The organism is Pseudomonas sp. KH_046_2 (genome assembly GCF_057838985.1).
In genome coordinates, this window is the sequence record NZ_CM174480.1 from 2,094,600 (window position 1) to 2,152,270 (window position 57,671).

Sequence of the window (57,671 nt, forward strand, 5' to 3'; positions counted from 1 at the left end):
CGGGCTCCTGCAGGTAGAACTCGCCGAGGGTGGCCAGTACCGGCTTCAAGCGGCCGAAGGGCAGGGCGACTTGCAGCGGGCCGTGCTCGGAGTTCGGGCGATTGGGGATGTTGACCAGGATCAGCTCGTCGTCGCGGCGTCGGGCAAGGCGTTCCGGGTTGAGGATTTCGGTGTGGGAGCGCATCAGGTTGAGCAGGATCGGCAACAGGCTCAGGCGTTCGCCGTTGACGATGATCCCCAGTTCCAGGTCGAACCAGTCGCGCTCCGGTGCTTGTTCAACGGTGGCGTACCAGTCGTCTACCGCCGTCAGGTCGAAACCGAACTCCTCGTCGATCTGCAATTCCCAGCCCTGGGTGCGCAACTTCGGCAGTTCATTGAGGGTAAAGGTCAGCCAGGCGCTGTCATTGACCATCTCGAACAGCTCGCCGGCGCTTTCCGGCAAGGCCTTGCTTTGCCGGGTGGCGACTTTGAAGCCGAGGATTCGCAACTGTTCCCGGTAGGACTGTTCCACGTCCGGGTGGCGTTTTATCCGCAGCGTCTGGGTTTCCTGGCGAATCAGGATATCGGTGTTTTTCTGCCCGCAAACGTACTCGTCCAGGTAGCTGAAAGACAACGCCGCGCGATGCTGGATGTAACGCTGCATCCGGCCGTTGCGCGGTTCGAACGCGCTGAACTCGATGCTGGCCAGCCACAGGCGCGGTACTGGTTGCACGTTGTCCACCAGCACTTGTGGCGGGGCTTTCGGGCTGCGGTTTTCCAGGACTGCCTGGAGTTTTTCCAAGAGTTCGGCGTCTTTGGCGGCAGCGGGGTAGTCGAGGGTTTCCTGCACTTGCAGGAGCACCGCCGCGCAATGTTTGCAGTTGTTGTGGACCGGGCAGGAGCAGGTGGCGTCGACCATCAGCAGAGTGCCTTTGGCTGACTCGCGCAGGCGAATGGTCTGACGGTAAACGTTACCGCCCGAGCCTTCACACGCGGCGACGATGGTTGCGTCGCCGGCCTCGACGATCCTGACACGATTCTCCAGCGCGTAACGGCGGCCACGCTCCAGGCTCTGTTCTTTGAATCGGCTGACCCAGGACGGTGCGAGGGGTTTGCTCAGGGTCGCGGACATAGGGAATCAGTCCGGAATTTCTTCGGGAGCTGCTCGGGGTGCGGGGGCGGTCAGCGAAGTGATCTTGATCAGCAGGCCGAGGTGGCCGTTGTCGAGGAAGTTCAACTGGCCGTTCTTGGTGTGGCTTTCCTGTTTCAGGCGCTCGCTGGCGGTCACCATGCCATTGGCATCGATCTGGTTGACCCAGAAATCGGCGTCGACGTCGGTAAAGCGTCCCAGCTTCATGTTCAGCGTGCCCTCGATCGGGAACTGACCATATTGTTCCTCGCCGTCGCTGATCGCCACTTTGCTGGCCGTTTCTCCGAGGGGCTGTTGCCAGGCCTTGTGCAGCAACACCGTGTAGTCGGCGCTGCTGGTGAGTTTTTCCACCTCGCCATTGAGGCTTGGCGTGCGCAGGCTGTCGGGGCTGACCGGTTGGGCGCCAGCCGCCCAGTCTTCCGGTGCGGCGCGGCTGACAATCGCCGGTACGGCGTTTTGACGGACCAGAATCATTTCGACCTGATACAGGTCATCGGCAAATGCCGTGGGTGCGACCAGCGTTGGCATCAACAGGGTCAGCAGGGTCAGTGAGCGAAACAGGCGCATGCGGCGTCCTTCAAGCAGTTTTCGGAACGAGGCGCTCGAACAGCGCCTCTACAGTATTAAAGCGCTCTTCCGGGCGCTCCATCGGAACCATGAACTTGAACATCGTGGCGCCTTCGAATTTGTAGCGTTTTGGCTGGCTCTGGATCAGTTTGATCAGGGTCAGCGGGTCGACCGGCGTCTGTGCGGCGAACTCGACGCGACCGCCCTGGGGGCCGCCATCGACTTTCTTGATGCCCAGTTGCTCGGCCTGCAATTTCAATGCAGTGATGCGGATCAGGTTCTTGGTCGGTTCCGGCAACAGGCCGAAACGGTCGATCATCTCCACCTGCAAATCCTTGAGACCGTCCTCGTCGGTGGCCGAGGCAATGCGCTTGTAGAGAATCAGGCGGGCGTGGACATCCGGCAGGTAGTCTTCCGGGATCAACGCCGGCACGCGCAAGTTGACTTCCGGACCGCCGCCGAGCGGTTGATCGAGGTTCGGCTGCTCGCCCTTGCGGATCGACTTCACCGCGCGTTCGAGCATCTCCATGTACAGCGTGAAACCGACTGCCTGGATCTGCCCGCTCTGACCGTCGCCGAGCAGTTCGCCGGCGCCGCGGATTTCCAGGTCGTTGGTGGCGAGCACGAAACCCGCGCCGAGGTCCTGGGTATTGGCAATCGCTTCCAGGCGCTTTTCCGCGTCCGGGGTGATTTGCTGGCGTGGCGGCGTCAGCAGGTAGGCGTACGCCTGGTGGTGGCTGCGACCGACCCGGCCGCGCAACTGGTGCAACTGTGCCAGGCCGAACTTGTCGGCGCGCTCGATGATAATGGTGTTGGCGCTTGGCACGTCGATACCGGTCTCGATGATGGTCGAGGCGATCAGCACGTTGAAGCGCTTGTGGTAGAAGTCGCTCATCACTTGTTCGAGATCACGTTCACGCATCTGCCCATGGCCGATGCCGATCCGTGCTTCCGGCACCAGTTCGGCGAGGTCGGCGGCGCATTTCTCGATGGTCTTCACGTCGTTGTGCAAGTAGTAGACCTGGCCGCCACGCAGCAACTCACGCAGCAAGGCCTCTTTGACCGTGCTCTTGTTCTGCTCCATGACGAAAGTGCGGACCGACAGGCGGCGGGCCGGCGGCGTGGCGATGATCGACAGGTCGCGCATGCCCGACACCGCCATGTTCAGCGTGCGAGGAATCGGCGTGGCGGTCAGGGTCAGGATGTCGACTTCGCTGCGCAGGGCCTTGAGCTGTTCTTTCTGGCGCACGCCGAAACGGTGTTCCTCGTCGATGATCACCAGCCCGAGGTTTTTGATCTTCACGTCGTCCTGCAGCAGCTTGTGCGTGCCGATGACGATGTCGATCTTGCCTTCGGCCAGGTCCGCGACCGCCGCATTCACTTCCTTGGCCGACTTGAAGCGGCTCATCACTTCCACGGTCACTGGCCAGTCGGCGAAGCGGTCGCGAAAGCTGTTGTAGTGTTGCTGGGCGAGCAGGGTGGTCGGCACCAGAATCGCTACCTGGCGACCCCCGTGCACGGCAATGAACGCGGCGCGCATCGCCACTTCGGTCTTGCCGAAGCCGACGTCGCCGCACACCAGGCGATCCATCGGCTTGGGCGCGAGCATGTCCTCGCGCACCGCTTCGATGGTGGTTTGCTGGTCCGGTGTTTCTTCGAACGGGAAACTGGCGCTGAAGGTGGCGTAGTCGGCTTTCGGGTCAGCGAAGGCATAGCCTTCACGGGCGGCGCGGCGTGCATAAATGTCGAGCAACTCGGCGGCCACGTCGCGCACTTGTTCGGCGGCCTTGCGCTTGGCTTTCTGCCAGGTTTCGGAGCCGAGGCGGTGCAGCGGGGCCAGGGCGTCGTCGCTGCCGGTGTAACGGGCGATCAGGTGCAGGTTGGCCACCGGCACATAAAGTTTTGCGCCTTCGGCGTATTCCAGGGCGAGGAATTCAGCGGTCTGGCTGTCGATTTCCAGGGTCGCCAGGCCCAGGTATCGGCCGACGCCGTGGTCAATGTGCACCACCGGTGCACCCTCGCGCAGTTCGGTGAGGTTCTTGATGACGGCATCGTTGTTGGCGTCGGCGCGTTTTTCGCGGCGACGACGCTGCATCACGCGCTGGCCGAACAACGGGCTTTCGGCGACGAGGGCCAGGGCCGGGTCGTCGAGCAGCAAGCCTTCGTCGAGCGGGGCGATGGTGATCGCCAGGCGTTCCTTGCCGGCGACAAAGTCCGGCCAGCTGTCGACGGTTTTCGGTCGCAGCTTCAGGCGTTCCAGCAGCTCCAGCAGCACTTCGCGGCGGCCTGCCGATTCGGCGGTAAACAACACGCGACCGGGGAACTGGTCGAGGAAGTCCGCCAGTGCCGCCAACGGTTGGGTGGCCTTGGCTTCGATCGCCAGGTTGGGCAACTCGCGAGCCGGGAAACGTTCGCGACCGCTACCGCTTTCCACGTCCTGTTGACTGGCCACCACGCGCGGACAGTTCTTCAGGCGCGCGAAGCAGTCTTCCACCGGCAGGAACAGTTCGGCGGGTGGTAATAAAGGACGGGACGGGTCGACGCGGCGTTCTTCATAGCGATTGCGCACGTCGTTCCAGAAGTTTTCCGCGGCCTGCTCGATGCCGGGCAGCGAGAATACTTGGGTGTCCTGGGGCAGGTAATCGAACAACGTGGAGGTTTCTTCGAAGAACAGCGGCAGGTAGTACTCGATACCGGCCGGGGTAATCCCGCTGCTCAAGTCCTGGAAGATCGGGCAACGGCGGAAATCGACGTCGAAGCGCTCGCGGAACCGCGCCTTGAAGCGAGTGACCGCTTCTTTCTGCAGCGGGAATTCCCTGGCCGGCAACAGCTTGACCGAGTCGACTTTGTCGATCGAACGCTGGTTCTCCGGGTCGAAGGTGCGCAGGGTTTCGATTTCGTCGTCGAACAGATCGATGCGATACGGCAGTTTGCTGCCCATCGGGAACAGATCGATCAGTGAACCGCGAACGGTGAACTCGCCGTGCTCATACACCGTATCGACGTAGCGATAGCCCGTGGCTTCAAGGCGGGTGCGCATTTGCTCGACGTCGAGCTTCTGGCCGATATCCAGCACCAGGCTGCTGCCGAGCAGGAATTTGGTCGGCGCGAGGCGATGCAGGGCGGTCGTGATCGGCACCACCAGCACGCCATGGCTCAATTCCGGCAGCCGGTACAGGCTGGCAATGCGCTGGGAAATGATGTCCTGGTGCGGCGAGAACAGGTCGTAGGGCAGGGTTTCCCAATCGGGAAAGTGCAATACGGGCAAATCCGGGGCGAAGAAACCCAGCTCCTGTTCCAGCCGTTCGGCACTTTGGCTGTCGGCGGTCAGCAGCAGGGTAAAGCGCTTGGCGGCGCTGGCGGCCTCGGCGATGGCCAGGCTCAGGGCGGCACCGGGCAGGTTGCCCCAGTGCTGTTTACCTGCCGCGGCAGGGAGAAGCGGTAGACGCAGAACGGGCACGGAAGGTTGAGCTCCAAGCGTTGCGACAAAGTCGGCAATTGTAGCGGTCAACGATGCCGCCTGTCAGTTGCTGACTGCTTCTAAAGCGCAGGTTTGGTGAAATGTAGTGGTAAAGACAAAATTCGGCGGTTTTTTGCCAGTAATTACTGAATATGTAGTGGCAAAAACAACGAGTGTTACGGAGGGTTACGGACAACGAAGCGTGACCTCCAAAAAATTGACTGCGCTGCAAGCCCCGGTTTTATTGGGTTTGCGCGGGGCGTAATTTTTTTGAACGACGAATTGTTACGTAAAGCACGACGGGCGCGCATTGCTACCGCTGTCACTCGGCGGCATAATGTAGCCCCTTTTTTCTGCCCCTACATGTGGAAGGTTCCCGTGACTCAGAAGCCCGACCAGTGTCTTGGTGAATGGATCGACCGTGAAGCACTCGCAGAAGCGATGATTCCGCTTATCGGTCAGCTCTACCGCAATAACAACGTGGTGAGCTCGATCTATGGCCGCAGCCTGATCAATCGTTCAGTCATTGCGATTCTCAAAGCTCACCGCTTTGCTCGTCACCGTCAGTCCGACGAAAGCGAGCTGTCCGTCCACGAAACATTCCCGCTGATCAAGGCGATGAGCGAACTCAAGCTCGGCGCCGCTTCGGTGGACCTGGGCAAGCTGGCGGCCAAATTCAAGGCCGAAGGCAATGGCCGTACTGCCGAGCAGTTCGTCCGTGAAGAACTGGCTGACGTGGTTGGCCAGCAAAACGCATCGGCCCGCAAAGGCACCGACGTTGTCCTGTACGGCTTCGGTCGTATCGGCCGTCTGCTGGCGCGCATCCTGATCGAGAAAACCGGTGGCGGCGACGGCCTGCGCCTGCGCGCCATCGTTGTCCGCAAGGGCGCCGAGAACGACCTGGTCAAGCGTGCCAGCCTGCTGCGTCGCGACTCGGTCCATGGTCCGTTCGATGGCACCATCACCATCGATGAAGCCAACAACACCATCACCGCCAACGGCAACCTGATCCAGGTTATCTACGCCAAGAGCCCGGCCGAAGTCGACTACACCCAGTACGGCATCGAAAACGCTCTGATCGTCGACAACACCGGTGTATGGCGTGACGCTGACGGCCTGGGCCAGCACCTGGCCTGCCCGGGCGCTGCCCGCGTGATCCTCACCGCACCTGGCAAGGGCGCGCTGAAGAACATCGTGCACGGCATCAACCATGGCGACATCACCCCTGACGACAAGATCATCTCGGCGGCTTCCTGCACCACCAACGCCATCGTGCCGGTGCTCAAGGCAGTCAACGACAAGTACGGCATCATCAACGGCCACGTCGAAACCGTTCACTCGTTCACCAACGACCAGAACCTGATCGACAACTTCCACAAGGGCAGCCGTCGTGGCCGCGCCGCGCCGCTGAACATGGTAATCACCGAGACCGGTGCCGCCACCGCAGCCGCCAAGGCGCTGCCAGTGCTCAAGGGCAAGCTGACCGGCAACGCGATTCGCGTTCCTACGCCGAACGTGTCGATGGCCATCCTGAACCTGAACCTGGAAAAGGCCACCACTCGCGAAGAGATCAACGAGTACCTGCGCCAGATGGCCATGCACTCGGATCTGCACAAGCAGATCGACTACGTGAGCTCCCAGGAAGTGGTTTCTACCGACTTCGTTGGCTCGCGCCACGCAGGCGTTGTGGACGCTGAAGCGACCATCACCCAGGATAACCGCGTTGTTCTGTACGTTTGGTACGACAACGAGTTCGGTTACAGCTGCCAGGTGGTTCGCGTGATGGAAGACATGGCCGGTGTAAACCCGCCAGCATTCCCGCGCTAAGCCTTAGCCGCACATGAAAACGCCCCGACCTTGCTCGGGGCGTTTTTGTTGTGCGCCCAGCATGGGCGCAATCTTGTGGGTGGAAGTCCCACCGTGAGCTGACCACAGCGAACGAAGTGAAGCGCAACTGCATTAGGGCGACCGAGTGTGGGGAGGAAGCGTGAATCGAAACCGTGAGCCGATGGACAAGAACCGGATACAAGGCTATGTCGACCAGGGCGAGCGGGCAGCAAATCGCAAAGCTCTTGTGGTCAAAGGGCGGCATCGTAAATCCGGCGGTTGTGCGGGGAAGGATTGCGTTCTTACCTGGGGAGATCTCGCCTTGTGCCTGAAAGGGCGACGGCATCAGCCGGAGCGAGAAGTCAGCAGAGGCCGTAGTAGTCTTTTTTTTGACGAAGGGCCGAACGAGAGAAAGCGTTATAGGCCATGTTGATGCGAGAAGCCGGAAGTCAGATGCCTGCCAAACGCGGGGCGGATGGAGATAACGAGCGGTGAAGCCGTGAGAAGTCCTGTCAGCGACGAGGTCAATCGCCCGCAAGATGAATCCGACAACGCAGGGCAAGGGCTGCTGGAACGGGCCTTTGCAAGAGAAAACCTGAAACGGGCGTGGAAACGGGTCAAGGCCAACAAGGGTGCAGCGGGAGTCGATGGTCTGGATATTGAGCAGACCGCCGAACACTTGCTAACCCAGTGGGCAGGGATTCGTGAACAGCTTCTTTCAGGTATCTACCGGCCCAGTCCGGTACGACGAGTGGCCATTCCCAAGCCTGACGGCGGTCAACGTGAGTTGGGTATCCCGACGGTCATCGACCGTCTGATCCAACAAGCACTGCTGCAGGTCTTGCAGCCATTGCTCGATCCAACTTTCAGTGAACACAGCTACGGCTTTCGTCCGGGACGCTGCGCGCAGGACGCTGTTTTAGCTGCCCAGCGTCATGTGTCCTCGGGTCTCAAAGTGGTGGTGGATGTGGATCTGGAGAAGTTCTTCGACCGGGTCGACCACGATATTTTGATTGATCGTTTACGCAAGCGGATTGCGGATCGGGCGGTTATGCGACTGATCCGGGCGTATCTGGATGCGGGAACGCAGATCAATGGCGCGGTCGAGAAAAGCCGTTGCGGGGCGCCGCAAGGCGGTCCGCTGTCACCGCTGCTGGCGAACGTGCTGCTGGACGAAGTGGGTCGGGAGCTTGAACACCGAGGTCATTGCTTCGTGCGCTATGCCGACGATGCGAATGTGTATGTTCGCAGTCACAAGGCGGGCCAGCGGGTGATGATCTTGCTGAGGCGTTTGTATGAAAAGCTGCACTTGAGCGTCAACGCGAGCAAGAGCGCGGTGACGAGTGCATTTGGTCGCAAGTTTCTTGGGTACGCCTTCTGGGCCTCTGTACAAGGCGTCAAAAGAGCAGTGGCGATCAAGGCGCGCAAGCAGTTCAAACAACGGGTACGTGAACTCACGCGTCGCTCGGGTGGTCGCAGTCTGCGGCAAGTTGTCGAGAATCTACGACCCTACCTCTTGGGCTGGAAAGCTTACTTCGGGTTGTCACAAACACCGAAAGTCTGGCGAGGGCTAGATGAGTGGATGCGGCATCGATTACGAGCGATCCAGCTTAAACAATGGAGGCGTGGTCCGACGATTTATCGCGAACTGCGGGCGCTGGGAGCCAGTAGCCAATCGGCACGGAAAGTGGCGGCTAACTCTTATAGTTGGTGGCGTAACAGCCGCTTTGAGCTCAATCGAGTGCTAGACGTGGCGTGGTTTGACAGGCTGGGATTGGTGCGACTCTCATAACCTCAATCTCTCGAACCGCCCGGTGCGGACCCGCATGCCGGGTGGTGTGGCAGGGGAGCGGCCTGTGAAGGCCGCCCCCTATGCCGATTGGCCGTACGTCATTTGCCGCGGTGACTTTTGCGCAAAACCGGGGTCAATCAGCCTGTAACCGTTTTAAGACACGATCGATGCTCCGCTAAGCATCGATCTGTTGCACAATACGCCCCGAACCGTTTTCCTCAGGATGTTCAATGTTTAAATCACTTCCCATGCGGGTTGTCGGGTTGGCAGCCGTGCTTGCCACTGCGGCCGGTTGTTCATCGAACAAGACCGCCATCTATGAGCATGAGAATTTCGACGACTCCGGTACCTTTTCCCGAAACTACCCGGTCACCGATACCCAGAGCTGTGAAGCCGCCCGTCGCGCCTTGCTCAGCCAGGGTTACATCATCACCAGCAACGATCCGAAGCTGGTCAGCGGTCACAAGAGCTTCCAGCAGACCGGCGAGAATCACATGGAGATCAGCTTCAACGTGGTGTGTACCGATGACGGCAGCGAAGGGCACCGCGCGACCGTATTCGCCAATGCCCTGCAGGATCGTTATGCGCTGAAGAAGACCAACAATTCCGCCAGTCTCGGCGTGGGTGTGTTGGGCTCGGTGTCGATGCCGATCGGCTCCTCCGATGACTCGATGGTCAAGGTCGCCAGCGAGACCGTATCGTCTGCCAAGTTCTACGAACGTTTCTTCGCACTGGTCGAGCTGTTCCTGCCGCCGGAAGCGAAAAAGGCTGCGCACATCCCCGAAAAACCGAAAACGGACCTGGGCATGCCTGAAGCCAAAGCGGCCCCGGCACCGCTGGTGCCGGCCCCGGCAGCGGCTCCTGCTGTAGAGCCTGCTGCACCAGCACCTGCACCCGTTGAAGCGGTTCCAGCGGCCTCCGAGCCGGTTGCTCCGCCGCCTGAAGCGGCACCGATTACCCCGGTTCAGAACGCAGAGCCGGCACCTTCGGCAGAAACCATCACGCCACCGACGAACCCGACGGACATGCCGCCGCCGAGCGAGCCGATTCCGGCGATTCCTGTCTCTGGCCAGTGATCGATCACGTTACGGGATCGGCCAACGAGTAACGATCCCGTAGCGGGCGAAAAGATTGACCCGTATCAACCAGGTTCGCTGTTCTGCGGCCTTGCGCGAAAAAACCAATGATAAATTCCTGACCAGCTGCTACGTTTTATTCAGTAGCGACAGAGTGTCGTGTCCGCGTCATTTTTCTTTCATGCGGGCACTTTATGCTCAGGGAATTGGTCATTTATTCAGGCGTTTTTCAATACGGGTTGGGGGATTCAAAAATGGACGATTATCAAGAAGAGCTGCTCGAGTACCAGGCTTTCGAACTGGACCCACTGGAGCCGGCGGAAGACGCTACCGAGTTGTAGGCATCAGGCGGATTGGCGATGACTACGGCGAAATTCGCCGGGTGTCTGCCCGTTCCAGCGTTTGTATGCGCGTTGAAACGCTTCGGCTGAGGCAAAGCCCAGCAGGTAGGCGATCTCTCCGAACGCCAGTTCGGTGTCGCGTATGTAAGTCATGGCCAGGTCGCGGCGGGTGTCGTTGAGAATTGCACGAAACTGCGTGCCTTCATCGGCGAGCTTGCGGCGCAAGGTCCAGGTGGGCAGCTTCAGGCGTGCCGCCACCTCTTGCAGGTCGGGCTCCCGGCCACCATTGAGCAAGGGTCCCAGCAGCGCGATGATGCGTTCGCGCAGACTGCGGGTGCGTGTCAGTTGCTCCAGTTCCCGCTCACACAGTTGCAGTAAATGCCGCCAGGTACTCGGGCAATGCTCGGGGTTGCGCTGGGCGAGACTTGCCAGGCTCAAGCGCAGTTGATTGCGTTCGCCGCCAAACTGAATCGGACAGTCACCCAACACGTCATAGGCCGCGCGGTAAACGGGCTCTTCGAATTCGATCTCGATGCGTTCGGCGCGCAGCGGAGCAGGGCTGACACTGGACAATTGCTGCAACCAGCCGGCGATGATCGAATCCACCACAAAGCGGTTGTAGGCGTTATAGGGACTGATCGAATAGAAGCGCAGCCAGGCGCCCTGGGCGTCTTCGTGAAAGCTTGATTGACCCCGATAATTGGAGCCGTACAAGGCTTCGAATCGAATCAGGCAGCGGGCGGCTTCTCGTACCGTCGGCGCCTGGGCCGCAGTGACGCCAGCGAGGCCGGCCTGGCTCAGGCGGCTGAGCCGGCCCATGCGCAAGCCAAGGGCCGGGTTGTCGGTCAGTTGAATGGCGCTGTGGCCCAGGCGCATGTAGCGCGGTATCGACAGTCGGGCTCCGGCTTCGCTCAGGCGCGCGGCATCAAGGCCGTATTGTTCGAGCAGCGGCTGGGGATCGACGCCATGACTGCGCACGGCATCGGCCAGGCTATGAACAAAGCCCACCGACAGATCGCCGAGGCGCATCGGCTGTGGATTCATGGCTTACAACCAGAGGTTCAGCAAGCGCGCACCATGGGCGTTGCCATCGGCAAAGTGCTGGCCGTTGCTGCTGAGGAAACTGCGTCCGGCGCTGCCCTGGTCCCAGAATTGACCCCGCAGGAACACACTCATGCCTGCGACAGCCTGACTGGCCGGCATCCGGGTCGTGAGGGTCAGGCGCTGCCAGGCCTGGCCTTCACTGAGTTCTCCAGGCTTGAAGTTGACCGACGCCGGCGCCGAGGCCCCCTTGTAGCCGCGCCAGGGTTGATCCCAGGTGCCACGGCCGGCAACAAAGGCCGGTACCGCAATCAGCTGTACGCTTTGGTCGTTGAGCTTGAGGTAGTTTTCCGGGTACCAGCTGTCGTGGCCAATCAATATGCCCAACCTTCCTGCGGGGGTATCAACGACGTTGAGCGAGCGCTCGTCGTTCGCCTTGATCCCGTTCTGTTCTGCGAAGAACGGGTGCATCTGGCGCTGGGGCTGGCCGATCGGCAGGCCTTCGCTGTTGAATACCACGCTGCTGTTGTACAGCGCGCCGCGGCCGATTTTCAAGGTGCCGTCGATGATGCTTGGTTCGGGCAGCACGATGGAGCCCGCGACAAGCGTCACGTGGAATTCCCTGGCCAGCCCTCCGAACAAGGCCTGGTAGTCCCTGGCCATCGCCTTGGCTTTCATGCGCAGGTGGGCATCGTCCAGACGGTTGCCGCCCTCGGCGCTGATCAACGCCTTGGCGAACTTCAGGGGATTGCTCACTGCCAGCCAGTTCATGGCCTCCTTGAGGGTGCTGGCCTGGTACAGCTCATCCTTCTCGCCGCTGACCATCAGCCAGGTACCGACGTGTTCCGGCAGCACGACGATGGTCTTGCCGTTCAACAAACCCTGGTCCCGGGCTGCTTGCAGATAAGCCGCGAGCTTGCGGTGCAAACGCTCGGGGCTTTGATAATCGGTAGGAAACAGTTCGGGCTGGATGCCCAGCAGATTGCCACGGTCCGCAGGCGTGCCCTGGTCGACAGCCAGGTTGATCCGCAGGTCCGAAAGGTAATGACCCGCCGGCCGGTCTGCGGCCCACATTGCGTAGGTCGTGAGGGCGGCGAGCAATGCCATGGAAAATGTCAGGTACAAAAGTTTGCGCATGGGGAAACAGTTTACAGCCTGGAGCCGGGCGTGGCTTTTGATTTGGAGCTGGATCGAGCATAAAAGGAATCAAGGGCTTGGTGGGCAAACTTCAGCGTTGACTGTGTATTTCGCTGGCGGCAGCCTTTCTGCGCTCAGACACGGCAATGAATGGCTGGGTGGGGATCATGGGAGGAGGGGCGCCGGTCAGCCATGATTTTGCGCGACCGGCCGGCAAGTGAGCGTCAGTTGGTGACCAGCAGTTCCGGGCCGAGGTAGTTGTTGATCTGGTCAATGTCGTCGTCGCCCAGGCTGCCCACCGAGGAAGCCAGGCGCAGGCGTGACATCAAATAGCGCAACTTGGCATCGAACAGGTCGTGGCGCGCAACGAAGAGCAGTTCTTCGGCATTGAGGACGTCCGAGTTGGTGCTGGTACCGCCTTCCTTGAAGCCCTTGCGTGACGATGCCAGTGAGCGTTCGTTGGACGCTACGGCCTTCTCCAGCGCGCGAATGCGTTTGGCGCCACTCAGGATGCCTTGATACTCGCGGGTGGTTCCGGTGATGACTTCCTGTCGTGCGGCGTCCAGTTCATCCGAGGCCTTGTCGCTATTGGCACTGGCCTGGCGTGTCAGCGCGCTGACGCCGCCACCGCTGAACAGCGGGAAATTGACTTCCAGTCCGATCGAACCGTAGCGGTTGCGTTGATTCAGCTCGGAGAGTGATTGGCTCTCACCCGCGGTGTAGCCGGCAACGAAGTCCAGTGTTGGCCAGTGGCCGGCTTTGGCGCGATTCACTTCTTCTTCGGCGAGGTCGCGGCTATAACGGCGCGCATGGATCAGCGGGCTATCGGTCTGGGCTTTGACCAGCCAGTCCTGCAGGTTGCTCGGTATCAGTGGTGGTGTATCGAAGCTCGGACGCAAGGTGGTCAGTGATTCGGGGGTTTCACCGATATATTCCTCGAGCTTGCGGCGTGCGTTGACCAGATTGTCCTGCGCTTCGATCAGCTCGGCTTCGGCGAGGTCGCGGCGAGCGGCCGACTCGTCGATGTCGGTGACGGTGCCGGCCCCCAACTCCATGCGCCGTTTCGCCGAGGCAAGCTGTTCCTCAAAGGCGGTCAGCTTGGACTTGGCCAGGGTGATGGTTTCGCTGGCCAGCAGCACGTCGAAATAGCTTTCGGACAGGCGTACCGCGGCGTCCTGGCTCTTGGCATCGAACACCGCGACGCTGTAGTCGGCACGCTGCTGACCCTGGCGGTATTCGGCCATTTTCTGTTTGTTGAACAGCGGCTGGCGCAGGCGCACGTTTGCGCCCTTGGAGTCGTAGTCGAGATCCCTTTCGATACCGCTCTGGCGTTGTGTGCCATTGACCTTGTTGTCATAGGCCGAGGCGTTGATCTGCGGTAGCAGGCCGGCCGTGCCGATGGCGCGGTTTTCCCCGCCGGCCTTTTTTTCATGCACGGCGGCCTGGTAGATGGGGCCCTGGAACTGCAACAGGTCCCAGGCTTGCTTGAGGTCCATGGCGTCGGCCGGCAAGGTCAACCCCATCAGGCAGAAGAGCAGGCAATGACGGTCCATTTCATTGTTCCTTGAATGAGCTGTCCACACGTTCGAGCATTGGTTTAAGAAGATAGCTCAACATATTGCGTTCGCCGGTCTTGATGGTGACGCTGGCGGGCATTCCGGGGCGAATGTGATTGGTGCCAAGCAGGCTCATGCCATCGGGGGTGACTTCCACCTGGGCCAGATAGAACGGCTGCTTGCTTTCCTCGTCCATCAGGCGGTCGGCGGAAATGGTCATCACACGGCCGGGGATGTTTGGCGTCTGGGCATGGTTGAAGGCCGGGAAGGAAATGTCCACGGGCAGGCCCGGGACCATCTTGTCGATGGCCTGCACGGGAATCATCGCGTCGACCTGCAACGGTTCGTTGAGCGGAACGATTTCCATGATCTTGAAGCCGGGCTGGATGATCCCGCCGACAGTGGCGATGCTCAGGGCCTGGACCATGCCATCGATCGGCGACCGAATCACCGTGTGGGTCACTTCGTAGTCGAGCGCGCGCAAGCGGTCGGCCAGGGTGGTGTTTTCCTTGGCGGTGTCAGTCAGTTGCGATTCGACTTCCTTCAGGTAATCGTGCTGGCGCTGCAGGATGCGCAGCTTGATTTCGGTGGTCTGGCTACGCACGCGGGCGATGTTGTTGAGGTTCTCTGCCTGGCCGGCGGAGAGGTCGGCATTGCTGCGCTCCAGTTCAAGCAGGCGGTTGCGTGGTACATAGCCTTCGGCCGCCAGTACGCGTGTGCCTTGCAGTTCCTGGTTGAGGAAGCTGATCTGCGAGGCGCGGGCACCATAGACTAGTTGCAGGCCCTTGAGTTGCACCGCCGATGCCGCCAGGTTCTCCTGCAGGATGCTGATTTCGCCGGCGAGACCGGCGCGCCGGGTGTCGAGCAGGCGCTGTTGCAGGTCCATGGCGGCGTCCAGGCGATGGTCGTCCTTGAAGCGCTTGAGCAACTCGGGATCGAAGTTCACCACGTCGTGGCCGTCACGTTCCGCTTCCAGACGGTTTTCCACCGTCTTGCTGACAATGTACTGGGCGCTGACCGCCCCCTGTTCGGCAGCGGCACGCAATGAGTCGAGGCGGACCACCTCCTGGCCTTTTGTCACCAGATCGCCTTCGCGAACGAGAATGGCCTCCACGGTACCGCCGCTCAGATGCTGTACGGCTTTGCGATTGCTGGTGACCTTGACCGTGCCTGTCGCTACCACGCCGGCATCCAGCGGTGCCAGCCAGGACCACAGGAGGAAGCCGCCGAAGCCGGCGAGCACCAGCCACACGCCCCACCGCGCAGGTTTACCGACGTCCAGGTCTACCACGCTCCTGGAGTCGGCTGTAATCATCTCGGTATGTTGGCTCATTTGCATGATCGGTCACTCCCGTGCTTTGACGGAGGCCAGCGGAGTCGACGCGCCTGCAGGAATCACACTGGCCTTGCGCAGCGCTGCGAATACTTCATCGCGCGTGCCGAGCATCTGCACGCCGCCGTCGCGCAACATCAGCACCTTATCGACGGCACAGAGTACGTTGGGACGGTGAGAAATCAGAATGACGGTGGCGCCACGGTCCTTGAGTTCGGCCAGGGCATCGACCAAGGCCTTTTCGCCGACGTCGTCGAGGTTGGCGTTCGGCTCGTCCAGCACGATCAGATTGGGCTCGCCATACAACGCGCGGGCCAAGGCGATGCGCTGCTTCTGGCCGCCGGAAAGCGGGCTGCCATCGGTGCCCAGTCGGGTGTCATAACCCTGTGGAAAACGCAGGATCATCTCGTGCACGCCAGTGATCTTGGCGGCGCAGATGACCGCTTCGCTGTCCACTTCGCCAAAGCGCGCGATGTTGTCGGCGATGGTGCCCTCGAACAGCTCCACGTCCTGTGGCAGGTAGCCGAGCCAGGGGCCAAGTTCGCCCTTGTTCCAGTTGAATATGTCCGCGCCGTCCAGGCGAACCTTGCCGGCCTGCGCCGGCCAGACGCCAACCAGCAGGCGGGCGAGGGTGGATTTGCCCGAAGCGGACGGACCGATAATGCCAAGGCTTTCGCCGGGGACAAGGCTGAAGCTCACGCCGCGCAGAATCGTGTTGTTGGTACCGGGGGCACCGGCATACACATTCTCCACCGCCAGCATGCCCATTGGCCGTTGCAGCGACATGCTCGGTGGCCGGCGGGGAAAGTCTTGCAGCATCTCGTTGAGCCGGCCCCAGGCCGAGCGGCAGCCGAGCAATTGCTTCCACGACGCGATGACCTGTTCCACCGGACCCAGTGCGCGGCCGGTGAGGATCGAGCAGGCAATCATCATCCCCGGGGTGATCTTGCCTTCAATCGCCAGCAGCGCACCGGCGCCGAGGATCACCGACTGCAAAGTGATCCGCACGAAGCGCCCGGTGCTGCTGATCAAGGCGGCGCGATCGGAGGCCAGGGTCTGCATTTCCAGGATGCGCAAATGGCTTTGGAACCAGCGCTTGCTGATCGACGGCAGCATGCCCATGGCCTCTATGACCTCGGCGTTGCGCAGGTTGTTGTTGGCGTAAAGGGAGGAAGACAGGGCGGCCTGATTGGCTTCGGCCAGCGGCTTCTGCGTCGCCTTCTCGGTGAGCCAGGCCAGGGCCACCAGAATCAGCGAGCCGATCAGCGTGATCAGTCCGAGTATCGGGTGAATCAGATAGGCGACCAGCAAGTAGATCGGCGTCCACGGTGCATCGAAGAAGGCGAACAGGGCGTTGCCGGTGACGAACTGACGGACCTGGGCGAGGTCTTGCAAGGCCTGGGCCGGGTTGCCTCCGGCGCGGTTCAGGTTGCGCTCGAAAGCAGCGGTGAAAATGCGTCGGTTGAGGTCCATGTCGAGGCAGTTGCCGACCCGGATCAGTACGCGGGTGCGGACCATTTCCAGCGTGGACATCAGCAGGAACAGGCCAACCACCAAGACCGTCAACATCGCCAGCGTCGTGACGTTGCGACTGACCAGGGCTCGATCGTAGACCTGCAACATATAAATAGCTGGCGTCAACATCATGACGTTTATGACACCGCTGAACGCTGCCAGCGAATAAAAACTGCGGCGCAGGCGAAAGAGCGCGTCGGCCAGTTCGGAACGGATGCTCGACTGCTTGGGCATGTTGGTCCTCCCACTTCGAAAAGCCGGTTGCCCTTATGGCGCAACAGCTGACGATAAATGTAGTTCCTTAAACAGCTTACGGACACGCAGGCTGGTCGCTCTATGGATGGCGAGTCTTCCGAAATCGCTGCGTTGCTCCCTTATGCAGCAGCGTAGGTGGCGGTTAAACAGTCCGAAATAACATTTCGCTCTATACCAACACACAACTTTCTATATGTCTTTTAAAAACAGCTACTTGGGATGCCTACAACCAATCGTCTGTTTTATCGACGTAATATTGACAAAGATATGCTATGGAACTTTAGTCTTAGTTATCGGGGGGGGCCGCCCGCCTGAAGCTTACCAACGCTTTGGCAACGCAAGGCGCGGTGATTCTCCCGAGAGGAGCAGAGCCATGTCGCTCATTTCGTGCTTTTGCAGAGGGATGGGGCTGTCCAGGACGTTCGCCTTCACTTCCAGATTCCATGGCCCGCCCAGGGCTCGTCTCCGCTCTGCCTGATCGACCGGCGAGCAATTCATATCGCGAATTCCAGGCGCGTATCCCGAGTCCCGGGTAACGCCTGAGCTCTCGCAAAAAAACATGACTAACAAACTGCGCAAGCCAGCACTTGACTGGGCGCGGGCGGATTCTCTCGTCCCGTGCCTTTACCCAGACAGATCGAGGGCAATCCAAAATGGCCAATTTCAACAAGTCGGACCTGGAGTTCATTCTCCAGCAGATTTTCATCGCGGAAGCGGATACTGCCGGCCAGTCGCTCGCCAGCCTGATACCGAACCCGGAATTTGCTTTCGGTCTGCGCACGGTCGACGGGACGTTTAACAACCTGAGACTCGGTCAGAGCGAGTTCGGCGCAGCCGACAACATTTTCCCGCGCATGACCACTCCAGTCTTCCGCCCGGCTGAGGCGGGCACCTCTTACACCCAGACCAGCGGCCTGGTGATCGACTCGCAGCCACGCACCATCAGCAACCTGATCGTCGACAATACCGCCAATAACCCGGCGGCGGTCGCGGCCACGTTCGATCCCGGTCTGGATGGCATCCTCGGCACGGTTGACGATGTCTTGAAGGCCGGTGCGCAGGTCGTTACTGGAACCCGTACCGACGGCACGACTTTCCAGACCTTTTTCATTCCTAACCAGTCGCCGGACGCGGGCCTGTCTGCGCCGTTCAACACCTGGATGACCTTCTTCGGTCAGTTCTTCGACCATGGCCTCGATCTGGTGACCAAGGGCGGCAGCGGCACGGTGTTCATCCCGCTGCAGCCGGACGACCCGCTGTTCGTCCCGGGCAGCCCGACCAACTTCATGGTGTTGACGCGGGCCACCAACCTGCCCGGGCCCGATGGCATCCTTGGCACCGCCGACGACATCCACGAGGCTTCAAACACCACCACGCCATTCGTCGATCAGAACCAGACCTACAGCTCGCATCCCTCGCACCAGGTGTTCCTGCGTGCCTATGAACTCGATGCCGCCGGCAAGCCGGTGGCGACCGGCAAGCTGATCACCAATCGTGACCTGGGCGCCGATGGCCTGTTCGGCACTGCCGACGACGTCGAAATCGGCGGCATGGCCACCTGGAAAGTGGTGAAGGCGCAGGCGCGCGACATGCTTGGCATCGATCTCGACGATCTCGACGTCCTCGACCTGCCGCTGTTGGCGACCGACGCCTACGGCAACTTCATTCGGGGGGCGAACGGCTTTGCGCAGATCGTGACCACGACCGGCTTGGTCGAGGGCAATCCGCTGGCGCCGATCGACGCATCGCTGGCGATCCGCACCGGTCACCAGTTCCTCATCGACATCGCGCACAATGCCAGCCCGGTGGACAGCCAGACCGGTGCGCCACTGACGGCCGATGCCGACCTCGTTACCGGCGGCCCCGTGGCCGCAGGCTTCTACGACAACGAGCTGCTCGACGCGCACTACATCGCCGGCGACGGCCGGGTCAACGAGAACATCGGCCTGACCACCGTCCACTCCATCTTCCACTCGGAGCACAACCGGCTGGTCCAGCAGACCAAGGACACGGTCCTGGCCTCAGCGGCCGCCGGCGACCTGACATTCCTGAACCAGTGGCTGCTGACGCCCGTCGCGTCTGTTCCTGCTGATCTGTCGACCTTGAACTGGAACGGTGAGCGCCTGTTCCAGGCGGCGAAATTCGGCACCGAGATGCAGTATCAGCACCTGGTGTTCGAAGAGTTCGCGCGCACCATTCAACCGCAGGTCGATGCCTTCCTTGACTTCGATGACACAATCAATCCGTCGATCGTCGCCGAGTTCGCGCACACGGTCTTTCGCTTCGGCCACTCGATGCTGGTCGAGACCATCGATCGGCTGGACCCCAACTTCGTCTCCAGCGAGATCGGCCTGATCCAGGCCTTCCTCAACCCGCTGGCGTTTGCGACCAGTGGCCCGACTCCGGAGCAGGCGGCCGGCGCCATCGTCCGCGGCTTGACGCGCCAGGTCGGCAACGAGATCGATGAGTTCGTCACCGAAGCGGTGCGCAACAACTTGCTGGGCCTGCCGCTCGACCTGCCCGCCCTCAACATCGCGCGCGGCCGCGATACCGGCATCCCGTCCTTGAACGCGGCGCGTCGTGAGTTCTACGCCGGCACCGGCGACAGCCAGCTGAAGCCCTACACCAGCTGGGTCGATTTGGTGCAACACCTGAAGCCCCCGGAATCGCTGATCAACTTCATCGCCGCCTACGGCACGCACGCCTCCATTACCAGCGCCACCACGCTCGACGCGAAACGCGCAGCGGCCACCCTCCTGGTGTTGGGCGGCGTCGGTGAGCCGGCGGATCGCCTGGACTTCCTCAACAGCACCGGCGTCTATGCCAACCTGGCAAATGGGGCAACCATTACCGGGGTTGATGCCATCGACTTCTGGATCGGCGGTTTGGCCGAGGAAAAAATGCCGTTCGGCGGCATGCTCGGCTCGACTTTCAACTTCGTCTTCGAGGAGCAGCTTGAGAATCTGCAGAACGGCGACCGGCTCTACTACCTGCACCGCACCCAGGGACTCAACTTCCTGAGCGAGCTCGAGAACAACTCGTTCGCCAAGATGGTGATGCTCAACACCGACGCGACCCATCTCCCGGCCCTCATGTTCTCGACCCCGACCTGGACGCTTGAGGTCAATCCGACCCTGCAGCACACGGGGCTCGGCGTCGATGGCCGTGCCGATCCTACTGGCGGCACCATGATCAACGGCGTCGAGATCACGCCGCTGGTCATCCGCGACAACCCCGCGACGGTCGGGCCCGATACCAACTACCTGCAGTACACCGGCGAAGACCATGTCGTGCTCGGCGGCACCGCCGGCAATGACATTCTCGTCTCTGGCGACGGCGACGACACGCTCTGGGGCGACGCCGGCAATGACCGCCTCGAAGGCGGCTACGGCAATGACGAGATCGAGGGTGGCGATGGCGATGACATCATCACCGACATGGGCGGCGACGACGTCATCCACGGAGAGGCCGGCAACGACGTCATCCACGGCGGCAACGGCACCAATATCATCCTCGGCGGCGCCGGCAACGATTTCATCGTCACCGGCGAGGACTTTACGGAGGTCTTCGGCGGCGCCGGCGATGACTTCATGCTCGGCAGCCGGCTGAACCTACAAATGATGGGCGGCGATGGCGACGACTGGATCGAGGTCGGGACCCAGGACGGCTCCCCCGGCGACAATTTCGCCGGTAACCTGCCACTGGCTTTGCTGGCAGAGTTGACCGGCGGCAACGACGTCTTCAGCGGTGACGGCGGCTTCGATGAAATGATCGGTGAAGGCGGCGATGACATCTTCATCGGCAGTGAGGGTCCGGACAAGATGTTGGGCATGTCCGGTTTCGACTGGGCCACCTACAAGAATGACCCTTACGGCGTGACTGTGGACATGAGCCGCATCGCCTTCGAACAATCGCCCCTGTCGCCTTCGGTTGCAGGCGTGCATACCAAGTTCCCCGAGGTGGAAGGTCTGTCGGGGTCGGCGTTCAGCGACATGCTGACCGGCGATGATGCCGACGCGGCCACGATCGCCACTGCCGGTGTCCCGGGCAGCGTGCTCACCAACATTGACCTCGTCAACGGTCTGCGGGCGTTTCTTGGCGCGGCTGCAGCTGGCCCGGACGGTATCCTGGGCACGGCAGACGATCAGTTCGGCGCGGGCAACATCCTCCTCGGCGGTGGTGCCAGCGACATCATCGAAGGCCGCGGCGGTGACGACCTGGTCGACGGCGACATGTGGCTGAATGTGCGCATCAGCGTGCGCCAGAACCTTGACGGAACTGGGCCGGAGATTGCCACCTTCGACAGCATGGAGCCCATGATCCCGTTCATGCTCGATGGTACCTTCAACCCCGGTCAGTTGGTCATCGTCCGCGAGATCCTGACGGAGGCCCCCGCCTTTGACACGGCCTTGTTCACTGGCAACCGGCTCGACTATACCGTCACCACTGTGGGCGGCGTGACCACCGTGGCCGACAGCGTCGTCGGGCGCGACGGCACCGACCGCCTGACCAATATCGAGCGGCTGCAGTTCAACGATCAGTCGCTCACCCTGCCAGGCGGGGTCGGGCTCAACAACGACCCGCTGGGCTTGCTGGCCATCCTCGACGCTGCCAGCAACACCCCGGACGCTACGCCGACCACGGGTCAGTTGCTGAGGGTGTCGGCTGCCGGCGTGACCGATGCCGACAACGCCGGCGGTGCCATCACCGGACCGATCGCCTTCTACTGGCAGTTTGAAGCAGTCCCGGGTACGGGCGTCTTTCAGGACATCACCCGTCTTGCGGACGGGGGCGCAGCATTGGCGCACATAACCGGGCCGACCTTCAGGGTTACCCCGGATCTCGCCGGGCTGGAATTGCGCGTCAGGGCCGTCTACAAGGATCAAAATGGTGTGCTTGAGACTGCGTTCTCTGCTCCAACCGCAGCGGTCGTAGCCGGCGTTGCTCCGCCAGCGGCAGCCCCGCTGCCGGTCGAGACTCCGGTCGCCAGCAACGGTGTGCACTATATCCGGTCCGATCTGCAGTTCATTCTCGACCAGATTCTGATCTCGGAAAGGAATGCAGCCGGTGAGGATCTCCTCAGCCTGCTGCCGAATGCACGGTTGCCTTTGGGCATGCGCACGGTCGACGGGTCGTTCAACAACCTGGTGGCGGGTCAGAACGAGTTCGGTGCATCCGACACGGTCTTCCCGCGACTGGTTCCGGCGCAGTTCGATACGGCGGAGGCGGGCACCTCTTACGCCCAGACCAGCGGCCTGGTGACCGACTCGCAGCCTCGCACCATCAGCAATCTGATCGCCGACAACACCGCCAACAACCCGGCAGCGGTCGCGGCCACGTTCGATCCCGGTCCGGATGGCATCCTCGGCACGGTTGACGATGTCTTGAAGGACGGTGCGCAGGTCGTTACTGGAACCCGTACCGACGGCACGACGTTCCAGACCTTTTTCATGCCTAACGAGTCACCGGACGCGGGCCTGTCCGCACCGTTCAACCCGTGGATGACCTTCTTCGGTCAGTTCTTCGACCATGGCCTCGATCTGGTGACCAAGGGCGGCAGCGGCACGGTGTTCATTCCGCTGCAGCCGGACGATCCGCTGTTCGTTGCGGGCAGCCCGACCAACTTCATGGTGTTGACGCGGGCCACCAACCTGCCCGGGCCCGATGGCATCCTTGGCACCGCCGACGACATCCACGAGGCTTCAAACACCACCACGCCATTCGTCGACCAGAACCAGACCTATACCTCGCACCCTTCGCACCAGGTGTTCCTGCGCGCCTACGAGTTCAATGCCACCGGCGACCCGGTGGCGACCGGCAAGCTGATCACCAATCGTGACCTGGGCGCCGATGGCCTGTTCGGCACTGCGGACGACGTCGAAATCGGTGGGATGGCCACCTGGAAAGTGGTGAAGGCGCAGGCGCGCGATCTGCTTGGCATTAATCTTACCGATGCCGACTTCGACAACGTGCCGCTGCTCGCCACCGACGCCTACGGCAATTTCATCAAGGGCCCGAACGGCTTCCCGATGGTCATGATGAGGGGCGCGGATGGTATTGCTGATACCGCCGATGATGTTCTCGTCGAGGGTAATCCTGCTGCGCCGATCAGCCTGGTCAATGCCGTGCGCACCGGCCACCAGTTCCTCATCGATATCGCCCACAACGCCGTTCCGGTGGACAGCCAGACCGGTGCGCCACTGACGGCCGATGCCGACCTCGTTGCCGGCGGACCGGTGGCCGCAGGCACCTACGACAACGAACTGCTTGACGCGCACTACATCGCCGGCGACGGCCGGGTCAACGAGAACATCGGCCTGACCACCGTCCACGCGATTTTCCACTCGGAGCACAACCGTCTGGTCCAGCACACCAAGGATGTGGCCATCGCCTCCAACGATGTCAACTTCCTGAACCAGTGGCTGATGCCTGATGCCCAATTGTTGGTGTTGCCAACAACCGCGGCTGAGATCGCTGCCCTGCAATGGAACGGAGAGCGCCTGTTCCAGGCGGCGAGATTCGGTACCGAGATGCAGTACCAGCACCTGGTGTTCGAAGAGTTCGCGCGTACCATTCAGCCGAACATCGATCCCTTCCTTGGCGAACACCAAAATTATCAAACCGAGATCGACCCGGCGATCGTCGCCGAGTTCGCGCACGCGGTCTACCGCCTCGGCCACTCGATGCTGGTCGAGACCATCGACCGGCTGGACCCCAACTTCGCCTCGAGCGAGATCGGCTTGATTCAGGCCTTCCTCAATCCGCTGGCGTTTGCGGCCAGCGGCCCGACCCCGGAGCAGGCGGCCGGTGCCATCGTCCGCGGCTTGACGCGCCAGGTCGGCAACGAGATCGATGAGTTCGTCACCGAAGCGGTGCGCAACAACTTGCTGGGCCTGCCGCTCGACCTGCCCGCCATCAACATCGCGCGCGGGCGTGATACCGGGCTTCCGACCTTGAACGAGGCGCGTCGTGAGTTCTACACCGCGACCGGCGACAGCAACCTGAAGCCCTACATCAGCTGGGCCGATTTGGTGCAACACCTGAAGCACCCGGAATCGCTGATCAACTTCATCGCCGCCTATGGCACGCACGCCTCCATTACCAGCGCCACCACGCTCGACGGGAAGCGCGCCGCGGCCTCGCTCCTGGTGTTGGGCGGTGCCGGCGAGCCGGCGGACCGGCTGGACTTCCTCAATAGCACCGGCACCTGGGCGAGTGGCCCGACCGGCGTCACCATTACCGGTCTGGACAACATCGACCTCTGGATCGGCGGCCTCGCCGAGGAAAAAATGCCGTTTGGCGGCATGCTCGGCTCGACCTTCAACTTCGTGTTCGAGAACCAGATGGAGAAGCTGCAGAACGCCGACCGCTTCTACTACCTGGAACGCAACGCGGGGCTTAACTTCGTCACCGAGTTGGAGAACAACTCGTTCGCGAGACTGGTGATGGCCAACACCGATGCGACCCACCTCCCAGCCGTCATGTTCTTGACTCCGGCCTTTACCCTGGAGGTCGACCGGACCAGGCAGTTCAACGCGAGTGTGATTGCCGGGCCGGATGGCATACTGGTCGACAATCCATTGACGCCAGTCAATGAGGCCGCCGACAACCTGCCGGGCAATGCCGACCCTGTCGGCGGCATCCTCCTCACGCCGCTGGTTATTCGGGACAACCCCGCGACGGTCGGCCCTGATACCAACTACCTGCAGTACACCGGCGAAGACCATGTGGTGCTCGGTGGCTCGGCCGTCAATGACATTCTCGTCTCTGGCGACGGCGACGACACGCTCTATGGCGACGGTGGCAATGACCGCCTCGAGGGTGGCTACGGCAACGACTTCATGGTCGGGGGCGACGGCGACGACATCATCATGGACATGGGGGGCGACGACACCATTCATGGCGGCGACGGCAACGACGTCATCCACAGTGGCAACGGCGTGAATCTGAACCTCGGCGGCTTCGGCAAGGACTTCATCGTCACCGGTGAGGACTCCTCGGAGGTCTTCGGCGGCGCGGGCGACGACTTCATCACGGGCAGTCTCGCCGACGAACAACTGATGGGTAACGAAGGCGACGACTGGATCGAGAGGGGAACCTCCGATGGTGCTCCCGGCGATAATTTCGACCCGAACGGGCTCGACCTGATACGCGGTAACGACATCTTCATCGGCACCGGCGGGCCCGACAGATTCATGGCCGAAGGTGGCGACGATATCATGTACGGCAACGGCGGTGCGGGCGACCGCTACCTGGGCGGTTCCGGTTACGACTGGGCCGGCTTCAAGGACGACCCGTTCGGCGTGTCCGTCGACCTGGGCCTCGCCGACATCGCTATCGCGCCGCCACTGCCGGAGTTGGGCGCAACCGTGGCTCGGTTCCGTCAGGTGGAAGGTCTGTCGGGATCGCACTTCAGTGACATCCTGCGTGGCAATGAAGCCGATGCTACCGTGATCGCGGCTGCCGGTGCTCAGGGCAGCGTGCTCACCAACTTCGACCTGATCAGCGGCCTGCGCTCGTTCGTCGGCACCGCAGCAGCCGGCCCGGACGGCATTGTGGGCACGGCAGACGATCAGTTCGGCGCCGGCAACATCGTCCTCGGCGGCGGCGGCAGCGACATCATCGAAGGTGATGGTGGCGATGACCTGATCGACGGTGACAAGTGGCTCAACGTACGTATCAGCGTGCGGCAGAACATTGATGGCACAGGTCCGGAGATCGCAACGTTCGACAGCATGGTCCCGTTGGTGCCGCTCATGCTCAACGGCACTTACAACCCCGGCCAACTCGTCGCCGTCCGTGAGATCCTGACGGATGCGCCTGATCCCCTTAACCCTGGCCATTCCTTCGACACGGCCCAGTACAACGGCCTTCTGGCTGACTACACCGTCATCGAGAACGTCGACGGCACGACCACCGTGGCCGACAGCGTCGTCGGTCGGGACGGTACTGACAGGCTCAGCAATATCGAGCGGCTGCAGTTCGCCGATCAGTCGCTGGTTCTCGTCGATGGCTTGAACGCCGAGCCGGTGGGCTTGCTGAGGATCAGCGATAGCACGCCGGCCGTTGGCCAAGTGTTGACGGTGTTGGCCGACATCGTCAGCGATGCGGACAATGTCACTGCAGGCGGTGCGATCACCGGTCCCATCGCCTTCGTATGGCAGGTCGAAACAAACCCGGGCACCGGTATCTTCGACGATATCGGTATTGCGCTCGGAGGCGGACTAGGAACCGCGACCGGTCCGACCTTCACGGTGACCGCGGCTGAGGAGGGACTGCTGCTGCGCGTCAGGGCCGTCTATCAGGACGGCCACGGTGTGCTGGAAAGCATATTCTCGGCGCCGACCGCGCCAACTGCGCCGCTCGGCGGCAGCCCTGTCAACGTCCTACCGGTTGGCACTGTGCTGATCAGCGATACGACCCCGACGGAAGGCTCGGCCTTGACCTTCACGGATGCGTTCACCGACGCCAACGGAGTTGGGGTGGTCACGCATCGTTGGCAAGTAGGGGGTATCGGCGTGTCCTTCACGGACATTGCCGGAGCGACGGGCTCGACCTTCACGCCGACCCAGGCGCAGGTCGGATTGAGCCTTCGCGTTGTCGCGAGTTTCACCGATAGCCTCGGCACGCTGGAGCAGGTCTTCTCCGCGCCAACGACTGTGGTCGGCGATCTGTTTGTCGGTACCGCCGGTGCCGACATATGGACCGGCACGGCAGGCGACGACGTGGCCAGCGGAGGTGCTGGCGACGACATCCTGAATGGCTTGGGCGGCAACGACCTCCTCAATGGTGACGAGGGTGATGACGCCCTCATCGGCGGTAGCGGTGCCGACACGATGGCCGGCGGTGCTGGCAACGATATCTATGAAGTCACCGACCTTGGGGACGTGGTGACCGAGCTCGCCGGTGCCGGCGGCGACACGGTGTGGACCTCGCTCGCGAGCTACACCCTGGCTGATAACGTCGAGAGTCTGTTTTTCGGCGGCAGCGGCAACTTCGTGGGCATCGGCAACGCGCTCGGCAACTTTATCGTGGGCGGTGCGGGTGATGACGCCCTCATCGGCGGTGGCGGTGCCGACACAATGGCCGGCGGTGCTGGCAACGATGTCTACGAAGTCACCGACGTTGGGGACGTGGTGAGCGAGCTCGCCGGTGCCGGCGGCGACGCGGTGTGGACCTCGCTCGCGAGCTACACCCTGGCTGATAACGTCGAGAGTCTGTTTTTCGGCGGCAGCGGCAACTTCGTGGGCATCGGCAACGCGCTCGGCAACTTTATCGTGGGCGGTGCGGGTGATGACGCCCTCATCGGCGGTGGCGGTGCCGACACGATGGCCGGCGGTGCTGGCAACGATGTCTACGAAGTCACCGACCTTGGGGACGTGGTGAGGGAGCTCGCCGGTGCCGGCGGCGATGCGGTGTGGACCTCGCTCGCGAGCTACACCCTGGCTGATAACGTCGAGAGTCTGTTTTTCGGCGGCAGCGGCAACTTCATGGGCATCGGCAACGCGCTCGGCAACTTTATCGTGGGCGGTGCGGGTAATGACGCACTCCTCGGCGGTGGCGGTGCCGACACGATGGCCGGCGGTGCTGGCAACGATGTCTACGAAGTCACCGACCTTGGGGACGTGGTGAGCGAGCTGGCCGGTGCCGGCGGCGACGCGGTGTGGACCTCGCTCGCGAGTTACACCCTGGCTGACAACGTCGAGAGTCTGTTTTTCGGTGGCAGCGGCAACTTCGCGGGCACCGGCAACGCGCTCGGCAACTTTATCGTGGGTGGTGCAGGTAACGACGTCCTCACCGGCGGTGGCGGTAACGACGCGATGAGTGGCGGCATCGCCGGCAACGATACGTTCGTGTTTGCTGTCGCGGGTTTCGGCAACGATCAAATCTTCGGCTTCGAAGCCAATCCGACCTTAGGGCAGGACGTGCTCGATATCACGGGGCTGGGGATCACCAGCGCTACGTTCGCTGCCAATGTGAGCATAACGGCTGACGGGGCAGACACGGTGGTTGGGATCGGAGCTGACACCATCCGCCTTGTTGGTGTCAGCAGTGCGACCGTTGAGCAGGGGGACTTCAATCTGGCCACTTGAGGTCCTGGTCAGTACTGTCGCAAGAGAGCTGAACAGAAGAAGGGAGGGCAATGGATGCCCTCCCTTTCTCTTTCCACTCAATTGCCTCATGAATGCATTCGGTGTGGGAATTCAGGGAGGGCTGAATCGACCAGGGTTTTGCAGCGATAGCGATGATCATGACGTTGCGAGCTGCTCTCGCATAATTCGGAGACGTTCTTCTATTTTTCCTTCCCTGCGAGTTCGTTCTCTTTTCAGTGAGATAAGCCAGGCCACCAGAATCAGCGAACCGATCAGTGTGAGCAGCCCCAGCAGTGGGTGGATCAGTTAGGCGACCAGCAGGTAGATCGGCGTCCACGGTGCATCGAAGAAAGCGAACAGGGAGTTGCCGGTGACGAACTGACGGACCTGGGCGAGGTCTTGCAAGGCCTGGGCCGGATTACCTCCGGCGCGGCTCAGGTTGCGCTCGAATGCCGCGGTGAAAATGCGTCGGTTGAGGTCCATGTCGAGGCAGTTGCCGACCCGGATCAGCACGCGGGTGCGGACCATTTCCAGCGTGGACATCAGCAGGAACAGACCTACCACCAGGACCGTCAACATCGCCAGCGTCGTGAGTTGCGACTGACCAGGGCTCGATCGTAGACCTGCAGCATATAAATAGCTGGCGTCAACATCATGACGTTTATGACACCGCTGAACCCTGCCAGCGAGTAAAAACTGCGGCGCAGGCAAAAGAGCGCGTCGGCCAGTTCGGAACGGATGCTCGACTGCTTGGGCATGTTGGTCCTCCCACTTCGAAAAGCCGGTTGCCCTTATGGCGCAACAGCTGACGATAAATGTAGTTCCTTAAACAGCTTACGGACACGCAGGCTGGTCGCTCTATGGATGGCGAGTCTTGCGAAATCGCTGCGTTGCTCCCTTATGCAGCAGCGTAGGTGGCGGTTAAACAGTCCGAAATAACATTTCGCTCTATACCAACACACTGCATTCTATATGTCTTTTAAAAACAGCTACTTGGGATACCTACCACCGATCGTCTGTTTTAACGACGTAATATTGACAAAGATTTGTTATGGAACTTTAGTCTTAGTTATCGGGGGGCCCGCCCGCCTGAAGCCTGCCAGCGCTTTGGCAGTGCAAGGCGCGGTGATTTTCCTGAGAGGAGCCGAATCATGTCGATCATTTCGTTCTTTTGCAGAGGGAAGGGGCTTTCCAGGACGTTTGCCTTCACTTCCAGATTCCATGACCCGCCCAGGGCTCGAATCCGCTCTGCCTGATCGCCCGGCGAGCAATTCATATAGCGAATTCCAGGCGCTGATCCCGGGTCCCGGGTAACGCCAGCTCTCGCAAAAAAACATAACGGAATAACTGCGCAAGCCAGCACTTGACTTGGCGCGGGAGGATTTTCTCGTCCCGCGCCTTTACCCAGACAGATCGAGGGCAATCCAAAATGGCCAATTTCAGCAAGTCGGACCTGGAGTTCATCCTCAAGCAAATCTTTATCGCAGAAGCGAACGCCGACGGCGCCAGCCTCATTGATTTGCTTCCCAACACTCAGGTGCCATTCGGCCTGCGTACCGTCGATGGCAGCTTTAATAACCTGGTCACCGGCCAGACTGAATTTGGCGCCGCGGACAACACCTTCCCGCGCCTGCTCGATCCTTCCTTTCTATCGGCGGATTACGCCGGGACAGGGACGGTGATCGACCCGCAACCACGGATTATCAGTAACCTGATCGTCGACCAGACCGCCAATAACCCGGCGGCCTATGCCTCAGCCTTCGACCCGGGCCCGGACGGTGAGCTCAACTTTGGCGCGTTGGGTAATGACGACGTACTCAAGGATGGCGTACAGGTTGTCACCAGCCCCGGGCTGGATGGCGTGTTCGGCACGACCGATGACAAGCCAGTGTTCTTCATGCCCAACGTGTCGCCGGACGTCGGCCTGACCGCCAGTTTCAACTCGTGGATGACCTTCTTCGGCCAGTTCTTCGACCACGGTCTCGACCTGGTCACCAAGAGCGCTACCGACTTCGTATTCATTCCGCTGCAGCCGGATGATCCACTCTTTGACCCAAATAGCCCGACCAACTTCATGGTGCTGAGCCGCGGGACCAACCTGCCAGGGGCGGATGGCGAACTTGGCACGCCCGACGACATCCGTGAGCAAACCAACACCACCTCGCCGTTCGTCGACCAGAGCCAGACCTACAGCTCGCACCCGTCGCATCAGGTGTTCCTGCGCGAGTACGTTCTCAATGCGGCAGGTGATCCTGTTGCAACGGGACGCTTGATTACCGGCGGCGACATTGGCGGCATGGCGACCTGGGCAGTGGTCAAGGCGCAGGCCCGTGACATGCTCGGCATTGACCTGACTGACGCCAATGTACACAGCGTGCCGCTGCTGGCAACCGATGCGTACGGCAACTTCATCCGCGGGCCGAGCGGCATGCCGCAGGTGGTGATGCGCGTCAATAACGGTGCTGACGGCATCGCCGGGACAACTGATGACGTCACTCAACTGGTCGAAGGCAACCGGGATGCTCCGATCAGTCTGGCCAACGCCGTGAGCATCGGGCATGGCTTCCTCGACGACATCGCCCACAATGCCAATCCGACCGCTGGCCTGGCGCCTGATGAGGACACCGTCATTGGCGGCCCGCAATTGGCTGGCACCTACGACAACGAGTTGTTGGATGCGCACTACATTGCCGGCGATGGCCGGGTAAACGAGAACATCGGCCTGACCACCGTGCACCATGTGTTCCACTCCGAGCACAACCGCCTGGTCCAGCAAACCAAGGACACCCTCATTGCCGCCGGCGACCTGGCCTTCCTCAATGAGTGGCTGGTGGACGACGTGGCCGCGATCCCGACTACACCCGCCGAAATCGCGGCATTGGTGTGGGACGGCGAACGCCTGTTCCAGGCCGCCAAGTTCGGCACCGAGATGCAGTACCAGCACCTGGTGTTCGAGGAGTTTGCGCGGACCATTCAGCCGCAGGTCGACGAATTCCTTGCGCCCAGCGGGTATGACACCTCGATCAACCCGGCAATCTTCGCCGAGTTCGCCCACGTGGTGTACCGCTTCGGTCACTCGATGTTGACCGAGACCGTCGATCGCTTCGACCCCGAGTTCAATCCGCTCCTCAACCCGGCCGACCCGGGCTCGCAACTGGGTTTGATCGCGGCCTTCCTCAACCCGCTGGCGTTCGCCGGCAGCGGGGCGACTGCGGACGAAGCGGCAGGGGCGATCATTCGCGGTGTGACCCGCCAGGTCGGCAACGAAATCGATGAGTTCGTCACCGAAGCGTTGCGCAACAACCTGCTCGGTCTACCGCTCGATTTACCGGCCCTGAACCTGGCACGTGGTCGCGACACGGGCATCCCCACCTTGAATGAGGCGCGCCGTGAGTTCTACGCCTCAACCGGCGACAGCCAACTCAGGCCGTACATCAGTTGGGCTGACCTGGCGGAACACCTCAAGCACCCCGAGTCGTTGGTCAACTTCATCGCGGCCTTCGGTACCCACGGGGCATTGACGGCAGCCGATGTGGATACGATGGTCGAGATGCGTGCGGTCGCTGCTGCCCTGGTGTTTGGCGGCAGCGCGGTGATCAATGCCGGCACGGTCAATGAGCGTACCTTTACCGCCAATGAAGAGGATCGCCTGGCATTCCTTAACAGTTCGGGCATCTACGCCATGGTCAATGGCGTCACCACCACCGGTGTGGACGACATCGACTTCTGGGTCGGTGGCCTCGCCGAACAGAAGATGCCGTTTGGCGGCATGCTCGGCTCGACGTTCAACTTCGTGTTTGAAACCCAGATGGAAGCGTTGCAGAACGGCGACCGCTTCTACTACCTGTCGCGTACCGCGGGCCTGGACTTCGGCGCCGAGTTGGAGAACAACTCCTTTGCCAAGCTGATCATGCTCAACAGCGATGTCACCCACCTGGCGAACACCGTGTTCCTGACGCCGACGTTCACCCTCGAAGTGAATCAGGCCACTCAGTTCACTGGCCTTGGCGCGGCCGGCCGCGACGATCCGACGGGCGGCATCATGATCAACGGCGTCGAAGTCGTGCCGCTGGTGATTCGCGACAACCCGGACACCGTGGGTCCAGACACCAATTATCTGCAGTACACCGGTGAAGACCATATCGTCATGGGCGGCACCGCCAACAATGACATCATCATTTCCGGTGAGGGCGATGACACCCTTTACGGCGACGCCGGCGACGACCGCCTCGAAGGCGGTGCCGGGAACGATGCGGTACTGGGTGGCGATGGCGATGACATCATCAGCGACTCGTTCGGTGACAACCGTCTGGAAGGTAATGCCGGTAACGATGTGATCGTGGCCGGCAGCATGTTGGTTGGCGGCAACCTGATCCTGGGTGGCGATGGCCAGGACTTCATCATTACCACCGAAGACATCAGCATCACCTTCGGCGGTCAGGGTGACGACTTCATCCTGGGTGCCAAGACCAACCTGCCACCTACCGGCAACGAAGGCGACGACTGGATCGAGAAGGGCACCCAGGACGGTGCGCCTGGCGATAACTTCTCGCCGCTGCTCAATGACGATGTGATCGGCAACGACATCTTTATTGGTGGTGGCGGATTTGACGAAATGATCGGCGAGGGTGGCGATGACATCTTTGTCGGCAGCGATGCCCAGGACAAGATGGACGGCATGTCCGGTTTCGACTGGATGACCTACAAGAACGACAGGGTCGGTGTGACCGCTGACCTGAGTATGGCCGCGCTGGCACAACCCCACGGCAATACACCCAACCAGAATGCCGGCATATTCAATCCGGTCGGCGCCTCGCCAGCCTCGATTCTCGACCGTTTTGCCGAGGTCGAAGGCTTGTCCGGTTCGAGTTTCGGCGATGTGCTCAGGGGCGATAATGTCGATGCAGACACTATCATCAACCACGGTGGTACCACGGGCAGTGCGCTGACCAATGTCGCGTTGATCGACGGACTGGCCCAGTTCCTGGCCGATGCCGGTTTGCCCGTCACTGGCTTTGCCACTGGCAACATCATCCTCGGCGGCGATGGCAGCGACCTGATCGAGGGCCGCGGTGGCGATGACCTGATCGATGGCGACAAATGGATCAACGTCAGGATTGCCGTTTATGCCCCTGGTGATGTCAACCATACCGGCCCCGAAATCGCCTCCTTCGACAGCATGGTCGATATGATTCCGTTCATGCTGGACCGCACCTATAACCCGGGTCAGCTCAAGGCCGTGCGGGAAATCATGCCCGGCACCTCGACGGGCGGGGCGGCCTTCGACACCGCCATCTACTCCGGGATTCAGGCCGAGTATACGGTTTTTGTTGACGAACGCGGCACGGCGGACGATTTGACGGACGATGTCTATACAGTGATAGATAGCGTAGCGGGCCGCGACGGCATCGATACCCTGCTGCATATCGAACGCTTGCAGTTTGCCGATAACCAGCTAGTGCTGCTGGAGGGGCTCAATGCCCAACCGGATGGCAGTCCGACTGTCGCGGATGGCAACGGCGGCGCGATCACGGTGGGCGATTTACTGACTGTCAGCGTGGCCGGGGTGAGCGATGACGACAACGTCACGGCGGGTAATCCGCAGGGCTTGATCACCAACTCCTCGGTGTCCTACATCTGGCAGTTCGAGGCCGATCCAGGCACTGGCGTATTCGAGGACATCATTCTGTTGCCGGCGGGCGACCTGGCGTTCCAAAGCGCCGACGGCACTGCGTTCAAGGTCTCTCCTGACCTCGCCGGGTTGTCGTTGCGGGTCAAGGCGATCTATCAGGACGGTCACGGCACCACGGAGATCCTGTTCTCCACGCCGACGGCTGCCGTAGTCGCCGGTGCACCGGTCACGCCAACGCCGCTGGTACCTGTAGTCGATGCCACCGAGGGTGGCGCCGGCCTTCACATGGTCCGCTCCGACCTCAACTTCATTCTTGACCAGATCAAGATTGCCGAGGCTGATGCGGGCGGTCAGGACATCCTCTCGCTGATCCCGAATATCCGCGCGCCGCTGGGCCTGCGTACGGTCGACGGGTCGAACAACAATCTGATGAACCTCAACGGCATTAACAACACCGAGTTTGGTGCCGCCGATAACCTCTTTCCGCGCTTGACCGATCCGGTGTTCAATCCGGCGGAAGGTGTTCCTGCCGGCTTCTTCGGCCCCGGCTCGCCGGCTATCCCTGGATCGTCGTATGCGCAGACCAGCGGCAATGTGTTTGACTCGCAGCCGCGCACCATCAGTAACCTGATCGTCGACCAGACGTCGAACAACCCGGCGGCCTATGCCACGGCTTTCGACCCGGGCCTGGACGGTGTGCTCAACTTCGGCGTTGTGGGTACGGGTAATGACGACGTACTCAAGGATGGCGTACGGATAGTCGCCAGCCCCGGGCTGGATGGTCAGTTCGGTACTGGTGATGATCACGATGTGTACTTTTTCGAGAACACCACGGCAGACGCGGGGTTGTCCGCGCCGTTCAACGCCTGGATGACCTTCTTCGGGCAGTTCTTCGATCATGGCCTGGACCTGGTCACCAAAGGTGGTTCGGGTACCGTCTTCATTCCGCTTAAGGAGGATGATCCACTCTTTGTCGCAGGTAGCCCGACGAACTTCATGGTGCTGACCCGCGCGACCAACCAGCCAGGGGCGGATGGCCTTCTTGGCACGCCCGACGACATCCATGAGCACACCAACACCACCTCGCCGTTCGTGGACCAGAACCAGACCTATAGCTCGCACCCGTCGCATCAGGTGTTCCTGCGTGCTTATCAGCTGACCGACGCCGGCCCCATAGCGACTGGCAGGTTGATCACTAACCGTGATCTGGGGGGGGATGGCACGTTTGGTACCTTTGACGACGTTGAAATCGGTGGCATGGCCACCTGGAAGGTGGTCAAGGCGCAAGCCCGTGACATTCTCGGCATCAACCTGACCGACGCCGACGTCGATAATGCCCCGCTGTTGGCGACCGATGACTATGGCAATTTCATCAAGGGGCCGAACGGCTTCCCAATGGTCGTGATGAAGGGGGTTGACGGTCTTGGCGGCACGCCGGATGACTTCCTTGCCGAAGGCAATCCGCTTGATCCCGTTGACCTGACCGATGCCGTGCGCACCGGTCACCAGTTCCTCGTCGACATTAACCACAATGCAGTGCCGGTGGACGGCCAGACCGGCGCAGCGCTCCTGCCCGATGTGGGCGATGTCGTGGGTGATACACCTGCGCCGGGCTTCTACGACAACGAACTGTTGGATGCGCACTACATCGCTGGCGACGGCCGCGTCAACGAGAACATCGGCCTGACCGCGGTGCATGCGATCTTCCACTCCGAGCACAACCGCCTGGTTGCGCAGACCAAGGACACCGTGCTCGATTCGGGTGACGTGGCCTTCCTCAACGAGTGGCTGCTCACTCCGGTGAGTGCATTGCCAGCCAACCAGGCTGAGATCGATGCGCTGGTGTGGAATGGCGAGCGCTTGTTCCAGGCGGCCAAGTTCGGCACCGAGATGCAGTATCAGCACCTGGTGTTCGAGGAGTTTGCGCGGACCATCCAGCCCAACATCGACCTGTTTTTCGCACCGACCCAGGTCTACGACGTCGACCTCGATGCTTCGATCGTCGCCGAGTTCGCCCATACCGTGTACCGGTTTGGCCACTCGATGCTGACCGAGACCGTCGATCGTTACAATATCGACTTCAGCGTGGTGGGCGATCCGGCCAACGCTAATCCCGATCAGCAACTGGGCTTGATCGCGGCGTTCCTCAACCCGTTGGCGTACGCCGCCAGTGGCCTGACGCCAGAGGATGCGACCAGTGCGATCATACGTGGGGTGACCCGGCAAGCCGGTAACGAAATTGACGAGTTCGTCACCGAGGCGCTGCGCAATAACCTGCTCGGCCTGCCGCTCGACCTGCCGGCGATCAACATCGCCCGTGGCCGCGACGTGGGGATTCCCTCACTCAATGCGATCCGCCGCGACATCTACAGCCAAACCGGTGATACCCAACTCAAGCCGTACACCAGTTGGGTCGATCTGGTGCAGCACCTCAAGCATCCGGAGTCGTTGATCAACTTCATCGCGGCCTATGGCACGCATAGCACGATCACGGGGGTGGATACGCTGGAAGGCAAGCGCGCTGCAGCCCTGGCGCTGGTATTCGATGAGGGTGTGGGTTCGCCGGATGACCGCCTGGACTTCCTCAACAGCACCGGTGCCTATGCCAACGTAGCGGGTGTGACAGTCACGGGCGTCGATGCCATCGACCTCTGGATCGGCGGCCTGGCCGAACAGAAAACCCCGTTCGGCGGCATGCTCGGCTCGACCTTCAACTTCGTGTTCGAAAACCAGCTGGAAAAACTGCAGGACGGTGACCGCTTCTACTACCTGGAGCGTACCGCTGGCCTGTCGATGAATGCGGAACTTGAAAGCAACTCGTTCGCCAAGCTGATCATGGCCAACACCTCGGCCACGCACTTGCCGGGCCTGGTGTTCTCGGACCCGGGGTTCTACCTGGAAGTGGACCGGGCCAAGCAATTCAACGAAGTCCTGCTCTCCGCCGATCCGCTCGGCCCGAACGGCGAGCAGGTGGTGTTCCGTGACAACCCGCTGACCGCAGGGCCGGACGCCAACTACATCAGGTACACAGGTGACGAGCACATCGTGCTGGGTGGCACCGACAACGCCGATATCCTCATCTCCAGTGAAGGCGATGACACGGTCTGGGGCGATGCCGGCAACGATCGCATCGACGGCGGTGACGGCAACGACCAACTGCGCGGTGGCGCTGGCGACGACATCATCACCGACACTGGCGGCGACGATAACCTCCAGGGTGGCGACGGCAACGACGTGCTGCACGGAGGCAACGGCGTCAACCTGATCATTGGCGGGTTCGGTAGCGACTTCATCATTACTGGTGAGGACGCCTCCGAGGCCATTGGTGGCCAGGGCAATGACTTCATCCTGGGCAGCAAAGCCAACGAACAGGACATGGGTAACGAAGGCGACGACTGGATCGAGAAGGGCACCTCGGACGGTGCGCCTGGCGACAACTTCGATCCGCTGGGCAACGACCCGGTCATTGGCCACGATGTCTACATCGGCGGTAACGAGAACGATAAGTTCAACGGCGAAGGCGGCGACGACATCATGGTCGGCAGTCTCGGCTTCGGTGACCGCTATATCGGCGGCTCGGGCTATGACTGGGCGACCTTCAAGGATCTAGCCCAGGGTGTGACCGTCGATTACAGCGATCGCTTCTTCGATGTGCCTCCGCAGCCGGGTTCGGGTGCTTCGGCGCTGGTGCGCTTCGACATCATGGAAGGTCTGTCGGGTTCGTCCCACGGTGACTTCCTGCGCGGTGATAACGAAGATGCGACATCGCTACCCACCGCGGGTGCAACCGGCAGTGTGCTGACCAACATCAGCCTGATCAACGGTCTGGCGGCTCTGCTACCAGCCGGAGCGACGTTCTTCGACGGCGGTAACATCATCCTCGGTGGCAGCGGCAGCGACCTCATTGAAGGTCGCGGTGGTGACGACATCATCGACGGTGACAAGTGGCTGAACGTACGCATCAGCGTACGGGCAAATGCTGATGGCACTGGCGGGGAAATCGCCACGTTCGACAGCATGGGGCCGATGGTCCAGGCGATGTTGAACGGTACTTACAACCCGGGCCAGCTGGTTATCGTGCGGGAGATTCTGACCGGCACTGACAACTTCGACACTGCGGTGTTCTCCGGTAATGCGTCGGAGTACACAGTCGCTGTCGATGGCAACGCCGTCATCGTGACCGACCTGGTTGCAGGGCGTGATGGCATCGATCGCCTGACGGGCATCGAGCGTTTGCAGTTCGCTGACGAGGCGCAACCGTCCGGCGTTGGCACCGCCTTGAACAGCGCTCCTGTGGGGCGTCTGGCGATCCTCGATGCTGCCACCGGTGCGCGTGCCGATGCGCCTGTCGCCGGCCAGCTGCTGCGCGTCAGCAGCCAGTCGATACGCGACGCCAACAGTGTCAGTGCGGCCAATCCGACCGGCGCGGTTACCGGTCCAGTGGCGTACTACTGGCAGGTGGAAAACATCCCGGGTTCGGGCGTCTTTGAAGACATCACCTTTATCGCCGCAGGCGAGGCTTCGCGGGCGATTGGCGCGACCTACCTGGTGGCGGACGATGTCGCCGGTCTGAACATCCGCGTTCGGGCGGTGTATCAGGATGGCAGTAGTACGCTGGAAATCGTCGACTCGTCGGCGAACAATGCACCGACTGCAGGACCGACCATCCTCGGGGTTGCATTTCCGAGCCAGGTGTTGACCGCCGACACGTCGACCATCATCGACGTCGATGGCCTCAGCAATCCGCAGTTCACTTTCCAGTGGCAGGAGACCAATGGGGTCACCTTCGTCGACATCGTCGGAGCCACCGGTAGCACGTTCACGCTTGGCCAGGCTCAGGTCGGCGATCAGGTGCGCGTGGTGGTCAGTTACGTGGATGACTTCGGTGCGGCCGAAAGCATTGCGTCCGACGCTACGGCCCCGGTGGCCGCCGGTACTCTGTTTGTCGGTACCGCCGGTGTCGACATATGGACCGGCACGGCATTCGACGACATTGCCAGCGGAGGTGCTGGCAACGACATCCTGAATGGCTTGGGCGGCAACGACCTCCTCAATGGTGACGAGGGTGATGACGCCCTCATCGGCGGTAGCGGTGCCGACACGATGGCCGGCGGTGCTGGCAACGATGTCTACGAAGTCACCGACTTTGGAGACGTGGTGACCGAGCTCGCCGGTGCCGGCGGCGACGCGGTGTGGACCTCGCTCGCAAGCTACACCCTGGCTGCTAACGTCGAGAGTCTGTTTTTCGGCGGCAGCGGCAACTTCGTGGGCATCGGCAACGCGCTCGGCAACTTTATCGTGGGCGGTGCGGGTGATGACGCCCTCATCGGCGGTGGCGGTGCCGACACAATGGCCGGCGGTGCTGGCAACGATGTCTACGAAGTCACCGACGTTGGGGACGTGGTGAGCGAGCTCGCCGGTGCCGGCGGCGACGCGGTGTGGACCTCGCTCGCGAGCTACACCCTGGCCGATAACGTCGAGAGTCTGTTTTTCGGCGGCAGCGGCAACTTCGTGGGCATCGGCAACGTGCTCGGCAACTTTATCGTGGGCGGTGCGGGTGATGACGCCCTCATCGGCGGTGGCGGTGCCGACACGATGGCCGGCGGTGCTGGCAACGATGTCTACGAAGTCACCGACGTTGGGGACGTGGTGAGCGAGCTCGCCGGTGCCGGCGGCGATGCGGTGTGGACCTCGCTCGCGAGCTATACCCTGGCTGACAACGTCGAGAGTCTGTTTTTCGGCGGCAGCGGCAACTTCGTGGGCATCGGCAACGCGCTCGGCAACTTTATCGTGGGCGGTGCGGGTAATGACGCACTCCTCGGCGGTGGCGGTGCCGACACGATGGCCGGCGGTGCTGGCAACGATGTCTACGAAGTCACCGACCTTGGGGATGTGGTGAGCGAGCTCGCCGGTGCCGGCAGTGACACGGTGTGGACCTCGCTCGCGAGTTACACCCTGGATGCCAACGTCGAGAGTCTGTTTTTCGGTGGCAGCGGCAACTTCGCGGGCACCGGCAACGGGCTGGCCAACAGGATCGAGGGTGGTGCAGGTAACGATGTCCTCACCGGCGGTGGCGGTAACGACCTGATGAGTGGCGGCGTCGCCGGCAACGATACGTTCGCGTTTGCTGCGGGTTTCGGCAGCGATACGATCCTGAACTTCGGAGCCAATCCGGCCGGGCAGGACTTGCTCAATATCACGGCGCTGGGGATCAACAGCGCGACGTTCGCTGCCAACGTGACCATAACGGCTAACGGGGCTGACACGGTGATAGGGATCGGGGCGGACACCATTCAGCTGGTTGGTGTCAACAGCGCGGCCGTTGATCAGACGGACTTCATTCTGGCCACTTGAGGTCCTGGTCAGTACTGTCGCAGGGAGCGAGGACAGCGGAGGGGAGGGCAATGGATGCCCTCCCTTTCTCCTGCCATTCGATTGCCCATTAGCTATCGGGGTGCCAGCAGCGTACTGGAACTCATCAAGGCAGGTTGGAACCGAACTGCGAAATCAAAGAAACAATGGAAAAAGGAAACCCGGCCTTGAACATTTCAGCCATCTGCCTCTTGAGCAGCCTATTGGTTTCGGTCGCGGCTTCTGCCAGTGGGGTCACTCCGCTCTTCGACCTGGACTTCACCAGATCAGCCACGCAAACGCTCAAAGAAATGGGCATCAACGACGCCTGTATTATCGCCGTCTCAAGTCCTGCTGCGTTTACCTACTGCCGGGAAGGATCATCAACGCTCTGGCAGTATCAGGCGCTGGATCTGGAGCAACAGGCGGTGATCCAGATTGGCCAAAGGCGGTCTTCGGCGGACTATCGACGAATTACTGTTGTGGAAGTCGATAGTGTTGCTTGCGAACAGGATCACCTTGCGCCATTGGTTAAACCGGCTATCAGGCACGGACTTGTCCTTGGCCTGATTACCCTGTTTCTGTTGGCCGGCCTGCGATATACCTACCGGGCAATCATGCATGGCTGTTATGACCAGGCCGGATTTTCGAAGTTCGGCTTGCAGCGCCTGGACGAATCCTGGTCAACGCAAAACTCAACGGTAATGGCGTTGGTCGCGTGGGGTATCGTGGCAGCTACGGCATTTATCTACTTCGGGTTTTGAGTGTCACCACAATTAACGGGCATGCCGTTTTCCTGTGCGAGCAGTAGCAAGCGCATGCCAAGCCGGTTCTGAGTTGCTGCTCATTTCGATCAATAAGTTGTCATTTATGGTCATTGAGGGATGGCGGCGCGACTCTTAGTCTGTCGAACATGACTGATGGGGGCCGTAGAGCTCCTGCACTTTCCGTGATCGCTCGATGTGGAGTTACCGATGACCGCCACTCAATACCCGCACCTGCTGGCTCCGCTGGACCTGGGGTTCACCACGCTGCGCAATCGCACCTTGATGGGGTCGATGCACACTGGCCTTGAAGAGAAACCGGGTGGATTCGAGCGCATGGCGGCGTACTTTGCCGAGCGTGCCCGTGGCGGTGTCGGCCTGATGGTCACCGGCGGTATCGGCCCGAACGACGAGGGTGGCGTGTATTCCGGCGCGGCCAAGCTGACGACCGAAGAAGAGGCGCTCAAGCACCGTATCGTCACCCGTGCCGTACATGACGCGGGCGGCAAGATCTGCATGCAGATCCTCCATGCCGGTCGTTATGCCTACAGCCCGAAACAGGTTGCCCCCAGCGCGATCCAGGCACCGATCAACCCGTTCAAGCCCAAGGAACTGGACGAGGAAGGCATCGAGAAGCAGATCAGCGATTTCGTCACCTGCTCGGTACTGGCACAAACCGCCGAGTACGACGGCGTGGAAATCATGGGCTCCGAAGGTTATTTCATTAACCAGTTCCTCGCCGCCCACACCAACCACCGCACCGACCGCTGGGGCGGCAGCTACGAAAACCGCATGCGCCTGCCGGTGGAAATCGTGCGTCGCGTGCGTGAAGCTGTGGGTCCGAACTTCATCATCATTTTCCGTCTGTCGATGCTCGACCTGGTCGAAGGCGGCAGCACCTGGGAAGAGATCGTTCAGCTGGCCAAGGCCATCGAGCAGGCCGGTGCGACCATCATCAACACCGGTATCGGCTGGCACGAAGCGCGGATTCCGACCATCGCCACCAAAGTGCCGCGCGCGGCCTTCAGCAAGGTCACGGCCAAGCTGCGGGGGTCGGTCAATATTCCGCTGATCACCACCAACCGTATCAACACCCCGGAAGTGGCCGAGCAGATCCTGGCCGAAGGCGATGCCGACATGGTGTCCATGGCGCGGCCGTTTCTCGCCGACCCGGATTTCGTCAACAAGGCCGCTGAAGGTCGCGCCGATGAAATCAACACCTGCATCGGTTGCAACCAGGCTTGCCTCGATCACACCTTCGGCGGCAAGCTGACCAGTTGCCTGGTCAACCCGCGTGCCTGCCACGAAACCGAGCTCAACTATCTGCCGGTGCAGCAGCTGAAGAAAATTGCCGTGGTCGGTGCCGGCCCGGCCGGTTTATCCGCCGCGACCGTGGCCGCCGAGCGTGGCCATCAGGTGACGCTGTTCGATTCGGCCAGCGAAATCGGTGGTCAGTTCAACATCGCCAAGCGCGTTCCGGGCAAGGAAGAGTTCTTTGAGACCATTCGCTACTTCAACCGCAAGTTGCAGACCACCAACGTCGAGGTGTGTCTGAACACCCGCGTCGACGTGGCCGGGCTGATCGAGGGCGGCTACGACGAGATCATTCTGGCCACCGGCATTGCGCCGCGCGTGCCGGCCATCCCAGGGGTGGAAAGCGCCAAAGTGCTGAGCTACCTGGACGTGATCCTGGAGCGCAAACCGGTCGGCAAGCGCGTCGCGGTGATTGGTGCCGGTGGTATCGGTTTCGATGTTTCCGAGTTCCTTGTGCATGAAGGTGTCGCTACCAGTCAGGATCGCGCCGCGTTCTGGAAGGAATGGGGCATCGATACGCACCTTGAGGCACGCGGCGGTGTCGCGGGTATCAAGGCCGCGCCCCATGCGCCGGCCCGCGAGGTGTTCCTGCTGCAACGCAAGACGTCCAAGGTCGGCGACGGCCTGGGCAAGACCACCGGCTGGATTCATCGCACCGGCCTTAAGAACAAGCAGGTGCAGATGCTCAACAGCGTCGAATACCTGAAGATCGACGACGAAGGTCTGCACATCCGCATCGGCGAAACCGGCGAGCCACAGGTGCTGCCAGTGGACAACATCGTGATTTGCGCCGGACAGGATCCGCTGCGCGAGTTGCATGACGGCCTGGTGTCGGCGGGGCAGAGCGTGCACCTGATCGGCGGCGCGGATGTCGCGGCAGAACTGGATGCCAAGCGGGCGATCAATCAGGGGTCGCGGTTGGCGGCGCAGTTGTAACTCACATCGTTTGGGTTCACAGCACAAATCGGCTGTTAAGATGCCGGATCTTCCAAAGATCCGGCATCATGCTTTCTCCTCCAGACAATTGGCTTCATCAAGCCCCCCTCGACCCCCTTCGCCTCGACTGGCTCACTCAATCCGGAATCGAAGTGGCGATCCTGCGCCTGGACCAGATCGATCCGCTGATCAGTGGCAACAAATGGTTCAAGCTCGTCGAACACCTAAAAGCCGCCGACCGCTTGGGTGCCGAAGGCATCATCAGCCTGGGTGGGGCGCACTCCAATCACCTCCACGCGTTGGCGGCGGCGGGCAAGCGCCTGGGCTTTTCCACTGTCGGCCTGTTGCGCGGGCATCCTCAGCAAACCCCGACGGTCAAGGACTTGCAGGCGTTCGGCATGCAGTTGCACTGGCTGGGTTACGCAGGCTATCGAGCGAGGCATGAAGCGGGTTTCTGGCAACCCTGGCAAACCCGCTATCCGACGTTGCATCCGGTGCCTGAAGGGGGAGGCGGTTTGCCTGGCGCCCTGGGTTGCATGCAACTGCGGGCCGGCGTTTGCGCGCAATTGGAGGGCTTGGGCTGGAGCGACTACGACGGCTGGTGGCTGGCCTGCGGGACCGGCACGACCCTGGCCGGCCTGGTGCTGGCCGAAGCGGGGGATCATCCGGTGTACGGTGCCCTGGCAGTGCCTGATGATCACGGGGTGGCGCAGCAGGTCGAGCGGATCGTGCAGGAAGCGGGTGTGGGCGATGCGGTGTATGAGCTGTTCGAGGCCAGTCGTGGCGGGTTTGCCAAGGTTGATCCGCTGTTGCTCGACTTTATCGAAAAGACCGGGCAGGTCAGCAGTCTTCCCCTGGAACCGCTGTACACCGGTAAGGCGCTCATGGCCCTCAAGCAACAAGTCGAGGCGAGCAAGTTTGCCCGGGGCACGCGGCTGATCTTCGTCCACACGGGCGGCTTGCAGGGGCGGCGGGGATTCAGTCCACAAATCTGAAGCACACATGCAATCTCATGTGGGAGCGAGCCTGCTCGCGAAGGCGGTAGTACATCCAGCATCGACGCGCCTGTCACACCGCTTTCGCGAGCAGGCTCGCTCCCACAGGTTTTGCCTGTGGCCTCAGATATCGCGGTTCACCCGCTTGGGCATCATCCGCAGCAAGGTGTTATCGCCCACCACATAGTGGTGATACAGCCCGGCCGCGGCATGCAGGCCGATCAGCCAATAGCCGATAGTGCCGCCGAGCTCATGCCATTCCTGAAGCTGTTTGGCCAGGTCCTTGTTTTCCGCTACCAGCATCGGCAGGTCGAAACCGTAGAACATCACCTGATTGCCTTTGGCGCTGGTGACCAGCCACCCGAGAATCGGCGTGACGATCATGAAAATGTACAGCGCCCAGTGCATCAGCCTGGCCAGCGTCGTTTGCCAGTGCGGCGAGGCCGGGAAGATCTGCGGCGCCGGGCCGAGGCTGCGCGCGAACAATCGCAGCCAGACCAGAACGAATACGGTCAGGCCGAGCATGAAGTGTGACTCGACGATCAGCGTGCGCCCGCCACTGCCCTTGGGAAAGAACCCGCGAAACTCGATACAGGCGTAAACCAGCACCAGCAGGACCAGCATCAACCAATGCAGCGCAATCGATACGGTGCTGTAGCGCGACTCGGAGTTTTTCCACGGCATACGGTGTTCCTCAGAGGTCCGGTTTAAAGCCACCGTTCTTGGCCGACGGTGTGCTTTAACTGTAATCCTGTTTCACCGGGTTTGCCTGAGGCGATTGGTCGCTGGATGCTCTTGCTCTGGTAGTAGGGAGAAAAAATCTCCCGATTCACAGCCACGAAAAAGGGGACTTGCGTCCCCTTGCGGTGTTGCCTTGTGCAGCCCTAAACCATCAGTAGATGTCCTTCGACAACAAGGTGAACGGCGTCTTCACCAGAATCTTCAGGTCCAGCCACAACGACCAGTTGTTGATGTACTTGAGGTCGATCTCGACACGCTTCTGCATCTTGTCGATGGTGTCCGTCTCGCCACGGCAACCATTGATTTGCGCCAGGCCCGTAATGCCCGGTTTGATTCGATGGCGCGCCATGTAGGCGAGAATTTTCCCGGAGTAGTAGTTGTTGTGCGCGATGGCATGAGGGCGCGGGCCGACCAGCGCCATTTGTCCTTGCAGCACGTTGAACAGTTGCGGCAACTCGTCCAGCGAAGTGCGACGGATGAAGCGTCCGACGGCGGTGATACGCGAGTCGTTACGGCTGGCCTGCTTGACTTCATGGTCGTCGTGCACACGCATGGAGCGGAACTTCCAGACCTGAATCACTTTGCCGTTCCAGCCATGGCGGTCCTGCTTGAAGAACACCGGGCCGGGGGAGTTGAGCTTTACGGCCAGGGCAATGATCAGCAACACCGGGCTCAGCAGGATAATGGCCAGCAGGGCCACGCTTTTTTCCACCAGGCTTTTACTGAGCGCGGCAGTGGGCCGGCTGGTCAGCGGACTTTCGTTCAAGTAGATCGCCGGCAGGCCGTCCACGACTTTAACCGAGTGATTGAGCAGCGTCAGGCTGTTCAAATCCGGCACCCAGACCACATCAACGTTGGCATCCAGCAAATCGACGTACATGGCTTCGATTTTTGCCGCTTCCGACAGGGGCAGCGTGATGTACAAACGACGGATGTCATGGGTCTTGATCAGTTCCAGCAGGTCCTCCTGGGCACCGACGATGCGCGGTGCGCCCGGTTCCGGGGCAGGAAGGGGACCGTTGCTGACCAGGCCCACCAACGGCAGGTTTTCGAGGTCGCTGAGCTTGTTCGCCAATCCCAGCGCCAGTTCACCGGTGCCGACGATCAGGGTTTTATGCTCGCTTTTGCGTGACCGCTGGTAGAACTTCGAGAACGCATGCAGTGGCGCATACAGCAACGCCTGACCGAGGAAGCCGTACACCGCCCAACCCAGGATGACTTGTCGGGAAAACAGCTCATCGGCCTTGCAGACAAACGCGATGCACGCCAGCGCTGCCATCGTCATGGACCAGCCCATGAACAGGCGTCCCAGCCCTGACAGATAATTGTCTCTTTTGCGGTACACGCCGCTGAACGTATAAGCCGGAACCGAGGCCAGTACGGCGAGCGTTGCGCACATTCGGTAATAGAACTCGACCGTTCCAGTGTGCCGCTCGGCAAGTATGAACAACAGGGAAACTACAAAGCCCTGTGCCAGCGCCCATTGCCCCCAAAAGGTAAGTCCCTTGAGGCCGGTGTTTCGATTGATACTAAGAGTAAGATCCATACAATATCCCCAAAAGACGTCCATTCAGGTTTCGACAGTTGAAATCCGAGTTGTTAAGTAGACTTATTGTTGTTGTTAGAGCGAGTGTCCTGAGGTAACAACGTCGATATGCCGAGCTGTCGTCAGTCAATAGACTAAGTTATTGGCGGAGATGCTGTCTGACGAGTTCTAACAAGATGGCAAAGTGCCAACTATTAAATTTTTAGAAAAGGTCGAGCGTTAGAAAAGGTCGAATGGAAGGGGGTGAATAATTAGAGAGGTGTTTGGTATTGTAGGAGGGGTGGGGATGAGGGCGGTCTGACTAGCGCGGAGGTTGAAACCAAACAGAGTGCTCTTTTTATTGTTGTAATCGCACTGTTTCTGTTTGTTTTATTCGCTAAAGGTGGAGGTGTTTACGCCACGACTTCCTGGATCAGGCAATAGCCACGATTTCTCACTGCACGAAACAACCGTTCCCCGTTACTCGCATTTTTGAATTTGTCTTGCAGTCGACTCAGGCACATTTCCAGGCCTCGGTATTGTTCCGGTTCCCTGCCGATGCTGAGGATCAGTTCGTCTCGACTTACGACACGCTCTTCATGGTGCAGCATTTTCTTTACCAGCGCGGCTTCCAGGCCGGTCAGGCTGATCTCGACACCTTCTTTAATCAATGCGCTTTGATCATCGTCGAGTTGCCAGGCTTCGCTGCAAGGAATGTCACCCTCGATTGTTCGCGGAATATCGCGTGTTGCCCCCGCTGTTTCCGGCATATTGTGGAATGGACTCGCCGATTGCGCTGCCAGCCATTCGGATTCCAGGGTGGCCAATAGTCGCTGTGTATCATGTTCGATACTGCGTGCGACGTTCTTCCTTGAAACGCTTGGGTAGCTGAACTCCATCAGCACGGGAGCGGAAGAGGGCGAAGCAACACCTTCAATAAACATTTGTGCCTGGGAGGTGCCAAACGAGTTGAAGCGCTCACTGGACAGGATGGTCTCAAGTTCACGCTGCGACGTAGTGCTGTGGGTCACGACGACAAAGTATTTTCTTGGGAGGGTTGTACTAGTTTCCATGTCTCTCTCCTGAAGTACACACCAAATTTGGCTAAAAGATGATCGGCAGGGGAGTAATGACTCCCTGGGAAGTAGTCGAAAGGCAGGGTCTGGGCCCAAATTTGGCCCTCGATGGGTTCCACTCGATCTGCTGCTATAGAATAAACTTTTATTGTTATGGTTCGATGTTGCCACGGTCATGGAATCGATAAATGCCTTTGGTATGAAATACAAAAATACGATGAAGTCGAGACCTTTGTCGTTAAGGAAGTCGTCTGTTTAATTGATGCTAAAGCGCCATCTATTCTGAGTGTCAGGGGGTTGAGATCAGCCCCCTCATCAACCGGTACCCATGCCCACGGATGCTCTGTATGGCGTTTGTGCCATACATGTCCTTGATTTTTCCACGAAGGCGACTGATCGACTTTTCCAACGCCCTCGGGTCATAAAAGTTGGTGTTGAGCCCCATGATGTTGGCGATTTCATCGTGACTTAGTATGTGGTTACTGGTTTGCGCGAAGGCTTCGAGGATCTTCATTTCTGCAAAGGAGATGTCCAGCTTCTTGCTGGTACCCAGTAGACAAATACGGGTCGGGTCCAATATCAAATTGATATCTCTTTGCCATTCTTCACTGCTGAAAAACTCGGCAAGCAACTCAGAGCTTTCATCGGAAAGGGTATTGAACTTGATGCAGTAGTCGGCACCCGCAAGATAGTACTTGATCTTGTTGTAGGTGCCTCGGCCCGTGATGACCGCGCAAATGATGGGTTTCAAGTTGCCGGTGCGCAGGTTTTCCACTAGCGCGAGGCTTTCCTCGAGGGCCTGGGGGCTGTCGATGATGATGAAGATGGCGCGATACGAACCAGAGCGTTCATTCTTCTTGAATGAACTAGTGTAGGAGTTGGCCTCTAGTGCCATATCGGTCCGCACATGCCTTGCGACTAGCGCTCTAAAATGTTCAGCCACGCCACGGGTACGGCCCAGAGTGAGAACACCGGGCTCATCGTTTGTCTGGCGCTGGCTTCTAGTCGCTAAGTTCCCTGTAAGCATCATGCATTGACTCGAATAGGTGCTGACATCGGGATGTTAAAGCACCGGTTCTCATCTGTGACTGACAATTGGTAACATTTACGCGAATTTTAGACGTGGCTCCCGAGTTTTCTAACAATAACTAAGCTTTTCAAACTTTTAGTTGATTTTCTCGGCGGGCTGAACTAGTGAAATAGCGTCGTTAGATGGTGGCAATATGGAATTGTGCCACTATTTTGAAACGGTGGCGATTATTTTTTATGTCCTTTTGCCACTGTTTGGCCCACTGCGTGCCACCATTCATGCCAAGGACTGAACTCAGTAAGCCATGCAATTAGTGTGAGGGCGATCACACTTTATTGAATGGCGAGACTTTTTTCTACTGAATACCTAAATATTTTTCCGAGGTGTTCGTACTCGGACGATTATTAACATGGCTTGAGTGTGTCTTTTGATAAGACATATTCTTCCTCACTACATCAGATAATGGGTGTGGAAGTCTCGAATGTTTTGCTTGAGCTACTCAATATCTGAGTGCAGTTGACGGATCGTTCCTACAGAACGGTCTGACGGAGGATTGATGGATTTCTGGACCCTTTTCAAAGTGTTGATCTTGGGCGCGGTAGAGGGCCTGACTGAGTTTTTGCCCATCTCCAGTACGGGCCACCAGATTATTGTTGCGGACTTGCTGGAATTTGGCGGTGAGCGCGCCATGGCGTTCAATATCATTATTCAGCTGGGCGCAATCCTTGCCGTTGTCTGGGAGTTTCGTCGCAAGATTACAGAGATCGTCAAAGGACTGCCGACCCAACGCAATGCACAACGATTCACGCTGAACTTGCTGGTCGGTTTTCTTCCGGCTGTCGTTCTGGGCGTCCTGTTCGCCGACCAGATTCATCACTATCTGTTCAACCCGATCACCGTGGCAGTCGCATTGGTCGTAGGCGGCATTGTCATGTTGTGGGCGGAGCAGAGGGACCACGTGGTGCACGTCGAGCATGTCGACGACATGCGCTGGTCGGATGCGCTGAAGGTGGGTTTTGCGCAATGCCTGGCGATGATACCGGGCACTTCCCGTTCCGGATCGACCATTATCGGCGGCTTGCTGTTTGGCCTGTCGCGCAAGGCAGCCACCGAGTACTCGTTCTTCCTGGCGATGCCGACCATGGTCGGTGCGGCGGTGTATTCAGGCTACAAGTACCGGGAGCTGTTCCAGGCCAGCGACCTGCCGGTTTTCGCCCTGGGCTTCGTCACAGCGTTCTTTTTCGCCATGATCGCCGTACGCGGCTTGCTCAAGTTCATTGCGAACCACAGTTATGCCGCCTTCGCGTGGTACCGGATCGTTTTCGGATTGTTGATCCTGGCAACCTGGAAACTCGGTTGGGTGAACTGGACGGCGGCGGCCGCCAGCTGACTGGCGAGCCAGGCGGATCAAACCGCCTGGCTGAAATGGCCGGGCATTAACGCCCTTCAAGCAACCCGGCAGCTTGATCCAGCAAGGCCAGGGGCTCCTTGGCCTTGTGGATATCCACCGACAACAATTGCCGAAACTTGCGCGCCCCCGGGAACCCGGTGCCCAGCCCGAGCACATGGCGAGTGATGTGGTGCATCGAACCGCCAGCGTCGATGTGTGCAGCGATATACGGCCGCAACTGCGCCAGTGCTTCGGCGCGCGTGATCACTGGCGCCGTGCTGCCGAACAGCTGCTGGTCCACCTCGGCCATCACATAAGGGTTGTGATACGCCTCACGGCCCAACATCACGCCGTCGAAGGTCTGCAAATGCTCGTGGCAGGCCTCCAGCGTCTTGATCCCGCCGTTGAGGATAATCTCCAGCTCGGGAAAATCCGCCTTCAACCGCGCCGCCACGTCATAACGCAGAGGCGGGATGTCGCGGTTTTCCTTCGGCGACAACCCCTCCAGAATCGCAATCCGCGCGTGCACGGTAAAACTGGTGCACCCGGCATCCCGCACCGTGCCAACGAAATCACACAGCTGCTCGTAACTGTCCCGCCCGTTGATCCCGATACGGTGCTTGACCGTCACCGGAATCGACACCGCATCACGCATCGCCTTCACACAATCGGCCACCAACTGCGGATGCCCCATCAGGCACGCGCCGATCATATTGTTCTGCACCCGATCACTCGGGCAGCCGACATTCAGGTTCACTTCGTCGTAACCATGCTCCTGCGCCATGCGCGCACACGCGGCAAGGTCAAGCGGCACACTGCCACCGAGCTGCAGGGCGAGCGGGTGTTCGGCTTCGTTATGGCGAAGGAAACGCTCGTGATCGCCGTTGAGCAGGGCACCGGTGGTGACCATCTCGGTGTAGAGCAGGGCGTTTTTCGACAGCAGGCGCAGGAAGAAGCGGCAGTGGCGGTCAGTCCAATCCATCATCGGCGCGACGGAGAAACGGCGGGAGAGCGGGGCGGGTGTGGCGGTGGTTACGGACATGGGGGATCTGGAATCGGTGAGGCTGGGAGGTGGGGGAGTTTATCAGGAATGGGCTGGTGGGGCTTGGCGAGCACGAGTCGAATGACAGGAGTATCGCTGCGTTCATCCCATCCTACGTACAGCTCACAGTCCAGACCATTGCGTTATAGGGCTGTTCACAATGGTTATATCCGCTCTTCAACATTCGGCTACCGTCATCATTAATACCGTGTGTTGAAGCTATGTTTGCCTCTGCTGCGATACACCCACAGCCCCCAAACACGAGGAAACCATGATGCGCTCCCACAAAGCTGTCGCTGTTTCTCTGGCCTTGCTTAGCGCAGCCTTCCTGGCATCTGCCGCCCAGGCCGAGGGAGCGGGTTTGATTGCCGCCACCCCATCCGAACTCAAGTGGACAGCTGCGCCGTCGGTGGGGCCCGGTGCGATGATTGCAGTGATTGAAGGTGACCTGAAAGCCGCCGAGCCATTCACCATGCGCTTGAAGCTGCCGGCAAATACGAAAATCGGCGTGCATACCCATCCCGTGACCGAGCGCGTAACCGTTATCTCGGGCACCTTCTACTTCGCCACCGGAGACAAATTCGATTCGGCACGGGCCAAAGCCTATTACCCGGGGGACACTCTGATCATTCCCGTCGGCATGTCGATGTACGGCGCCAGTCGAGAACAGGAAACTGTGCTCCAACTCCACGGCACGGGGCCTTGGGGGATCACCTACCTCAACCCGGCGGACGACCCCAGGAACAGCAAGATGTAGCGAGCGACAACCATGTAGAACGACTCAATCGTGCCTGACTCGCGTTAGCTCCGCTCTTTAAGGGGCAGGCCGAAGGCACCTACTTGCTGCTATCGTAGAGGGCCTTGGCAGCATCTTCCCAGTTGGCTCCGTCGAACTGCTCGGGACGAGAGATCGACGTCATCACTCGCCAGGTACGCACGGTTCCTGAACCAACGCTGTCACCCCCCCCAAAAAAAAAGTTTCATGATGCCCGGCACAGACGAGGCATAGGATGACCGCTAAAGGTCATGTCCCCCGCGCCTCAACCCACAGGAATCAAAAAATGATCTCAAACCTCGTCAAAGTCTCGCTGATGGCTGGTGCTTTGTTGTTGAGCGCCTGTTCGGGTGTGAGCTCTCATAGCGATTATTCGACCGACTCGGTGCAGCCGGCCGGCTTTGGCCCGGGGCCTACCAACAGCAACCCCGACAAGATGAATTTCCACGGCAGCGCGCTCGGCAATAGCTTCGGCGAATACGGTTCAGGTTTGCTGCACGACGATTGATACGCAGTCGGCAATGAAGAAGGGCGCTCCTTTGGGGGCGCCCTTTTTTGGGTGAAAAATACGATCAGTTATTTCGCGCCAGGCACCGCCAGCCACTGCCGCCGAATCTTCTGGTAATTGCCCGTCGCCTTGGCCAGGTGCAGCCACTGATCGACGTACAGTTTCCAGGTGATGTCGTCCCGGGGCAGCAGGTAGGCTTTTTCGCCGTATTGCATGTAGTGCGTGGGGTTGACTGCGCACAGGCCCGGTTTGAGCTTCTGCTGGTACAGCGCCTCCGATGCGTCGGTGATCATCACGTCGGCTTTTTTATCCAGCAGTTCCTGAAAGATGCTCACGTTGTCCCGCAGTTGCAATTGCGCCTTGGGCAGATAAGCGTGGACGAACGCTTCGTTGGTGCCGCCGGCGGGTTCGACCAGGCGAACCGTTGGCTGGTTGATCTGTTCGACGGTCTGGTACAGCGCCTGGTCTTCGCAGCGCACCAGCGGGATTTTGCCGTCAACGTCGAGGATGCTGCTGAAAAAGGCTTTTTTCTGCCGTTCCAGGGTGACCGAGATGCCGCCCATGGCGATGTCGCACTTGCCGGCGAGCATGTCGGGCATCAGGGTTTTCCAGGTGGTGGGCACCCACTCGACCTTGACGCCAAGGCTGTCGGCCAGGGCACGGGCCATGGCGATGTCGATACCGGAATATTCGCCGTTCTCGGCTTTGAGGGTGTAGGGCTTGTAGTCGCCGGTGGTACAAACGCGCAGTTGTCCCTGTTGCATGACGCTGTCCAGGTGCGAAGGTTCTGCCTGGGCGCCAAGGGAGAATGCGAGCAAGCCGCCGAGCATCATTGCTCTTTTGATTTTCTTCATTGTTATCGGGCTTTCGTGCTGGAGTGGTTTTGAAGCGGAGAGTGTAGTGAAACTTTCACGGGTGTGAAAAGTCAGCGCCCCCATAGATGGCTACCACCTTGCGTCATTACTTCAAACGTTCAGCCGCTTTGCGATAAACCTGCTCACGTTCCCGTTTATCCACGGCTACCACAAACACAGTAACTTCCTGATCAATCACTTGATAGACCAAGCGGTACCCGCTGCTACGTAGTTTGATCTTGTAGCAGTCGGGAAAACCATGCAGGCGGTTAGCTTCAATACGTGGATTGTTCAGGATCTCCACCAGCTTCTTTTTGAGCTGCTGTCGGACCGTGTCGCCAAGTTTTTGCCATTCCTTCAATGCGCGGGCATCAAACTCAAGGCTATAGGTCATCTATGGAAACCTTTACTCGTTGAGGAGATGCAAGCCGTTCCCGCACGGTGGCCAATAAAGCCTCATCGTCTTCAGTCATCAAGACAGGCTTGAAAGGCAACTGACCACGCTCCGCCACATATTGCAGGGCCTGGCGCATCAGTTCGGAGGGCGTGACGCCGAGCTTTTCCAGTTCGAGATAGGCGCGAGCTTTGAGGTCGTCATCGATACGGATGTTGATAGATGCCATGGGATAGATTCTCATGTAATGACATTGGTCATTACATTGAATCAAGAGTTCCTCATTGGCAAGTCCGCCGAGACGTACGGCTAATTTAGAGAAAATTCGTACTCGGGAGGATGAAAATGCCAGCCAGCAAAGATCCCACCGCCTGGGCCATTGCCCTGGTCAGGCTGGCCCAAGTTTAAATCAGTACGTAAGTGTCAGAGATTTCCCCCTGAAGATGGCTCATTCCACTTCCGGGCTCAACGTCCCCAACCACGCCACCAAGCCCACAATCAAAACCGCCGCGGCCATTTCCACCACCACGCTGCGTCGAAGTGCATGGGCCGCCAAGCGATACTGGCCCTCCCGCAACGACCGCTCCAGCAAGGGGCCAAGATGAAAGCGGTTCAGCGCCGCCAACGCCAGCATCCCGGTAAACAGCAGTACTTTGATCGCCAGCAGAACTCCGTAATCGCTGAGTAAAACCTCATCGAGTTTCGGCCCGACGATGTACAGGTAGTTCACCACACCCGTCACGGTGATGATCACAACGATCAGCGCACCGACAAGTTCGAAGCGCTTGACCGCACCGGCCAGCAAGCGAATGTGTGCTTCAGTTTGCAGGGTCCGGGGTTGAGCCATCAGGGTAAACGCGAGCAACGCGCCGAGCCAGGTGCCCGCCACCAGCAGGTGCAGGATGTCTGCTGTAAAGTGCCAGTAGCGGCGACTGCCTTCGTCCATGGCGCCATGCCCGCTCCAGGCCAGGCTGGCGAGGGCGATGCCGCCGGCCGTGGCGGCGATCACCAGGCTGATGCCGGGGGCGCGCGGGTTGAGCATCAACGCCAAACCTGTGACCCCCAACGCAATCATCCGCACGGCCCAGGCCAACCCGACGTCTGTCTCGAACAGCATCATCTCGATGTGAGGACGCAACTCGGCAACGTCTGATTCGCCGCTCATGGTGCTAGCCAACAGCACCATGCCGGCGCTCGACAACAATGCCCCGAGCCCGGCAAAACCCGCCAACAATCCGCGAAAGGGCAGCACGGTCCCCGAACGTCGCTCCCGTCCTTTGAGGCTATACAGCCCGAACAGCGCCACGCCAAACAACAGCATCAAATCCGCATACAACACAAACCGCAGCACGACGTTGGCCGAGTCGCTCATCGATCATTTCACTTTGAAGGTGACGTTGCCGGTGATCGGGTGGGTGTCCGACGACACCGCGCGCCATTCGACCTTGTAGGTGCCGGGAGTCAGAGGCGCTGTCGGTGTGATGAACATGGTCTTAGGGTCACTGCCGCCACTGACTTTGGCCTTGACCGGCATCGGGGCGTGGGCCATGCCGGCCATTTCGGTCATCAGCAGTTTGGCGCCGGAAAACTGGGTGACGAGGTTTTCGGAAAAGTGCAGTTCGATCTTGTCGGGTGATGCACCTTCTACGCCTTCCGCCGGGGTGGAATAGAGTAGTTTGGGGTGCGCTTGAGCGAGGGTGCTGACAAGCAGGCCGCTGAGCAACGCGATTGCGATAGCGGTGGGTTTGAAGATGCGCATGCAAGGTCCTTTACCGCTCGAAGCGGTTGTTGTTGGTTTGAGGTGAATCTGTTCAGAACCACAGCCGAACACCGAGCACCAGGCGTGCTTCGCTGCGGTCCTCGCCTTCGTCGTTGGCGTAGTCGGCGGTGTTGCCGTAGGTGCGGTTCCAGGTCACGCCGAGGTAGGGCGCGAACTCCCGGCGAATTTCGTAGCGCAGGCGCAAACCCGCCTCGGTGTTGGACAGCCCCGCGCCGATGCCCCGTTGCGGATCGTTTTTGCCGTAGGCATTGAGTTCGACGGTCGGCTGCAGGATCAGCCGGTTGGTCAGCAGGATGTCGTAGTCGCCCTCCAGCCGCACGGCGCTCTGGCCGCCTTCACCAATGAAGGCTGTGGCTTCGGCCTCGAAGTTGTACAGCGCCATGCCTTGCACGCCGAACGCGGCCCAGGTTTGCGGGGCGCCGGGTTTGAAGTCCTGGCGCACGCCGCTGACGACGTCCCACCACGGGGAAATGGCGTGACCCCACAGGGCCTGGATTTCCGCGTCCTCGGTCACGCCGTTGGTGCGTTCGCCTTCGGAGCGCAGCCACAGGCGATCAATGTCACCGCCGACCCAGCCGGACAGGTCCCAGGCCAGGGTGCTGCCGTCATCGGCGTCCTGCCACTCCAGTTTGTCGGCGAGGAAAAATGAATTGAGCGTGCTGTCATGTACGTGGTGACCGGCGGGATCGGCATACACCGCAGCGCGATCGGCATCGGTCAGCACCGGGATCGGTGTGCGACTTTCGCTGGGCGCGGCGGGCTGCATCTGGCCGTCGTCCATGCCTTGCATCTGGCCGTGGTCCATCTGGCTGTGATCCATGCCTTGCATGTCATCGCTGGCGGCCATCGCTGTCGAGGTCGTGAGTGCTAAAAAAAACGGGGTGAATCGAATCATGGGGTGCGCCTCATTCTTCCACGCGAACTTCACGGAACATGCCCATTTCCATGTGGTACAGGAGATGGCAGTGATAGGCCCAGCGGCCGAGCGCATCGGCGGTGACCCGATAGCTGCGCCGGGAGCCCGGTGGCATGTCGATGGTGTGTTTGCGCACCATGAACTGGCCGTTCTCGTCTTCAAGGTCGCTCCACATGCCATGCAGGTGGATGGGGTGCATCATCATCGTGTCGTTGACCAGCACGATCCGCAGCCGCTCGCCGTACTTGAGGCGCAGGGGCTCTGCATCAGAAAACTTCACGCCGTTGAACGACCAGGCGAATTTCTCCATGTGGCCGGTCAGGTGCAGCTCGATGGTACGGCCAGGCTCGCGGCCGTCCGGGTCTTCGAAGGTGCTGCGCAAGTCAGAATAGGTGAGCACGCGGCGACCGTTGTTGCGCAGGCCCATGCCGGGGTCGTCGAGTTTCGGTGAGGTGGACATGGCTTGCATGTCCACCAGCGGGTTGTCGGTTTCCGAGGCCGGGTGGGACTGCATGCCGGGCATGTCGCCCATGGCCATGTTGCTGTGATCCATGCCCGCCATGCTGCCGTGGTCCATGCCGCCCATGCCCATGTCATCCATGGTCACCAGAGGGCGCGGGTCCAGAGGTGGCAGCGGCGCTACCAGTCCGGCCTTCACCGCCAGGGTGCCCCGTGCGTAGCCGGTGCGATCCATTGCCTGGGCGAACAAGGTGTAGGCCGCTTCGGTCGGTTCGACGATAACGTCGAAGGTCTCCGCCACGGCGATGCGAAACTCGTCGACGTTCACTGGTTTGACGTGCAGGCCATCGGCGGCGACCACGGTCATTTTCAGGCCGGGGATGCGCACGTCGAAGTAGGACATGGCCGAGCCGTTGATGAAGCGCAGCCGCAGCTTTTCCCCCGGGCGGAACACCACGGTCCAGTTCGAATCCGGCGCCTGGCCGTTCAACAGGTAGGTGTAAGTGGCGCCGCCGACGTCCGCCAGGTCAGTGGGGTTCATCTTCATCTCGGCCCACATCTTGCGATCGGCGACGGTCGGCCCCCAGCCTTTTTCGCTGACGTCGTGGATGAAGTCGCCCACGGTGCGTTTGTTGAAGTTGTAGTAATCGGACTGTTTTTTCAGGGTCTTCATCAGGCCGACCGGGTCTTCGTCGGTCCAGTCGCTGAGCATCACCACGTAGTCGCGGTCGTACTGGAACGGCTCCGGGTCCTTGGCGTCGATCACCAGCGGGCCGTAGACGCCGGATTGTTCCTGGAACCCCGAATGGCTGTGATACCAGTAGGTACCGTTCTGCCGCACGGTGAACTGGTAGACGTACATGCCGCCGGGCTCGATGCCCTTGAAGCTCAGCCCCGGTACACCGTCCATGTTGGCCGGCAACAAGATGCCGTGCCAGTGAATGGAGGTGCTGTCCTTGAGTCTGTTGCGCACCCGCAGCGTCACCGTATCGCCTTCACGCCAGCGCAGCAGCGGGCCGGGGATGCCGCCGTTGATGGTCATCGCGGTGCGTGGGCTGCCGCTGAAG

Annotated in this window: 31 protein-coding genes and 1 pseudogene (2 of these 32 cut by a window edge); 11 read left to right on the forward strand and 21 right to left on the reverse strand. The window is 60.4% G+C overall.

Going from position 1 to position 57,671, the window contains the following annotated elements; translation table 11 throughout:
* The 3 genes in view from AC3IX1_RS09555 to mfd are tightly spaced (at most 10 nt apart) and all read right to left on the reverse strand, a layout consistent with a single transcriptional unit that may run on beyond the window.
* A protein-coding gene (locus AC3IX1_RS09555) for an SNF2-related protein (RefSeq protein ID WP_489387965.1) crosses the window boundary here: on the reverse strand, window positions 1–1,111 show its 5' end (the start). 1,583 nt of this gene lie to the left of the window's left edge; only the first 1,111 of its 2,694 coding nucleotides appear in the window; its start codon is at window positions 1,109–1,111; the stop codon falls past the left edge of the window.
* Window positions 1,112–1,117: 6 nt separating this feature from the next.
* On the reverse strand, window positions 1,118–1,696 hold the full coding sequence (locus tag AC3IX1_RS09560; RefSeq protein ID WP_489387966.1) for a CsiV family protein: 579 nt from the start codon (window positions 1,694–1,696) through the stop codon (window positions 1,118–1,120).
* 10 nt (window positions 1,697–1,706) lie between these two features.
* Complete coding sequence (mfd, locus tag AC3IX1_RS09565) at window positions 1,707–5,156, reverse strand: transcription-repair coupling factor (protein ID WP_489387967.1); 3,450 nt, start codon at window positions 5,154–5,156, stop codon at window positions 1,707–1,709.
* Between the two features lie 363 nt (window positions 5,157–5,519).
* Here mfd and AC3IX1_RS09570 point away from each other — a divergent pair, with 363 nt between their 5' ends.
* The 3 genes from AC3IX1_RS09570 to AC3IX1_RS09580 all read left to right on the forward strand — a co-directional run bounded on the left by AC3IX1_RS09570 (window position 5,520) and on the right by AC3IX1_RS09580 (window position 9,851).
* Complete coding sequence (locus AC3IX1_RS09570) at window positions 5,520–6,983, forward strand: glyceraldehyde-3-phosphate dehydrogenase (protein WP_223454470.1); 1,464 nt, start codon at window positions 5,520–5,522, stop codon at window positions 6,981–6,983.
* A 475-nt stretch (window positions 6,984–7,458) separates the two neighbouring features.
* The gene (gene ltrA, locus AC3IX1_RS09575) at window positions 7,459–8,775 is read left to right on the forward strand and encodes a group II intron reverse transcriptase/maturase (protein ID WP_489387968.1); all 1,317 of its coding nucleotides are present in this window, start codon (window positions 7,459–7,461) and stop codon (window positions 8,773–8,775) included.
* Window positions 8,776–9,005: 230 nt separating this feature from the next.
* The gene (locus tag AC3IX1_RS09580; protein ID WP_489387969.1) at window positions 9,006–9,851 is read left to right on the forward strand and encodes a DUF2242 domain-containing protein; all 846 of its coding nucleotides are present in this window, start codon (window positions 9,006–9,008) and stop codon (window positions 9,849–9,851) included.
* Window positions 9,852–10,195: 344 nt separating this feature from the next.
* On the opposite strand, the gene AC3IX1_RS09585 is transcribed toward AC3IX1_RS09580, so the two are convergent.
* The 5 genes from AC3IX1_RS09585 to AC3IX1_RS09605 all read right to left on the reverse strand — a co-directional run bounded on the left by AC3IX1_RS09585 (window position 10,196) and on the right by AC3IX1_RS09605 (window position 17,008).
* Entirely contained in the window at window positions 10,196–11,236 is a 1,041-nt protein-coding gene (locus AC3IX1_RS09585) for an AraC family transcriptional regulator (RefSeq protein ID WP_489387970.1), read from the reverse strand.
* A 3-nt stretch (window positions 11,237–11,239) separates the two neighbouring features.
* Window positions 11,240–12,370: a carbon-nitrogen hydrolase family protein gene (locus AC3IX1_RS09590; protein WP_489387971.1), complete on the reverse strand. Its 1,131-nt coding sequence runs from the start codon at window positions 12,368–12,370 to the stop codon at window positions 11,240–11,242.
* Window positions 12,371–12,594: 224 nt separating this feature from the next.
* The gene (locus tag AC3IX1_RS09595) at window positions 12,595–13,923 is read right to left on the reverse strand and encodes a TolC family outer membrane protein (RefSeq protein WP_489387972.1); all 1,329 of its coding nucleotides are present in this window, start codon (window positions 13,921–13,923) and stop codon (window positions 12,595–12,597) included.
* A 1-nt stretch (window position 13,924) separates the two neighbouring features.
* On the reverse strand, window positions 13,925–15,265 hold the full coding sequence (locus AC3IX1_RS09600) for an HlyD family type I secretion periplasmic adaptor subunit (protein ID WP_489387973.1): 1,341 nt from the start codon (window positions 15,263–15,265) through the stop codon (window positions 13,925–13,927).
* A gap of 6 nt (window positions 15,266–15,271) precedes the next feature.
* Window positions 15,272–17,008 (reverse strand): type I secretion system permease/ATPase, encoded by a 1,737-nt coding sequence (locus AC3IX1_RS09605; RefSeq protein ID WP_489387974.1) that lies wholly within the window; start codon window positions 17,006–17,008, stop codon window positions 15,272–15,274.
* Window positions 17,009–17,682: 674 nt separating this feature from the next.
* Here AC3IX1_RS09605 and AC3IX1_RS09610 point away from each other — a divergent pair.
* Window positions 17,683–28,122: a peroxidase family protein gene (locus AC3IX1_RS09610; RefSeq protein ID WP_489387975.1), complete on the forward strand. Its 10,440-nt coding sequence runs from the start codon at window positions 17,683–17,685 to the stop codon at window positions 28,120–28,122.
* A 222-nt stretch (window positions 28,123–28,344) separates the two neighbouring features.
* Here AC3IX1_RS09610 and AC3IX1_RS09615 read toward each other — a convergent pair.
* Window positions 28,345–28,880 (reverse strand): annotated as a pseudogene (locus tag AC3IX1_RS09615) (type I secretion system permease/ATPase); the annotation flags it as partial.
* A 671-nt stretch (window positions 28,881–29,551) separates the two neighbouring features.
* On the opposite strand from AC3IX1_RS09615, the gene AC3IX1_RS09620 reads away from it, so the two are divergent.
* The 4 genes from AC3IX1_RS09620 (at window position 29,552) to AC3IX1_RS09635 (ending at window position 44,114) form a co-directional block, all read left to right on the forward strand.
* Window positions 29,552–40,108, forward strand: a complete 10,557-nt coding sequence (locus tag AC3IX1_RS09620) for a peroxidase family protein (protein ID WP_489387976.1) — start codon at window positions 29,552–29,554, stop codon at window positions 40,106–40,108.
* A 185-nt stretch (window positions 40,109–40,293) separates the two neighbouring features.
* Entirely contained in the window at window positions 40,294–40,869 is a 576-nt protein-coding gene (locus AC3IX1_RS09625) for a hypothetical protein (protein ID WP_489387977.1), read from the forward strand.
* Between the two features lie 210 nt (window positions 40,870–41,079).
* Entirely contained in the window at window positions 41,080–43,119 is a 2,040-nt protein-coding gene (locus AC3IX1_RS09630; protein WP_489387978.1) for a 2,4-dienoyl-CoA reductase FMN-binding domain-containing protein, read from the forward strand.
* Window positions 43,120–43,187: 68 nt separating this feature from the next.
* Window positions 43,188–44,114 (forward strand): 1-aminocyclopropane-1-carboxylate deaminase/D-cysteine desulfhydrase, encoded by a 927-nt coding sequence (locus AC3IX1_RS09635; RefSeq protein WP_489387979.1) that lies wholly within the window; start codon window positions 43,188–43,190, stop codon window positions 44,112–44,114.
* A gap of 123 nt (window positions 44,115–44,237) precedes the next feature.
* Here the strand turns inward: AC3IX1_RS09635 and AC3IX1_RS09640 are convergent, their stop codons facing one another.
* From AC3IX1_RS09640 to AC3IX1_RS09655, 4 genes are all read right to left on the reverse strand, one after another.
* Window positions 44,238–44,798, reverse strand: coding sequence for a cytochrome b (locus tag AC3IX1_RS09640; protein ID WP_489387980.1), 561 nt, complete (start codon window positions 44,796–44,798; stop codon window positions 44,238–44,240).
* A 208-nt stretch (window positions 44,799–45,006) separates the two neighbouring features.
* The gene (locus AC3IX1_RS09645) at window positions 45,007–46,401 is read right to left on the reverse strand and encodes an undecaprenyl-phosphate glucose phosphotransferase (protein WP_489387981.1); all 1,395 of its coding nucleotides are present in this window, start codon (window positions 46,399–46,401) and stop codon (window positions 45,007–45,009) included.
* 392 nt (window positions 46,402–46,793) lie between these two features.
* Window positions 46,794–47,453, reverse strand: coding sequence for a winged helix-turn-helix domain-containing protein (locus tag AC3IX1_RS09650; RefSeq protein ID WP_489387982.1), 660 nt, complete (start codon window positions 47,451–47,453; stop codon window positions 46,794–46,796).
* 292 nt (window positions 47,454–47,745) lie between these two features.
* Window positions 47,746–48,486, reverse strand: a complete 741-nt coding sequence (locus AC3IX1_RS09655) for a winged helix-turn-helix domain-containing protein (protein WP_489387983.1) — start codon at window positions 48,484–48,486, stop codon at window positions 47,746–47,748.
* A gap of 556 nt (window positions 48,487–49,042) precedes the next feature.
* Here AC3IX1_RS09655 and AC3IX1_RS09660 point away from each other — a divergent pair.
* A complete protein-coding gene (locus AC3IX1_RS09660; RefSeq protein ID WP_489387984.1) occupies window positions 49,043–49,876 on the forward strand; it encodes an undecaprenyl-diphosphate phosphatase in 834 nt (277 codons plus the stop codon).
* A 46-nt stretch (window positions 49,877–49,922) separates the two neighbouring features.
* Here AC3IX1_RS09660 and dusA read toward each other — a convergent pair whose 3' ends face one another.
* Window positions 49,923–50,918, reverse strand: coding sequence for a tRNA dihydrouridine(20/20a) synthase DusA (dusA, locus tag AC3IX1_RS09665; RefSeq protein WP_489387985.1), 996 nt, complete (start codon window positions 50,916–50,918; stop codon window positions 49,923–49,925).
* Window positions 50,919–51,192: 274 nt separating this feature from the next.
* On the opposite strand from dusA, the gene AC3IX1_RS09670 reads away from it, so the two are divergent.
* Both AC3IX1_RS09670 and AC3IX1_RS09675 read left to right on the forward strand, forming a co-directional pair.
* Window positions 51,193–51,675, forward strand: coding sequence for a cupin domain-containing protein (locus AC3IX1_RS09670; RefSeq protein ID WP_489388709.1), 483 nt, complete (start codon window positions 51,193–51,195; stop codon window positions 51,673–51,675).
* Window positions 51,676–51,979: 304 nt separating this feature from the next.
* Window positions 51,980–52,201 carry a hypothetical protein gene (locus tag AC3IX1_RS09675; protein ID WP_489387986.1) on the forward strand — a complete coding sequence of 74 codons (222 nt, stop codon included), beginning with the start codon at window positions 51,980–51,982 and terminating at the stop codon, window positions 52,199–52,201.
* Window positions 52,202–52,269: 68 nt separating this feature from the next.
* On the opposite strand, the gene AC3IX1_RS09680 is transcribed toward AC3IX1_RS09675, so the two are convergent.
* The 7 genes from AC3IX1_RS09680 to AC3IX1_RS09710 all read right to left on the reverse strand — a co-directional run.
* Window positions 52,270–53,031, reverse strand: a complete 762-nt coding sequence (locus AC3IX1_RS09680) for a transporter substrate-binding domain-containing protein (RefSeq protein WP_489388710.1) — start codon at window positions 53,029–53,031, stop codon at window positions 52,270–52,272.
* A gap of 130 nt (window positions 53,032–53,161) precedes the next feature.
* On the reverse strand, window positions 53,162–53,449 hold the full coding sequence (locus tag AC3IX1_RS09685) for a type II toxin-antitoxin system RelE family toxin (protein WP_489387987.1): 288 nt from the start codon (window positions 53,447–53,449) through the stop codon (window positions 53,162–53,164).
* Window positions 53,439–53,678: a type II toxin-antitoxin system RelB/DinJ family antitoxin gene (locus tag AC3IX1_RS09690; RefSeq protein WP_150672806.1), complete on the reverse strand. Its 240-nt coding sequence runs from the start codon at window positions 53,676–53,678 to the stop codon at window positions 53,439–53,441. The genes AC3IX1_RS09685 and AC3IX1_RS09690 overlap by 11 nt, the downstream gene beginning before the upstream one ends.
* Window positions 53,679–53,897: 219 nt before the next feature.
* Window positions 53,898–54,821: a copper homeostasis membrane protein CopD gene (gene copD / locus AC3IX1_RS09695; protein ID WP_489387988.1), complete on the reverse strand. Its 924-nt coding sequence runs from the start codon at window positions 54,819–54,821 to the stop codon at window positions 53,898–53,900.
* Window positions 54,822–54,824: 3 nt separating this feature from the next.
* Complete coding sequence (copC, locus tag AC3IX1_RS09700; protein WP_489387989.1) at window positions 54,825–55,208, reverse strand: copper homeostasis periplasmic binding protein CopC; 384 nt, start codon at window positions 55,206–55,208, stop codon at window positions 54,825–54,827.
* Between the two features lie 52 nt (window positions 55,209–55,260).
* The gene (locus AC3IX1_RS09705; protein WP_489387990.1) at window positions 55,261–56,124 is read right to left on the reverse strand and encodes a copper resistance protein B; all 864 of its coding nucleotides are present in this window, start codon (window positions 56,122–56,124) and stop codon (window positions 55,261–55,263) included.
* A 10-nt stretch (window positions 56,125–56,134) separates the two neighbouring features.
* On the reverse strand, window positions 56,135–57,671 hold the 3' portion of the coding sequence (locus AC3IX1_RS09710; protein ID WP_489387991.1) for a copper resistance system multicopper oxidase. It continues 170 nt past the right edge of the window; only the last 1,537 of its 1,707 coding nucleotides appear in the window; its start codon lies off the right edge, out of view; its stop codon occupies window positions 56,135–56,137.

Bases quoted from the DNA above. Each gene is read 5' to 3' on its own strand.
- AC3IX1_RS09560 (WP_489387966.1), bottom strand. From the start codon at position 1,696: ATGCGCCTGTTTCGCTCACTGACCCTGCTGACCCTGTTGATGCCAACG.
- AC3IX1_RS09570 (WP_223454470.1), top strand. From the start codon at position 5,520: ATGTGGAAGGTTCCCGTGACTCAGAAGCCCGACCAGTGTCTTGGTGAA.
- ltrA (WP_489387968.1), top strand. From the start codon at position 7,459: ATGGAGATAACGAGCGGTGAAGCCGTGAGAAGTCCTGTCAGCGACGAG.
- AC3IX1_RS09580 (WP_489387969.1), top strand. From the start codon at position 9,006: ATGTTTAAATCACTTCCCATGCGGGTTGTCGGGTTGGCAGCCGTGCTT.
- AC3IX1_RS09585 (WP_489387970.1), bottom strand. From the start codon at position 11,236: ATGAATCCACAGCCGATGCGCCTCGGCGATCTGTCGGTGGGCTTTGTT.
- AC3IX1_RS09590 (WP_489387971.1), bottom strand. From the start codon at position 12,370: ATGCGCAAACTTTTGTACCTGACATTTTCCATGGCATTGCTCGCCGCC.
- AC3IX1_RS09595 (WP_489387972.1), bottom strand. From the start codon at position 13,923: ATGGACCGTCATTGCCTGCTCTTCTGCCTGATGGGGTTGACCTTGCCG.
- AC3IX1_RS09600 (WP_489387973.1), bottom strand. From the start codon at position 15,265: ATGCAAATGAGCCAACATACCGAGATGATTACAGCCGACTCCAGGAGC.
- AC3IX1_RS09605 (WP_489387974.1), bottom strand. From the start codon at position 17,008: ATGCCCAAGCAGTCGAGCATCCGTTCCGAACTGGCCGACGCGCTCTTT.
- AC3IX1_RS09610 (WP_489387975.1), top strand. From the start codon at position 17,683: ATGGCCAATTTCAACAAGTCGGACCTGGAGTTCATTCTCCAGCAGATT.
- AC3IX1_RS09620 (WP_489387976.1), top strand. From the start codon at position 29,552: ATGGCCAATTTCAGCAAGTCGGACCTGGAGTTCATCCTCAAGCAAATC.
- AC3IX1_RS09630 (WP_489387978.1), top strand. From the start codon at position 41,080: ATGACCGCCACTCAATACCCGCACCTGCTGGCTCCGCTGGACCTGGGG.
- AC3IX1_RS09635 (WP_489387979.1), top strand. From the start codon at position 43,188: ATGCTTTCTCCTCCAGACAATTGGCTTCATCAAGCCCCCCTCGACCCC.
- AC3IX1_RS09640 (WP_489387980.1), bottom strand. From the start codon at position 44,798: ATGCCGTGGAAAAACTCCGAGTCGCGCTACAGCACCGTATCGATTGCG.
- AC3IX1_RS09645 (WP_489387981.1), bottom strand. From the start codon at position 46,401: ATGGATCTTACTCTTAGTATCAATCGAAACACCGGCCTCAAGGGACTT.
- AC3IX1_RS09650 (WP_489387982.1), bottom strand. From the start codon at position 47,453: ATGGAAACTAGTACAACCCTCCCAAGAAAATACTTTGTCGTCGTGACC.
- AC3IX1_RS09655 (WP_489387983.1), bottom strand. From the start codon at position 48,486: ATGATGCTTACAGGGAACTTAGCGACTAGAAGCCAGCGCCAGACAAAC.
- AC3IX1_RS09660 (WP_489387984.1), top strand. From the start codon at position 49,043: ATGGATTTCTGGACCCTTTTCAAAGTGTTGATCTTGGGCGCGGTAGAG.
- dusA (WP_489387985.1), bottom strand. From the start codon at position 50,918: ATGTCCGTAACCACCGCCACACCCGCCCCGCTCTCCCGCCGTTTCTCC.
- AC3IX1_RS09670 (WP_489388709.1), top strand. From the start codon at position 51,193: ATGCGCTCCCACAAAGCTGTCGCTGTTTCTCTGGCCTTGCTTAGCGCA.
- AC3IX1_RS09675 (WP_489387986.1), top strand. From the start codon at position 51,980: ATGATCTCAAACCTCGTCAAAGTCTCGCTGATGGCTGGTGCTTTGTTG.
- AC3IX1_RS09680 (WP_489388710.1), bottom strand. From the start codon at position 53,031: ATGCTCGGCGGCTTGCTCGCATTCTCCCTTGGCGCCCAGGCAGAACCT.
- AC3IX1_RS09685 (WP_489387987.1), bottom strand. From the start codon at position 53,449: ATGACCTATAGCCTTGAGTTTGATGCCCGCGCATTGAAGGAATGGCAA.
- AC3IX1_RS09690 (WP_150672806.1), bottom strand. From the start codon at position 53,678: ATGGCATCTATCAACATCCGTATCGATGACGACCTCAAAGCTCGCGCC.
- copD (WP_489387988.1), bottom strand. From the start codon at position 54,821: ATGAGCGACTCGGCCAACGTCGTGCTGCGGTTTGTGTTGTATGCGGAT.
- copC (WP_489387989.1), bottom strand. From the start codon at position 55,208: ATGCGCATCTTCAAACCCACCGCTATCGCAATCGCGTTGCTCAGCGGC.
- AC3IX1_RS09705 (WP_489387990.1), bottom strand. From the start codon at position 56,124: ATGATTCGATTCACCCCGTTTTTTTTAGCACTCACGACCTCGACAGCG.